49 protein-coding genes (2 of these 49 running past the window's edge) are annotated in these 57,671 nt (G+C 61.1%); 19 read left to right on the top strand and 30 right to left on the bottom strand.

All coding sequences use genetic code 11. The features are described 5' to 3' along the window. From AD669_RS09790 to AD669_RS09760, 7 genes are all read left to right on the top strand, one after another. Nucleotides 1-57, top strand: partial view of a polysaccharide deacetylase family protein gene (locus AD669_RS09790; protein WP_053119126.1) — the final stretch only. It extends 945 nt beyond the left edge of the window; the window shows 57 of its 1,002 coding nt (coding positions 946-1,002); the start codon falls outside the window, past its left edge; its stop codon occupies nt 55-57. Then, entirely contained in the window at nt 54-1,361 is a 1,308-nt protein-coding gene (locus tag AD669_RS09785) for a lipopolysaccharide biosynthesis protein (protein WP_053119195.1), read from the top strand. Before AD669_RS09790 ends, AD669_RS09785 begins: the two co-directional genes overlap by 4 nt. Next, complete coding sequence (locus tag AD669_RS09780; protein WP_053119124.1) at nt 1,358-3,280, top strand: hypothetical protein; 1,923 nt, start codon at nt 1,358-1,360, stop codon at nt 3,278-3,280. Before AD669_RS09785 ends, AD669_RS09780 begins: the two co-directional genes overlap by 4 nt. Nucleotides 3,281-3,596: 316 nt before the next feature. Next, nucleotides 3,597-4,286 (top strand): hypothetical protein, encoded by a 690-nt coding sequence (locus tag AD669_RS09775; RefSeq protein ID WP_053119122.1) that lies wholly within the window; start codon nt 3,597-3,599, stop codon nt 4,284-4,286. A gap of 4 nt (nt 4,287-4,290) precedes the next feature. Continuing rightward, a complete protein-coding gene (locus AD669_RS09770; RefSeq protein WP_053119120.1) occupies nt 4,291-5,475 on the top strand; it encodes a GNAT family N-acetyltransferase in 1,185 nt (394 codons plus the stop codon). Beyond that, a complete protein-coding gene (locus AD669_RS09765) occupies nt 5,447-6,238 on the top strand; it encodes a ChbG/HpnK family deacetylase (protein WP_053119118.1) in 792 nt (263 codons plus the stop codon). Before AD669_RS09770 ends, AD669_RS09765 begins: the two co-directional genes overlap by 29 nt. A 113-nt stretch (nt 6,239-6,351) precedes the next feature. Beyond that, a complete protein-coding gene (locus tag AD669_RS09760; RefSeq protein WP_053119116.1) occupies nt 6,352-7,044 on the top strand; it encodes a hypothetical protein in 693 nt (230 codons plus the stop codon). A 208-nt stretch (nt 7,045-7,252) separates the two neighbouring features. Here the strand turns inward: AD669_RS09760 and AD669_RS09755 are convergent, their stop codons facing one another. After that, nucleotides 7,253-8,050 (bottom strand): class I SAM-dependent methyltransferase, encoded by a 798-nt coding sequence (locus AD669_RS09755; protein ID WP_053119115.1) that lies wholly within the window; start codon nt 8,048-8,050, stop codon nt 7,253-7,255. Between the two features lie 266 nt (nt 8,051-8,316). Here AD669_RS09755 and AD669_RS09750 point away from each other — a divergent pair, with 266 nt between their 5' ends. Continuing rightward, nucleotides 8,317-8,664, top strand: coding sequence for a hypothetical protein (locus tag AD669_RS09750; protein WP_053119113.1), 348 nt, complete (start codon nt 8,317-8,319; stop codon nt 8,662-8,664). Nucleotides 8,665-8,812: 148 nt separating this feature from the next. Here the strand turns inward: AD669_RS09750 and AD669_RS09745 are convergent, their stop codons facing one another. From AD669_RS09745 to AD669_RS09725, 5 genes are all read right to left on the bottom strand, one after another. After that, nucleotides 8,813-10,243: a sigma-54 dependent transcriptional regulator gene (locus AD669_RS09745; protein WP_053119110.1), complete on the bottom strand. Its 1,431-nt coding sequence runs from the start codon at nt 10,241-10,243 to the stop codon at nt 8,813-8,815. Then, nucleotides 10,212-11,702 (bottom strand): HAMP domain-containing sensor histidine kinase, encoded by a 1,491-nt coding sequence (locus AD669_RS09740; protein ID WP_053119108.1) that lies wholly within the window; start codon nt 11,700-11,702, stop codon nt 10,212-10,214. Before AD669_RS09740 ends, AD669_RS09745 begins: the two co-directional genes overlap by 32 nt. A gap of 94 nt (nt 11,703-11,796) precedes the next feature. Continuing rightward, nucleotides 11,797-12,876, bottom strand: a complete 1,080-nt coding sequence (locus AD669_RS09735; protein WP_156316134.1) for an SCO family protein — start codon at nt 12,874-12,876, stop codon at nt 11,797-11,799. A 17-nt stretch (nt 12,877-12,893) separates the two neighbouring features. Then, complete coding sequence (locus AD669_RS09730) at nt 12,894-15,701, bottom strand: multicopper oxidase domain-containing protein (RefSeq protein WP_053119104.1); 2,808 nt, start codon at nt 15,699-15,701, stop codon at nt 12,894-12,896. 274 nt (nt 15,702-15,975) lie between these two features. Next, nucleotides 15,976-17,424 (bottom strand): sensor histidine kinase, encoded by a 1,449-nt coding sequence (locus AD669_RS09725; protein WP_053119102.1) that lies wholly within the window; start codon nt 17,422-17,424, stop codon nt 15,976-15,978. A 422-nt stretch (nt 17,425-17,846) separates the two neighbouring features. On the opposite strand from AD669_RS09725, the gene AD669_RS09720 reads away from it, so the two are divergent. The 6 genes from AD669_RS09720 to AD669_RS28060 all read left to right on the top strand — a co-directional run bounded on the left by AD669_RS09720 (nt 17,847) and on the right by AD669_RS28060 (nt 24,229). Continuing rightward, complete coding sequence (locus tag AD669_RS09720; RefSeq protein ID WP_053119100.1) at nt 17,847-19,193, top strand: hypothetical protein; 1,347 nt, start codon at nt 17,847-17,849, stop codon at nt 19,191-19,193. Between the two features lie 35 nt (nt 19,194-19,228). Next, nucleotides 19,229-21,457 carry an Ig-like domain-containing protein gene (locus tag AD669_RS09715; protein ID WP_053119099.1) on the top strand — a complete coding sequence of 743 codons (2,229 nt, stop codon included), beginning with the start codon at nt 19,229-19,231 and terminating at the stop codon, nt 21,455-21,457. A gap of 70 nt (nt 21,458-21,527) precedes the next feature. Further along, on the top strand, nt 21,528-21,992 hold the full coding sequence (locus AD669_RS09710; RefSeq protein ID WP_053119098.1) for a curlin: 465 nt from the start codon (nt 21,528-21,530) through the stop codon (nt 21,990-21,992). Between the two features lie 28 nt (nt 21,993-22,020). Continuing rightward, complete coding sequence (locus AD669_RS09705; RefSeq protein WP_053119096.1) at nt 22,021-23,472, top strand: curlin; 1,452 nt, start codon at nt 22,021-22,023, stop codon at nt 23,470-23,472. Nucleotides 23,473-23,748: 276 nt separating this feature from the next. Beyond that, nucleotides 23,749-23,955, top strand: a complete 207-nt coding sequence (locus tag AD669_RS09700) for a hypothetical protein (RefSeq protein WP_053119193.1) — start codon at nt 23,749-23,751, stop codon at nt 23,953-23,955. Next, entirely contained in the window at nt 23,945-24,229 is a 285-nt protein-coding gene (locus AD669_RS28060) for a type II toxin-antitoxin system RelE/ParE family toxin (protein ID WP_082341417.1), read from the top strand. Before AD669_RS09700 ends, AD669_RS28060 begins: the two co-directional genes overlap by 11 nt. Nucleotides 24,230-24,402: 173 nt before the next feature. On the opposite strand, the gene AD669_RS09695 is transcribed toward AD669_RS28060, so the two are convergent. From AD669_RS09695 to AD669_RS09595, 21 genes are all read right to left on the bottom strand, one after another. Continuing rightward, a complete protein-coding gene (locus AD669_RS09695; protein WP_053119094.1) occupies nt 24,403-24,774 on the bottom strand; it encodes a DUF6124 family protein in 372 nt (123 codons plus the stop codon). 1,116 nt (nt 24,775-25,890) lie between these two features. Next, nucleotides 25,891-26,751, bottom strand: a complete 861-nt coding sequence (locus AD669_RS09690; protein ID WP_053119091.1) for a CsgG/HfaB family protein — start codon at nt 26,749-26,751, stop codon at nt 25,891-25,893. A 28-nt stretch (nt 26,752-26,779) separates the two neighbouring features. Continuing rightward, the gene (locus AD669_RS09685; protein ID WP_053119089.1) at nt 26,780-27,211 is read right to left on the bottom strand and encodes a curli assembly protein CsgF; all 432 of its coding nucleotides are present in this window, start codon (nt 27,209-27,211) and stop codon (nt 26,780-26,782) included. Further along, complete coding sequence (gene csgE / locus AD669_RS09680; protein ID WP_008086660.1) at nt 27,208-27,600, bottom strand: curli production assembly/transport protein CsgE; 393 nt, start codon at nt 27,598-27,600, stop codon at nt 27,208-27,210. The genes AD669_RS09685 and csgE overlap by 4 nt, the downstream gene beginning before the upstream one ends. Then, nucleotides 27,597-28,136 (bottom strand): type II secretion system protein, encoded by a 540-nt coding sequence (locus tag AD669_RS09675; protein ID WP_053119087.1) that lies wholly within the window; start codon nt 28,134-28,136, stop codon nt 27,597-27,599. The genes csgE and AD669_RS09675 overlap by 4 nt, the downstream gene beginning before the upstream one ends. Continuing rightward, nucleotides 28,111-28,485, bottom strand: coding sequence for a type II secretion system protein (locus AD669_RS09670; protein WP_007919395.1), 375 nt, complete (start codon nt 28,483-28,485; stop codon nt 28,111-28,113). Before AD669_RS09670 ends, AD669_RS09675 begins: the two co-directional genes overlap by 26 nt. A gap of 5 nt (nt 28,486-28,490) precedes the next feature. Beyond that, entirely contained in the window at nt 28,491-28,964 is a 474-nt protein-coding gene (locus AD669_RS09665; protein ID WP_053119085.1) for a type II secretion system protein, read from the bottom strand. Between the two features lie 2 nt (nt 28,965-28,966). Then, nucleotides 28,967-30,814, bottom strand: coding sequence for a secretin N-terminal domain-containing protein (locus AD669_RS09660; RefSeq protein WP_053119083.1), 1,848 nt, complete (start codon nt 30,812-30,814; stop codon nt 28,967-28,969). Beyond that, nucleotides 30,811-31,323, bottom strand: coding sequence for a hypothetical protein (locus AD669_RS09655; RefSeq protein WP_053119080.1), 513 nt, complete (start codon nt 31,321-31,323; stop codon nt 30,811-30,813). Before AD669_RS09655 ends, AD669_RS09660 begins: the two co-directional genes overlap by 4 nt. Then, nucleotides 31,323-31,871: a GspMb/PilO family protein gene (locus AD669_RS09650; protein WP_053119078.1), complete on the bottom strand. Its 549-nt coding sequence runs from the start codon at nt 31,869-31,871 to the stop codon at nt 31,323-31,325. The genes AD669_RS09655 and AD669_RS09650 overlap by 1 nt, the downstream gene beginning before the upstream one ends. Beyond that, a complete protein-coding gene (locus tag AD669_RS09645) occupies nt 31,858-32,403 on the bottom strand; it encodes a PilN domain-containing protein (protein WP_053119077.1) in 546 nt (181 codons plus the stop codon). Before AD669_RS09645 ends, AD669_RS09650 begins: the two co-directional genes overlap by 14 nt. A gap of 1 nt (nt 32,404) precedes the next feature. Next, the gene (locus AD669_RS09640; protein ID WP_053119075.1) at nt 32,405-33,208 is read right to left on the bottom strand and encodes a hypothetical protein; all 804 of its coding nucleotides are present in this window, start codon (nt 33,206-33,208) and stop codon (nt 32,405-32,407) included. Then, the gene (locus AD669_RS09635) at nt 33,189-34,910 is read right to left on the bottom strand and encodes a GspE/PulE family protein (protein WP_053119073.1); all 1,722 of its coding nucleotides are present in this window, start codon (nt 34,908-34,910) and stop codon (nt 33,189-33,191) included. The genes AD669_RS09640 and AD669_RS09635 overlap by 20 nt, the downstream gene beginning before the upstream one ends. An 81-nt stretch (nt 34,911-34,991) precedes the next feature. Next, the gene (locus AD669_RS09630; protein ID WP_008086646.1) at nt 34,992-35,522 is read right to left on the bottom strand and encodes a response regulator; all 531 of its coding nucleotides are present in this window, start codon (nt 35,520-35,522) and stop codon (nt 34,992-34,994) included. Nucleotides 35,523-35,741: 219 nt separating this feature from the next. Next, nucleotides 35,742-36,503: a SurA N-terminal domain-containing protein gene (locus AD669_RS09625; protein WP_053119071.1), complete on the bottom strand. Its 762-nt coding sequence runs from the start codon at nt 36,501-36,503 to the stop codon at nt 35,742-35,744. A 15-nt stretch (nt 36,504-36,518) separates the two neighbouring features. Next, the gene (locus AD669_RS09620) at nt 36,519-38,069 is read right to left on the bottom strand and encodes an ABC transporter substrate-binding protein (protein ID WP_053119069.1); all 1,551 of its coding nucleotides are present in this window, start codon (nt 38,067-38,069) and stop codon (nt 36,519-36,521) included. Nucleotides 38,070-38,078: 9 nt separating this feature from the next. Further along, complete coding sequence (locus tag AD669_RS09615) at nt 38,079-38,699, bottom strand: SCO family protein (RefSeq protein WP_053119067.1); 621 nt, start codon at nt 38,697-38,699, stop codon at nt 38,079-38,081. Next, nucleotides 38,696-39,346, bottom strand: a complete 651-nt coding sequence (locus tag AD669_RS09610; protein WP_053119065.1) for an SCO family protein — start codon at nt 39,344-39,346, stop codon at nt 38,696-38,698. Before AD669_RS09610 ends, AD669_RS09615 begins: the two co-directional genes overlap by 4 nt. A gap of 14 nt (nt 39,347-39,360) precedes the next feature. Further along, nucleotides 39,361-41,283 carry a YncE family protein gene (locus tag AD669_RS09605; RefSeq protein WP_053119063.1) on the bottom strand — a complete coding sequence of 641 codons (1,923 nt, stop codon included), beginning with the start codon at nt 41,281-41,283 and terminating at the stop codon, nt 39,361-39,363. A gap of 434 nt (nt 41,284-41,717) precedes the next feature. After that, the gene (mnxG, locus tag AD669_RS09600) at nt 41,718-47,555 is read right to left on the bottom strand and encodes a manganese-oxidizing multicopper oxidase MnxG (RefSeq protein WP_053119061.1); all 5,838 of its coding nucleotides are present in this window, start codon (nt 47,553-47,555) and stop codon (nt 41,718-41,720) included. Nucleotides 47,556-47,755: 200 nt separating this feature from the next. Then, the gene (locus AD669_RS09595) at nt 47,756-48,364 is read right to left on the bottom strand and encodes a lytic transglycosylase domain-containing protein (RefSeq protein WP_053119059.1); all 609 of its coding nucleotides are present in this window, start codon (nt 48,362-48,364) and stop codon (nt 47,756-47,758) included. A 205-nt stretch (nt 48,365-48,569) separates the two neighbouring features. Between AD669_RS09595 and gspG the strand changes: the two genes are divergently transcribed. From gspG to AD669_RS09580, 3 genes are all read left to right on the top strand, one after another. Continuing rightward, on the top strand, nt 48,570-48,998 hold the full coding sequence (gspG, locus tag AD669_RS09590) for a type II secretion system major pseudopilin GspG (RefSeq protein ID WP_053119057.1): 429 nt from the start codon (nt 48,570-48,572) through the stop codon (nt 48,996-48,998). A gap of 14 nt (nt 48,999-49,012) precedes the next feature. Then, nucleotides 49,013-50,200: a type II secretion system F family protein gene (locus AD669_RS09585; protein ID WP_053119056.1), complete on the top strand. Its 1,188-nt coding sequence runs from the start codon at nt 49,013-49,015 to the stop codon at nt 50,198-50,200. Nucleotides 50,201-50,274: 74 nt separating this feature from the next. Continuing rightward, nucleotides 50,275-50,832, top strand: coding sequence for a hypothetical protein (locus AD669_RS09580; protein ID WP_082341416.1), 558 nt, complete (start codon nt 50,275-50,277; stop codon nt 50,830-50,832). Between the two features lie 582 nt (nt 50,833-51,414). Here the strand turns inward: AD669_RS09580 and AD669_RS09575 are convergent. Further along, complete coding sequence (locus AD669_RS09575) at nt 51,415-52,314, bottom strand: LysR family transcriptional regulator (protein ID WP_053119050.1); 900 nt, start codon at nt 52,312-52,314, stop codon at nt 51,415-51,417. A 228-nt stretch (nt 52,315-52,542) separates the two neighbouring features. On the opposite strand from AD669_RS09575, the gene AD669_RS09570 reads away from it, so the two are divergent. Continuing rightward, nucleotides 52,543-53,559 carry an alpha/beta hydrolase gene (locus AD669_RS09570; RefSeq protein ID WP_053119190.1) on the top strand — a complete coding sequence of 339 codons (1,017 nt, stop codon included), beginning with the start codon at nt 52,543-52,545 and terminating at the stop codon, nt 53,557-53,559. Nucleotides 53,560-53,747: 188 nt separating this feature from the next. Then, entirely contained in the window at nt 53,748-55,175 is a 1,428-nt protein-coding gene (locus tag AD669_RS09565) for a mechanosensitive ion channel family protein (RefSeq protein ID WP_053119049.1), read from the top strand. A 210-nt stretch (nt 55,176-55,385) separates the two neighbouring features. Here the strand turns inward: AD669_RS09565 and ycaC are convergent, their stop codons facing one another. Continuing rightward, the gene (gene ycaC, locus AD669_RS09560; RefSeq protein WP_007913541.1) at nt 55,386-56,009 is read right to left on the bottom strand and encodes an isochorismate family cysteine hydrolase YcaC; all 624 of its coding nucleotides are present in this window, start codon (nt 56,007-56,009) and stop codon (nt 55,386-55,388) included. A 71-nt stretch (nt 56,010-56,080) separates the two neighbouring features. Continuing rightward, a protein-coding gene (locus AD669_RS09555; protein ID WP_053119047.1) for an amidohydrolase crosses the window boundary here: on the bottom strand, nt 56,081-57,671 show its 3' portion. Its footprint extends 248 nt past the window's final position; 1,591 of the gene's 1,839 nt are visible here — the last part of the coding sequence; the start codon falls outside the window, past its right edge; it ends in the stop codon at nt 56,081-56,083.

The following is a 57,671-nucleotide window of genomic DNA, read 5'->3' as shown; positions in this document are numbered from 1 at the left end:
ACCGCGCGCAATCCGGAATTGTTGTCGTGGCGGATTTTTCGCGGGGCGCGGCCATGAGCCGAGGCACCTACCTCAAACATCTGGCGCTGAGCATGGGCACCAAACTGGCGATGATCGCCCTGCGTTTGCTGCGCAACGTGCTGCTGGCGCGGATTCTCGGCCCGAGTGAGCGCGGGTTGTTTGCGCTGCTCAGCACCCTGCCCGACTTGATCAGCGCCGCCACCAGTGGCGGGCTCAATTCGGCGGTGGGTTTTCAGGCGGCCAAGCAGCGGCCGATGGGTTTGTTGCTGAGTCAGGTGTTGGTGTTCGGTTGCTTGTTGGCGGCGCTGCTGACCTTGCTGGTGGTGGCGCTGGTACGGGAATTCGGCAGCGAACTGGATGTGACGATGCAACTCGGTTTGCTCGCCTGGCTGTTGCTGCTGGCGGTTCCGCTCACCGTGTTGAAAAGCGGTTTGCTGACGTTGCACAACGCCTCGGGTGGCGTGGTCGCGTTCAATGCCTTGCGTCTGGTCGAATCGCTGGCGCCGCTGCTGCTGTTTCTCGCGCTGTTCTGGATGTGGAAAAGTGCCGCCCTCGAAGCCGCGCTGATCAGTTGGCTTGCCGGGATCAGTCTGGTGGTGCTGGCCGGTTGGGTCTGGCTCAAACGCGCACAGCCATTACAGCTGCAATGGGATCGCGCCAGCCAGAAAGAACTGCTGCGCTACAGCGCGCGCAGTCATCCGGATCTGCTGTTTCAGCAAGTGATATTGCGCTCGGATTATCTGTTTATCGGCGCCCTGCTCGGCAGCACCGCCCTCGGTCATTACGCAATGGCCAGCGCCGCCGCCGAACTGCTGCTGATCGTCCCGGAAGCGGTAACCACGCCGCTGATGAAACGCCTGCTGCAACAAGACGAAGGCATGGACAAGGTCACGCCGCTGGCCCTGCGCCTGACCGCGACGGTGATGCTCGGCGCGTGCCTGACCATGGCGGTGATTGGCGAATGGCTGATCGTCACGCTGTTTGGTGCGGTGTATCAACCGGCCTATCCGGCGCTGCTGGCTTTGCTGCCGGGGCTGTTGGGCCTGTGCTACGCAAGCATTTTACGCCTGGACTTGCTCGGTAAAAACCGCCCCGGCACGGTGTCGATGCTGATGGGTTTGGGCGCGCTGCTGAATCTGGCGCTGAACCTGGTGATGATTCCGGCGTACGGCATCGTCGGCGCGGCGGCGGCGTCGTCGATTGCCTATCTGGCGGTGACGGTGGCGATGCTGGTGCTTTATTGCCGCTTGAGCGGCGTGCCGTTCTGGCAAACCCTGATCATCCTGCCGCGCGACGTCACACCGATGTGGCTGATGCTGCAACGGCGGAAAACCGCATGAAAGGCCTGGCCCTGCTGATCGGTCTCGGCCTGTCGCTGGACGCCTTTGCGGCGTCGATGCGCTGGGGCGAGATTCGCGACGGCAGCCTGTATCTGCAAGCGGATCGTCCGGACACGGTAACCGTGCGCTGGACACCGGCGTGGCAGGCTGAGGCCAATGAAGAACATGTGTATTTGCTCGATGGCCAAGGCAAGTTGCAGGGTGATCGGTTCATCAAGGCCAGTGAAACCCGTGGCAGTCAGAGCTGGCCGCTGCTGCCCGGCGCGGCGAGTTATCGACTGGAAATTCCCGGCTACAGCTTCCGCAATTATCGCGTCGAACATGACGAGCGCACCGTCGCGTTGTTCGCTCCGGCGAAAGTGCATTTCAGCGCTGATACCCATAACGGCGACGAGTTGTATTTCAAAGTCGCGCCGGGGGAGCACGCGGTGCTGGCCGGCAAGTTTCATGGCGGCGTCAGCGGTTTGCAGGCACAGCGCTTTGGCGATGATCAGCAACTGACGTTGGCACTGAAACCCTATCGCGCCTATTGGCAATTCGATCAGGTCGCCCTGCCTGTCAGCGAGCGCGAACAGGTCTGGCGCCTGCGTTTGCAGGGCAGCGGCAAAGCAGCGTTCTGGCTGGATGGCACGGCCAACCTGTTTGCGCAGAATCCGCAGCAACTGAAGCCGCTGCGCGAAGACGCCGGGCACACCCGTTTGACCCTGCACGACAAAGTCCTCGGGCGCACGCCGGATCTGGGCATCGCCCTGCCCTACGTGATGCCGCCGCCCGCCAGTCACGCGGCGCTGGATGCGCTGAAACCGACGGCAGCGAGTTATTACAGCTTTGTTGATGTGATGGCGAAGAATCCGCATTTCGAAGACGCGTTCCGTCAGGTGTATCAGGAGCGTTTCGGCATCAAGCAGGACATCACCTTGCTGGCCGGCAGTCAGCGTCAGGCCGATCTGCGCGCCGATGTGCAGAGCAACAGCGGCCTCGATGCGTGGCTGGCCGGGACGCGTGAGCTGGGCGGCAAAGGTACGCACTACATTGGGTTTGCCGATGAGCCGAACCTCAACTATTCGAGCTACGCGCAGTATCAGGCGATCTTCACCAGCATGGCCCGGCAGGTACGCAGCGACCCGGCGAATGCCAAGGCCGGCGTGCGCATTGCCATGCCGGCCAGTTCGCGTCTGGTCAACGGGCCGTTCGCCGACAACGCGGCGGGCAAGCGCGGGATCGATTGGGCGCGGCGTTTGCTCAACGAATCCGGCGATCAGGTCGATGCGCTGGCGTGGCACGAATGGATGATCCGCGACCTGCTCGCCACGCGCGTTTATCGCGACAGCGTGCGCCGCGCCGCCGACCTGGTTGGCCTCGACAGCAAAGGTCAGCCGCGCAAGGCCTTGCTGCTCGATCAGACCAATATGTCCAGCGGCTCCAGCCTCAGCCCCTACGATCAGGAAACCCACTACGCTTCGCTGTGGTGGGCGTCGGTGGTGATCAACGCCTCGCAGGACGGCTTGTTGAGCATGCTCAACTGGTTCCAGGCTGCCGATGAGCCGCAATATCCCAAGGGCATGCTGCGGGTTTCGGCGGATGAACAACGTTTCGAGTTGAAACCGGTCGGCCTGGCGCAGCAGTTTATCGCCCAGCATTGGCTGCATCAGGTGTTGTGGCTGGAGAACGATTCGTTTGAAGTCGATGTGCTGGCGATGGCCGGCGACGATCAGCGCGGCTTGCTCGGCGTCAACAAAGGCACGCGCCTGCAGCGCATGGAACTGAGCGGCGCCAAGTGCCCGCTGCACAACGGCGCCCTGCGCTACTTCGGCACCGACAACCGCAGCCGCGACGCACCGTTCACCTGCCGCGATGGACGCGTCAGCTTTGATCTGCCAGGCCAGACCCTGTTTGCACTGAGCTGGATCGCGTCATGAAGCCAATTCCGAACATTCATGAGAAAGGCCAGGCGAACCTGAAAACTGTGGTGATGGAGCTTTTTTTTGATGAAGGGAATTTGTGGTGATGGAAGTTGTGTTGAACAGTTTTTGTGGCGAGGGGATTTATCCCCGATGGGCTGCGAAGCGGCCCCAGCTTTTCAGGTTAGAGAAGCGACGACTGCTACGCAGCCGATCGGGGATAAATCCCCTCACCACAAAAGCTCATCACCACAGAACCCCATTACCTCAGGAGCCTCACCACAAAAGCCTCACCCCACAGGGTTCGCCGTGCCAGGGTTCAGGAGCACACACCATGGGCATCGTCAGCAAACTCAGCGAGCACATCAAACAAAAAGGCCTGCGCGCCACTTTGGCAAAAGCCTGGAAACACTACGTTTTTTCCCATCAGGAACTGCTGTGGATGGAGCGTGATCTGGTCAGCCCGGTGCCTCCGCACAACCTCAAACCCTACCCGCCGTTGCAGGTAGTGAAGATCACGCCAGACAACGCCAGCGCCTTCGCCCGCAACTTCGGTGACCGCGTCGGCACCATGGCTGAACTGGCCAACGAAGGCCACACCGGGCACATGCACCTCGACGATCAAGGCGCTGCCGTGGCGTTCATCTGGGGCAGTTCGCGGGACTATTTCGACCGGCATTACTACGGCTGCCTGTTCCCGGTGAAACCCGGCGAGTTCTTCGAGTTTGGCGGCGAGTTGACCCGCAAATATTGGGGCACCGAGCTGTCGGTGGATCTGCAACTGGAGCTGTGGAAAGCCATGGCTGCACAGGGTTGCGACAAGGTCGTCGACGTCTGCGAATTTCACAATATCCCGGCGCTCAAGCTGCACCTGCGCATGGGCTATACCGAACAGGGACGGATCATGAATGTTTACACCTTGTTCAGTCGCTGGCGCTTCTACCGCGAAACCCGCTACAGCGGCTCGCGTCTGGACGCACTGCGCAAACCGTCCCGTCCACCCGTAACAGCAACGGCGGCCTGAGCCTATGGTGACGCGATTTGAATGGCGCACTTCACTGTGCGCCGCCGATTTCCCCGAAGCAGCGTATGAAGCGCTGCGTCTGCGGGTGACGGATCACACGCCGTTCAACAACCTTGGTTGGTTGTGCGCGGCCGAGCAGGCCCTTGGTACGGATGAGCGTCTGCACATCCTGCTGGGTTGGGAGGCGGACGAATTGCGTCTGTGCCTGCCGCTGGTGGCGAGTCGCGAACGCTTTGCCGGCGTGCCGTTTCGGGTGCTGCATCACTTGGGTTATCCGCTGGCGGATCGCTTGGCGTTGTTGTCGTTGTTGGGCGCTGAGGACATGCGTCAGGCGCTGAATATGATTCGCCAACGTGTGCCCCACGCGCTGCTGCAACTCAATGAATTGTCCGAACCTGCCGGTGAGGAAAGTGCGCTCACCGAATGGATGGCGCACAGCTCCACCGGTGAACGACGGCTGAGTTGTCGAGTGCCGGTGCACCTGATCAGCGAGGCCGATCATCAGGAAGTCTCCGGTGATCCGCGCTACAAACTGCGTCGGGCGCGCAAGCGGATTGCCGCGTGTGGCGCTGAGGTGCGCAGAATTACTCCCGATGCGATGAGCATGGGCCCGTTGTTGCAGGCCATCAGCGAAGTCGAAGCGGTGAGCTGGAAAGGTGACGAAGGCGTAGGTATTTTTGCCAGCGAACCCAGTCGCCAATTGATCGAACGCGCGTTCATCGCCCTCGCCGGCCAAGGCCTGGTGCGGGTGGTCACGCTGGAGTTGAACGGGCGCTGCATCAGCTATCGCCTCGGCCTGCTGGAACAAGGTCGGCTCTACGATTACAACCTCGCCTTCCTGCCGCAATACGCCGATCTGGGCAGCGGCCGGGTGCTGCTGGAGGAATGGATTCGCTGGGGGCTCGACGATCACTGGCACTGGATCGATGCCTCGCGGGTCAGCCTGGAAAACTCCAGCCATCAACTGCACGAACGCATGACCGGACAACTGGAGCACTGGCGCTGGAGTTTTTATTCCTGGCGGCCGAGTGGTCTTGTCCTCGGCCTGGGCTTGCGCCTGTGGCATCGACTCAAGCCGCGCGTACAAGCCTGGCGGGCGCGGCGTGCCGAGCAAGCGAAACCTGTTTTGAAACCTGTCGCGATCACCACGGAGGGCGAACATGCCACGCCAAGTCATAGTCAACGCTGACGATTTCGGCCTCAGCCCGAACGAAAACGCGGTGATCTTTGCTGCCTTTCAGGCCGGGGTCATCAGTTCTGCCACGGCCATGGCCAACATGCCGGCGTTCGAAGCGGCGTGCGCGATGGCCCGGTATCCGACGTTGCAAGGCCGGGTTGGATTGCACTTCAACCTGACCTACGGGCGGCCGTTGAGTCAGGCGATTCTCAAGCGCCGTACCTTCTGCGACGACCATGGCGTGTTCGACTTGAGTCTGCCGCGCCATCGGTTGTGGCTCAGTCGCGAAGACCGCGAGGCGGTGCGTGAAGAATTGCAGGCGCAGTGGCAGCGTTGCGTCGATCACGGCGTGCGGCCGAGTCATATCGATTCGCACCAACACGTGCACAACATCTGGCCGATCGGCGAGATCGTCGCGCGGTTTGCCGCGCATCAAGGTGTGCCGATTCGACTGGCGCGCAATCTGGGGCAAAACCTCAATCTGCCCAAGCGCGTGTTCAAGGGTTTGCTCAATTGGCGCTTGCAGAGTCTGGCTGGTGTGACGGCTGACTATGTGTGCACGCCGATCGACCTGCGCAATGACATTTCGCCGACCGACGGCGTGCTGGAAATCGTCGCCCACCCGACGCAACTTGGCAGCGATTTTGGTGATGCTTATCTCAACCCTGACGAGTCCCTGAGCCGCGTGCTAGAGCAGCGTTTGACGGGCGTTCCACGGGTTTCCTATGCCGATCTGAACAAGGATTTTCTACGCGGTACCGCCGCACTCGATTGAGTTACATACCTTGCAATACTTTCGAAGATGGCACTTTGAAATGAACCCCCAAGGGTGATCTATACCCACAAAAGCGACATCCACAACACCGGGCTTCGGCCACGGAGGGCATCATGAGCTTTATCAAAAAACTACAAGAACGCATCCGCCAAAAAGGCTTGGGCCGCACCTTCGGCACGTTGTGGAAACGTTACGTGTTTTTCCATTGGGAACTGTTGTGGATGGAGCGCGACCTGGTCACTCCGGTGCCGCCGCACAAGCTGCGTCCGTACGAGGGCCTGAGCAAAGTCGATATCACCGCAGAGAATGCCGTTGCCTTCAGCAAACATTTCGGTGACCGCGTGGAGACAATGGCCGAACTTGCCGCCGAAGGTCACACCGGGCACATGTACCTCGACGCTGCCGGCGATGCCGTCGGATTCATCTGGGGCAGCATTCGCGACTATCACGATCGTCACTATTACGGCTGCACCTTCCCGGTGAAGCCGGGTGAGTTCTTCGAATTTGGTGGCGAGATGATCCGCGCGTATTTCGGCAGCAGCCTCTCGGTGGACGTGCAAGTGGCGCTGTGGGAAGCGATGGCGGCGCAGGGTTGCAACAAAGTGGTGGACGTCTGTGAGACGCACAATATTCCGGCGCTGAAGCTGCACATTCGCATGGGTTATCACGAGCAGGGGCGCGTGATGCACGTGTATTGCCTGTTCGGACGCTGGAAGTTTTTCCGTGAGACGCGGTATGAGGGATCGCGGCTTGAACCGCTGCGTAAGCCGGGGCGGCCGGTGGTGAGTGCGGCGGCGCAGGCTTGATTCTCTTTCGGAATTTGCAGTGGCTTTGATGCAGCCTTCGCGAGCAGGCTCACTCCTACAAGGGATCTGCTATGCGCCGAATACCAGTGTAGGAGCTGCCGAAGGCTGCGATCTTTTGACTTTGAAGATCAAAAGATCGCAGCCTTCGGCAGCTCCTACAGGATTTGTGTATGGCGCATAGCCAATGTGGATCGACTCACTAAAGCATTCAGGCCTTGGTGGCGACCAGGGTAAAGCACATCGGCATCTGCGCCTCTCGATTCATATACTGGTCATACACCTCTTCCCGATTCGAATGCGGGTATTCCCTGAAGTGCGCAATGTTCAGCCCTGCCCCGATGGCGCCGCTGAAAATCGCCCCCAACGTATGCACAAACCAATACGACTTCGCCGCCTGCTGCTCAACCTTGCCGACATACACAATCGGCTCCTCCTGCACAAACGGCTCGGTGCGGAAGTACGAACTGGCGAGCTGATACGGATCTTCCGCATCCGGATCAACCATTTCCAGAAACGGATGGGTTTCGTAGATCACCAGTTTGCCGCCCGGTTTCAGCGTCGAGACGACATGACGGAAAAACTCGCCAATGTCCGGCATCCAGCCGAACACGCCAATGGTGATCAGCGCCACGTCAAAACGGTTGTGCAAGGACGCCGGCAAATGATGGATATCGGTCTCGATGAACTCGGCGTTGTGTGGTGAACGGCGGTTCAGCTCACGCGCCTGATCAAGAAACGCCGCCGACTGATCGACCCCGACCACACTCCGCGCACCGTGGGCAAACAGCGACAGACTCTCGCGGCCATTGTTGCAGCACAGCTGAATCACATCCTTACCATCGACCTCCAGCAACCCGCTCAAGGTCTCATCAAGACAAGTGAAATCCGCCTGCGCAACTTCGGCAAGCAAGGCCTGCCAGTCAGGCGAATCCTCATGATGGCGGGCGGAATCGTTCCACGCCTGTCGATTGCTCTCGATGGCGGTTTTGTTATTAGGCACTTCCATGGCGCACTCCGGACGATGCTCGTAATTGAGCGAAACCGAGTCTAAATCACCCCGCCAATCCCGATTGTTGCAAACTTGTAAGCCACTCCGTGTAGGAGCTGCCACAGGCTCGGGCCGCGTTCGGACGATCTTTTGATCCTGCTTTTAAAGATCAAAAGATCGCAGCCTGCGGCAGCTCCTACAGGGATCCGATGTGGATCGGGCGTTAGTGGCGTGGGCAGCTATAGTTAATAGCCTTGGGGAATACCGCACTCGCAGGTGCCGCCATGCTGATGCTCGAACGGCTGTTGTTGATGGGTTGTCTGCTTGCTGCCGCTCAGGCGCAGGCGCTGGACAGCAATTTTGTGTACTACGGGCCGAACCAGCCCTTTGCCCACCCTGCCCCGTATTCACTGAATGCGACGCCGCCGCGATCTTATGAAGAGGCGGCGCCGCAGGATTTTGTGGTGATCCCGGGTGACCATGAGTTCTACGATTCGCAACTGCCGACGGTGGCGGATGCGACGGTGCGGGTGTTTATTCGCACGTACGATGCCGAGCGCGGGATTTATGTGAATGACGAAGTGCTGGATCCCGGTTGTTTGCTGGAGTGTTTGAGCCGGCAGCAGCATTGATTCGGGTTGGCCAAAACTTCGGCTGGAACACCCAACCGTTGTAGGAGCAAGGCTTGCCCGCGAAAGCGCCATGTCAGTCAGCACATTTGGCGGCTGACAGGATGCCTTCGCGGGCAAGCCTTGCTCCTACAATTGATCGGTGCAGGGATTACCACTGCCGTTTATCCGGGCGGGCCAGGCCGAGTTTTTCGATGCGGTAGCGCAGCATGTCGCGGCTCAGGCCAAGCAGGCGCGCGGATTTGGTGACGTTCCAGTCGGTCTTGTCGAGCATTTTGCGCACCATGTCGCGTTCGACTTCCGGCAGGTTCATCGATTCGGTATTGCTCGCCGGCCGTGGTTCGTAATGCACCGGCGCTTCATGAATATGCAGCGGTGGCTCATCAACCAGGCTCATGCACACATTAAGTTGATGCGCGGCAATCGTATCGCTCGGCGCCAGCAGCACAGTTTGCTCAAGCATGTTGCGCAGTTCGCGCACGTTGCCCGGCCAGGTGTAACTGAGCAATAACTCCTCAGCCTGTTGGCTGAAATGCAGATTCGGTTTGCCGTAACGCTTGCCATGGCTGGCGAGAAAATGCCGTGCGAGCAGCAGAATATCGTCACCGCGCGCATACAAACGCGGCACTTTGATCGAAATAATCCGCAACCGGAAAAACAGATCACGCCTGAATTTGCCCTGCTGCACCATCTGCTCAAGGTTGCAGTTGGTCGCGCTGATCACCCGCAAATTGACCTTGCGCTCCTTCACCGAACCGACCCGGCGAATCGTACGATCCTCCAGCAATTTCAAAATCTTCGCCTGCAACAGCAGATCCATCTCGCCAATCTCATCGAGAAACAGCGTGCCGCCATCCGCCGCTTCCACCAGCCCGACCCGGCGATCCTTGGCGTCGGTGAACGCGCCCTTCTCATGCCCGAACAGTTCAGATTCCACCAGATTCGACGGAATCGACGCGCAGTTGAATTCAATGAACGGGCCTTTGCTACGCGGGCCGTCGAAGTGCAGCGCACGGGCCACCAGTTCTTTACCGGTGCCGGTCTCGCCTTCGACCAGCACCGGTGGCAGATCGGTGTTGGCCATGCGCCGTTCGGCGTCGAGCAACTGGCCGATGGTGTGTTTCAGATACTGCATCGGCGCCGAGTCGCCGATCAGCGCCTGTAACCCGGATTTCTGCGCCTCGCGCTCCTGATAGAACGACAGCGTGCGCTCCATCCGTTCAGTGGCCAGGGCCTTGTCGAGCAGCAGTTTGAGTTCTGCCAACGCGACCGGTTTGGTCACGTAATGAAAGGCGCCCTCCTTCATCGCCACCACCGCGTCTTCGACGTTGCCGTAACCGGTCATCATGATCACTTTGAGATCCGGCGCGCTGACGCGCAGCTTCTGGATCAGGTCGTGACCACTCATGCCCGGCAGCGAGTTATCCGTCAGGACGATGTCGGGCATAAAGCTTTCCAGTCGCTCCAGCGCGTCTTCGGCCGAATGGCAGACTGTCACCTCGAAGTCTTTGCGCTCCAGGTAGGTCTGAATATTCTCGGCCAACAGTTCGTCATCCTCGACCAGCAGAATGCTGTGTTCCATATTCCCCTCCCGATGCCACTTTGAAGTTGAGACTGACGCGGGTTCCTTCCTGCTCGCGGCTGGTCAAGACGACCGAACCTTGAAAGCGCTCCATGATTCTTTTGACCAACGCCAGGCCAACCCCGAGGCCGCCCTGTTTGGTGGTGAAAAACGGTTTGAACACCAGCTGTTGCTGCGACGCGCTCATGCCCTTGCCGGTGTCGCTCAGGGTCATGCGCACGCTGTGTGGCTGCGGCGATTCGAATTCGATGCTGAGCACACCGCCCTTGGGCATGGCTTCGAGGGCGTTGGCAAACAGGCTATTGAGGATTTGCGTAAGCAGCACCTTTTGACTGACCACCGGCAGGCAATTTTGTGGACTGAAGCGCACTTCGACGTCGTTACGCCTGATCAACGCGTCGAAGGCACCCAACGTGTCCTCCACCGCCAGCACTAGATCCACCGCTTCGCCGTCGTCATTCATCGGCCGTAACGACACCAGCAGTTCGCGCACCCAGCGCGACATGCGGTCGACCTGACTGATGATGTCGCCGATATTGCGTTGCGCACCGGGGCTGGCGACTTCCTGAGCCAGTTCGGCGCTGGAGCGAATCGTCGCCAGCGGATTACGCAAACTGTGCGCCACCGCCGAAGACATCTCGCCGAGGGCAACAAAGGTTTCGTTGCTGATCAATTGCTGTTGTTGGCTTTGCAGCAATTTCGCCGCGCGCCGGACAATCCAGAACAAGGCGAGAAAAATGGCTGCACCTCCGAAACACGTGGCCGCCCAGATTGAGGCGAAACCACGGTCGATGCGATCGACCAGATCCGACGGTTCCTTGTAGATCTCGACCATGGCGATGACTTTGCTTTTATCGGCATTGAACATCGGGATGTAGTTTTCGATGAACAGGTATTTCGGCTCGCGCAGCAAACGTTGCTCCGGACGCTCCTCGTCGATTTTGTGGTAGCTGGAGGAGACCGGCACTCTCATCTCGAACGACTCGTCGAGTTCGTCGTCATCGTCGATGTGCACGCCGATCAGCTCGGCGTTGGTCGACCAGATCACCGTGCGATCCAGCGCATAAACGGTGGCGAGAAGAACGTCCGGCAAGTGCTCGACGTGATCGAGAAATTCGGTGCGGGCCGACACGTGCGACGCCGGGTCGACGTCGGGGTAATTGTTGTCCTGGCGCGGGTCGAGCATTTCACCCATGGTTCGCGCCGGCGAGATGTCGGCGTGGCGCATTTCCGCCTCGCCGATGGCCTGAACAAATTGCGCGGTCAGCAGCGCGTCACGCTCGACGCTTTCGGTGACCACGAAGCGCGTAGAGATGTAACCGAGCCCCAGCGCCACGGCAGCAATGATGAAAAAACTCGCGAGCGTGAACCAGCGCAGCAGATCGAACTGCTCACGCCAGCCCTTGCCTGCGACCGATGCGTTCGGTGCAGAGGTTTTTTGTGCTTCCAGTCGCTGCATGGGAGTGCCCTGGAGTGTTTGTATCGAAGCGGTTACAGCCCTTAGTGTAGGTGGCTATGACCGCGACACACGGTTCAATGATGCTATTTTGCCGCTAGCGCATTTGACTCACCGTCGCGGCGCTATCGCCCGGTTTTACTGGCGTCAAGCCGCCGTCGGCCAAGCCTTTGGCAGACGTTTGCTGACGTTCGGTTTCGTCACTGAGGAAGTCGATGATCGACTGCGCCGAGGCTTCGTCGAGGCGCAGGTTGGGCATCGGAATTCGCTCGAATTGTTCATACAGTTGCAGCGCGATCGGATCTTTTTCCGCAAGCAGGCGATCCGGTTCACGAATCCAGCGATTCAGCCATTTGGGGTCGCGGTTGCGGGTCACGCCAATCAGGTCGGGCCCGATGTTGCGCATGCCAATGCCTTGGCCATCCTGCGGGCCGAGGCTGTGGCACGAGGCGCAGCGGGTGCGAAACAGTTCTTCACCGTTGCTCGGCGGGCGAATGTCCGGGGCGTTGGCGTAACTTTCTTCGATGCTCGGCTGCTTCCAGTTCTGCAAGGTGTTGGCCAGTTGATCGGCAAGAATCCACGGATTTTCGAATGGCGAAGCTTTCATCCAGCGCCCGGTGGTTTGATTGCCGACGATCAGGCTGAGGTTGTGATCCTTGCTGCGGCCGTTGTCGACACCTTCGATGAACAGCCCGAGTTTCTTGCGCAGGTCGGTGACGTCTTCGAATTCGCCGGTGAGAAACTTCCAGCCGGGGCCGACCTTGAAGCGTTGCGAATAGGCCTTGAGCACCTCGGGCGTATCGCTCAGCGGATCGATGCTGATCGAGTAGAAGAAAATGTCCTGCCCGACCCGATCGCCGAGCAGTTTCTGCACCTGGCGCAGGCGCGCGGTTTCCAGTGGGCAGGAGTCGCTGCACGAGGTGAAGATGAAGTTGATCACCACCACTTTGTCTTTGATCAGGTCATCGAAAAAATGCACCTGCCGACCGTCCTGATCGGTCAGCAAGGTATTGGGGAAATAGTCGCCACCCCACGGGGTGGCGGATTCGCTGGCCGCGGGCGGTTGGCCGACGCTGGCCTGATGTGCCAGCAGCACGCGGCTGCCGAGCACACAGACCACCAGCATCAGCACCAGATGCATGCCCAGCGCGCGGGAACGCGGAGTTTGTATTGGCATGACGGCGCGCTCGCGGTTCATTTCTTCACGGTCACTTGCGGGCCGTAGCCATCGCCGTTGCGGAAGGTTGGCAGCGCGGCGGAGTTGACATAGCGCACGCCGTCCCAGCTTGGCAGAGGCGTCGGCATCAACTGCAGTTGCCCGGGCTTCTCAAGGTCCCAACGCAGCAGCATCGAGTTGTCCTCATGCTGAGTGTTGTGACAGTGCTCCATGTACGTCCCGGCAAACTCGCGGAAGTTGATCGCCATCTCGACGCTGTCCAGCCCATCGTTTTCCGAACCGATGCGATAGACGTCTTTGCGCGCCCATTTTTCCCATTCAGGCGGTGCCTTGCCGCCGCGACTGAGGATGATCCCCTCCTCGAAGTGCACGTGCACCGGATGGCTCCAGCCCTTGCCGCCGGCCTTGATGTTCCACACCTCCAGGGTGCCGAATCCGGTGACTCCGGCGTCGGTCGGGCCGCTGGACAATTTGGTCGAGGCGTTGAGGCGCCTTGGATCCATGTGGAAGCCGAACCCGCCATCGGTCTTGACCGTCCACGGCGCTTCATCAGTGCCGTCGGAACGGCCGAAGGTGAAGGTGCGGTGACGGGCGTTGGCCAGCAGTGCTTTGTCGGCAGCGTTGTCGCGGTGAATCTTCAGCGGAATCATCACCAGCCCTTCAGCCTTGCCCGGTTTGGCCGGCTCGTAGGCTGCCGGATCCATCGCCAGATCCTGGCCGGTGTAGGCCTTGACGTTGAGCTGCAAGACTTTGCCCACCGCCGGATCACCCTTGTCCCACTGCGGGCCTTTGCTGCTCTGTTTGATTACCGCGAGGTATTTCTCGGAGAGCACGTCGGCCAGCGAAATCACGTCTTTCGGCCCCTTGCCGTCGTCGTGGGCCTGCAAGTTGAGGAAGAACAGTTTGTCGCCGGGTTTGATGCCGTTTTTGGCGAAGTTGACGATGATGTCGAAGCGCTCGGCAATACCCTGGGTCGGCAAGATCGCGTTGTGGTTCTGTTTGTCGCCGTCGGCATCGAGATCCATCGAGCCGTCGAATGGCACGCTGTGCTCCATGATGTTGCCGTCGTTGGCAATCATGTGAAACGGCACGCGGCTGTACGACACACCGGAGTTTTTCGGCCCTTGAAACTCGCCGCTGCTGCCTTTGATCTCACGCACCAGCGCCAGTTTGAAGTAACGCGACACCGAGCCGTTGAGGATGCGGAAACGGTAGCTGCGCGCACGCACGTCGAGGGTCGGTTTCCACTGCCAGTTGACCAGCACCTGATCGCCGAGGAAGCCGTCGGTGTTGAACGGGTTGAACCACAACTGGCCTTCCTGATCCCAGGCCTTGTCGGCGAACACCAGGTTGACGTCGTAGTCGCGGTTGCCCCACGGCAAGGCGCTGCCGCTGGGCAGGCGCAGGTTGACGCCGTCGTTGACCGACTCGTTGCCGCGATCCAGCGCGCTGTAGTAATTCATCATCGCCGCGTTGCCCTTGTAGACATTCTGCGCGGTGAAATCGAGCATGTGATCGTGGAACCAGTGGGTGCTCATGGTCTCGCGCCAGTCGCCGCGAATCTTGATGGTGCCGTGGTCGCAGGTCTTTTTCGCCGGAGCCAGGTCGTTGACCCACAGGGTTTCCCCCGGTGCGCAGGGGAACGCTGCGCGCGGGTCTTCAGCCTTGGTGTTGATGCTGTCGTAACCGGCGAGCTGGATCGGCCAGCGATAGTCGTAGAACTGCCCCGGGAAGAAAAATGCGTTGGCGTAACCGTCGCTTTCCGCCGGCGCGTGACCGTTGTGCTCGTGGGTACTGATGGTGTGCAAGCCGAAACCACGGTTGGCCGCCGGATCAATCGGCAAGCCGTTGTAGTGACGCATCATCACCGGCTGACCGTAGCGCACCATCAACAGTTTCGGCGGCAGCGTGCCGTCGAACGTCCACACCGCGTTGTGGTTCTGCACCGGCATGTTCGGGTGAAAGCGCGGGTCGACGCCTTTGGCCGTGCCGTCCGTCAGCGGTACTCCAGCGACGTTGTGGTACAGGCCGCCGGGGCCGAATTCGCCCACGGCGTAATGGTGCATCTGCACGCTGTCACGCAGGCCGCCATTGATGCGCGCACCGGTTTGCGCGGTTTTGTAGGCAACTTGCGGGTAGAACTCGTTCCAGCGCTGGTGCGCCCAGCCCTTTCCTGGCGGCCGCCCTTCTGCCGACGAACCGATATGGCGGTTGAGGAACACCTCGATCTGCGCCTGCCACGGGTTGCGGTCGACAATGTTGGAGAACTGGCTGGGGAATGGCGTCAGGCCCGGTTGGCGCAAGAACGCGTCGAGCGCAGTGCCGGGTGGCGCACTGCGGGCGACGTTGTTCGGATCCTGCGCGGGGGCCGGGCCGATCGCGGCCGGTGGAAATGGCAGCGGCGCGGCGGGAGTGGTCGGGTCGAGTTTTTCCGGGCCGAACTCTTCGAACAACACCAATTGCTGAGTGAACGGCTGCGCGCCATAGAGCGGGCTCGGCTTGCCGTTGGTGGGGTAATTGAAACTGGTCTGCACGGTCGGCGGCAGGCTGTTTTCCGCACGCGGAGTGTTACGCGAGCCTTTGACGCCGTCGGGCAAGTCGAAAGAATCTTCGTTGGCCTCGGGCATGGTCAGGATGGCGTTGAGCGCCGTCGCCTCATCCGCTGGCTCGTCGTAGTAGGCCGACGGATCGGACGCTTCGGGCTCGCGCTCGTCATCGATCGGGCTCGCTCTAACGCCGGCCATGGTGCCGAGGGTCAACAGCAGGAAGACGCTCAGCGGCGTCAGCAGGAAGGTGTTGCTTGGGTTTCGCGTTGTTCTGTCCATCACCAGCCGCCTCATCAAGGAAGGGGTGATGGTGTTTTGCAACTAGTGCGCCAAGAATTTATTTCCAGTTGTTACAGGGGCTTGCGGGGGCTGCGGGTGTCCCCACTCCCCGGTGACCGGGGCTTGACACCCAGTGATGGGGGAAGTTCATAAAAATTTTGGGGCATACGTAATCCCTGTAGGAGCTGCCGAAGGCTGCGATCTTTTGATCTTGTTTTTTAAGATCAAGATCAAAAGATCGCAGCCTTCGGCAGCTCCTACAGGGGTTAGCGAATTACTCGACGAGTTGGAAGGCCAGGCGAACGGTGGTGCCCTCGCCTTCGCGGCTGTGCAGGGTTACGCCGCCGCCGAAGCGTTCCATGATGCGTTTGACCAGCACCAGACCGACGCCGAGGCCGCCGGCCTTGGTGGTGAAAAACGGCCGGAAGGCCATGGTGCGCTGTTCTTCGTTCATGCCTTTGCCGGTGTCGCTGAGCACCACGCAAACGCCACGATCGTCGCTTGGTTCGAGGTTGATGGTCAGCGTGCCGCCCTTGTCCATCGCCTCCAGCGCGTTGGCCAGCAGGCTGTTGAGGATCTGCGTCAGCTGCACCGGCTGGCTCAGTACCATTGGCGTGTGCTGCGGCTGAAACACTACTTTTACGCCTGCCCTGGCGATCTGCTGTTCGAAGGCGACGAGGCTCTCGTGCAGCGCCGCCACGAGGTTCACCGGTTCCGGGTCATCGTTGAGCGGACGCAACGACTGCAGCAATTCGCGCACCCACTTCGACATGCGATCAACCTGGCCGATGATGTCTTTGATGTTTTTCTCTGCCGGGCCGGCGTCGAACTCCAACGCGAGCTCGGCGCTGGAACGGATGGTCGCCAGCGGATTGCGCAGACTGTGCGCCACGGCGGACGACATCTCGCCCAACGCAACATACGTTTCATTGGCGATCAGTTGTTTTTGCTGCACGGCGAGCAAAATCGCCGCGCGCCGCACGATCCAGTAAAGGCCCAGATAAATCAGCCCGCCGCCGAGCGCAGTGGCCAGCCAGATCAACGTCAGCCCGCGCTCCATGCGCGCGATCAGGTCTTTGGGTTCCTTGTAGATCTCGACCATCGCTGTGACGTTCTTGCCGTCGGCGTCGAACAGCGGGATGTAGTTTTCGATAAAGATGTAGTCCGGCGGAATGACGAACTTCTGTTCCTCACGCGCCTTGTCGACGTCGTGATAGCTGGCCGACACCGGAATCTTTTCATTGAAGGCGCGATCAAGGTCTTCGTCGGCATGGATGCTGGTGCCGACGAGAACCGGGTTGGTCGACCAGATCACCTGGCGATCCGGCGCATAGATGTTGGCGAGGATCACGTCGGGCAAGTGTTCGATGTGATCGAGAAACTCTCCGCGCGCATCGGCCCGGGCTTGTGGATCGACATCGGGAAAATCCTTGTCCTGGCGCGGGTCGAGCAACTCGCCCATGGTGCGCACGTTGGGGATCGAGACGTGGCGCACTTCGGCTGAAGCGATGGCCTGAATGAATTGCGCGGTGAGCAAGGCATCACGTTGCACGCTTTCCTCGATCACAAACCGCGTCGACACCGCGCCGAGCGCCACGGCCACGGTGGCGATTACCGCCATGCTGATCAGCGAAAACCAGCGCAGCAGGTTGAACGGCTGCTTGCGCGAGCCCAACCGTAGCGTGCCCTCCTCAACCGGAAGCGATTTCGACTGCATGTTCATGGCGGCGACTTCCCGATACGTCTCTTAGGGTTATAGCCCACCGTCGGGTGTTTGCCCGGTTACGGGGATATCGACCCGATGCACACCTGCCAAACCCACCGCAAATCCCTGTAGGAGCTGCCGAAGGCTGCGATCTTTTGATCTTGATTTAAAAATTTAAAAACAGGATCAAAAGATCGCAGCCTTCGGCAGCTCCTACAGGGGTTCTGTGTTTGGCGGGCCATGGATGTTCATCCCCATCGTCCCCGATTCTGGGGAATTGCGCCCTTTTCCCGCCTGTCGCGCTCGGCACTTCGCAACTGCGAAATCCCTCTACCCCGGCCCTCTCCCGCCCATTCACCGCACCTTGGCATGGAAGGTGTACAGGCCTCTGCAACTGACCCATCCCCAAGGGGCAGGTACTTCGATAGAGGGATTAACTCATGCACCCTTTACTGTCCAAAACCGCGACCGTCCTGGTCGTGAGCGCCTTGGCCCAGGGCATTGCTCAGGCCGCTTTGTTTGCTGTAGATCCGGGCCCGTACACACCGGCCAGTGGCGGTTTCGCCAATTGGTATCAGGACACCCACGGTCGCACCCTCGATCTGTGCCTGTCGAAAGCACTCAGCTCGCGAGTGCCGAGCGCACCCGGCGCGCCGTCGTACATGTGCTCGCTGCTACCGACCCCCGGCGTGTTTGACGACACCCAACCGATCGTCTTCCCGAGCAACTTTCCCGACGAAGCGTTCTGGTTCACCGGCGAAACCACCCTCGTCGACGCCACACGCGGGATCGACCTGACCTACGTCAGTGCCATCGAAGCCGCGTTCGCCGCCGAAGAACCGGTGGAAGGTGATCAAGTCAGCTTCGCGCGAATCCGTATTCGCGTCGACGTGCCCACCGCGGGCACCTACGTCATCACCCACCCGTACGGCGTCGATGTGTTCAACATCGACACCCCCGGTCGCCGTGCGATCAACATGACCCGCGACATCGGCATCGGCACTCCGAAAACCTATGACGGCGCACTCAAGGGCGACATCGGCCCGTTCCTGCGTAGCGTCAACGGCCCGTACACCGAGACCAATCCGCTGACCGGTGCCGCCGAGCAATTCGTCGGCGACCCGAACCTTTCCGAAGCGGTGACGGGCAGTCCGTTCAACACCAACTTCGTGCGCATCGAAGGCCCGAATGGTCTGGATCTGCGTTCCACGACGTTTGCCGTCTCCGGCAAATTGTCGACCGTCGTGCGGCCAACGCCGATGATCGCGCAGCGCAGCACCTACTCACGCAAGGCCGGCGACAGCGCACCGGTGGCGCAGCAAGACGTGTTTGTCCTCGCGCCGCCGGCACCGGGTACAGCGGCCGTCACCAGCAGCACGCCCGTGCTGAACATGACCGAAGCCAACAGCACCGGCAGTTGGTATGCGCAATCGGCGGTCAACCCGACCTTGCCGACCACCTTGCAAGTGACCGCCGACAACCACCTGGCCATCGCCAGCAGCACGCCGACCACCCTGCCCATGGCCCTGACCGACCTGGTGGTGATCCAGAGCGCGCAATACAGCCTGAGCTCCGGCCAACTCACCGTGGTGGCCTCGACCAGCGACGAAACCTCGCCGCCACTGCTTACCGCGACCTCCGGCAGCGGCGCCGCCATCGGTGCGCTCGGTGGCGACGGCGCGGTGAAAACCCTGGCCACCGGGATCTCGCCGATTCCGCCGTCCCGGGTTCGCGTGACGTCGTCCAACGGCGGCAGCGACACCGAAGAAGTGGTCATCGTGCAATGAACGCTCACATGCCCAGATCCGCATCAGGAGGCATCATGAACAAGTGGCCACGCTTTGCGCTCAACGCGCTCGGGCTCGCTCTCTCGCTGACCGGCAGTGCCTATGCGCAACTCGCCGCCGTCGACCCCGGCCCCTACACCTTCGCCACCGGGAAATTTCCGATGTGGTATCAGGACGAAAACCAGCTGTCGATGGAGCTCTGCCAGTCGCGCGCCGCCAGCTCGCGAGTGGCGGCCAGCGTGCCACCGGCCTACATGTGCATCCTGCTCGCCGAGCCGGGTATCTACGATGATGCTCAGCCGATGATTTTCCCGGATAACTGGCCACCGGAAGCGTTCTGGTTTCTGGCCGAAACCACCATCGCCAACAACGCCGCCGGTTACGGGATGGACGCCTACGTCGCCGGGATTGAAGCGGCGTTCGCCTCGGAAAATCCGGCCGACGGTGATCAACAAAGCTTCGCGCGGATTCGCATCCGGGTGAACGTACCGCTTGCCGGCACCTACACCATCACTCACCCGTATGGTGTGGAAACGGTCAACGTCACCGCGCCTGGCCGGCGGGCGATCAACATCACTCGCGACATCGGCATCGGCGCACCGGGCAATTTCAGCGGTGCTGTCGGTGGTGCGATCGGCCCGTTCCTGCGCAGCGTCAACGGGCCGTACACCGAAGTGAACCCGGACACCGGCGCCACCGAAACTTTTGTTGGCGACCCGAACCTCAACGAAGCGGTCACCGGCAGCCCGTTCAACACCAACTTCGTGCGCATCACCGGGCCTGCCGGCACCATCCAGTCGAACGTGTTCAGCCTTTCCGGCAAAGTGCTCGACAACCGTCAGCAGACCCACGTCGACATCGACCGCGCGACCTATCGCCGCACCGCCGCTGGTGTGCGTGCCGAGGTGTTCGCCAAGGCTGACAGCAGCTCGACCCTGTGCTTCCGCGAAACCGTTGCGTTGCTGCCCGGCCCACCACAAACGCCGTGCCAGACCAATCTGCTGGGCGACAACAACGGTCTGTTCTTCGGCCATCGATTGGGCACCGGTGCTGTCCCTCCGGTAGTGGTCGTGACGGCCACCAACCCGACCGGAACCACTCGGCCAACGGCCGTATCGGCCAAGCTCACCGACGTGGTGAAAGTGCAGACCGCACGTTACAACTGGGCCAACCACAGCCTGCTGATCGAAGCCACTTCGAGCGATGAAGTGGCGATCCCGGACATGGTTGCCCAAGGCTACGGACGTTTGTCGAAGACCGGCACTCTGCAGCGCATTACCGTCGCCGACCTGACTCAGCCACCCGCTGCCGTGACGGTGAAATCCGCCGCCGGCGGTAGTGACACTGAGCCTGTTGTGGTGGTCGGCACCGCACCGAACACCGGTGAGAACCAGGCGCCAATCGCCAACGCCGATGCTGGCAGCACCAGTTTTGGTGTGCCGATCACCCTCAGCTTGCTGACCAACGACAGCGATCCCGATGGCGATAATCCACTGGGCATCACCGCGTTGACTCAACCGGCGGCCGGTCAAGGCACCGTCGCACTCAACGGCAGCACCTCGGTGGTCTACACCCCGCCAGCGGTGGTGAACGCGCCACTGACCACGACCTTCACCTACAAGGCGCAGGACGCCAAAGGTCTGGCCTCGGCCAACCCGGCGACCGTAACCATCACCGTCGCGCCAAACCAGGCACCGACCGCCGTCGCCGACAGCGTCGCCACTCTGGGCGTAGCGATCCCGATCAACGTGCTGGCCAACGACACCGATCCGGAAGGCAACGTGCCGTTGGCCGTCAACAGCCTGACCCAACCTGCCGCCGGACGCGGCACGGTCAGCAGCAACGGCACGGTGATCACCTACACCCCGCCCGCCACCGTCACCACGGCGTTCACCACGACCTTCACCTACATCGCTCGGGACAACTTCGGTGCCCTGTCGACGCCGGCCACAGTCACGGTGCAAGTGTCGCCACGGCCAGCGGCGGAAACCTTCGCCGTGACCGCATCGACGGTGCAGGCACGCTCCGGCGGACGCTTCAACTGGGACTTCACCGGCACCTCGTCAGTGACCACCGGCAACACCATCACCGTGCAGGTCACGACCCCGACCGGGCTGGTCACTCTTGGCACCACCACGGTGCCGTTGACCGGACGCTGGCGGCTGACGCTGAACAACACGACGGTGGTGCCATCGGCCAACCCGACCGCGACGATCCGCTCATCTCAGGGCACCGTGCGCACGGTCTCGGTGACCACGCTGTAAGCCAGATCCCCAGCCACTTTCGGGTGGCTGGGGCCCTTCAAATCGGTTAACGCCTGACAGGATTTTCGCCATGAACACGCCGACCGCCGCCCTGCTTTGCCTGCTTCTGCTGTGCAGCAGCGCGGGCGTGCGCGCCGACGACCTGATGGACAACGACGACCTGGCCCCGACCAGCAGCGACCTCGGCGAACTGCCCCCACCCGTGGGTCAGCAAGCCCTGATCGATCAACTCGGCCAAGCCAACGTCGCCCTGCTGCAACAGAACGGTCAGTCGCTGCTCGGGCAGATCGTGCAGTCGGGCAGCAATCAGGAGGCGTACATCCTGCAACAGGGCAGCGACCTGATGGCCCTGATCAACCAGAACGGTTCCGGCAACGCCGCCTCAATCACGCAAAACGGCAGCCACAACCGCGCGCAGATTTCGCAAAACGGCAACAACAACGACGCCAGCATCGAGCAGGCCGGCGCGGGGCTGCAAAGCGCCGTGACCCAGTCGGGCAACGGCATGAGCGTTTCGGTCAAGCAATATCGCTAAGCACTGCAAATCATCGGAGAGTTCAATCATGTTCAAACTGACGCCCCTCACCGCCGCCCTGCTGGTCATGATCAGTGCCCAGGCCATGGCCGACGACAGCCTGTCCAACCAGAACCAGGCCGGTACCGCCAACATCGCGGACGTGAAACAGACCCAGGCCCCGTTCAGCACGGCCACCCAGACGCAACTGGGCCAAGGCAACGACGCCGCCGCCGTGCAAGACCACGCCACCAGCGTGATCACCCAAGACGCAGTCGGCGACTACAACGCCGGCTACGCCGAACAACTTTACGAAGACAACGCCACCATCACTCAACAACAGGCCGGCGCCTTCAACACTGCCCACGCCAGCCAGTCGCTGGGCTTCGGCTCACCGAACAGCGCGCTGCAACAACAGCAAGGCACCGGCAACTTCTCGTTCGTCTATCAGGACTCGCAGAACGGCAGCGAAGGCAAAACCTTCCAGTACGGCGACAGCAACGAAGCCAACATCGAGCAACTCTATGAAGGCAGCGGCAACAGCGCGGTGATCACCCAATTCGGCACCGCCAACTACGGCACCGCCGAACAAGTCACCCACATCGGCGGCCAGATCGGCATCAACCAGGCCGGCGAAAACAACTACGCCTACGGCGACCAGCGCGACGGCACCGGCGGCAACATCACCATCAACCAGTTCGGCAACCTCAACGGCAGCGAAATCTGGCAAGACGCGCAACTGGCCAGTCAGGCGACCGTCAACCAATACGGCGACAGCAACGAAACCGTGGTCGACCAAAGCTTCGGCGAAAACAACACCGCCGCCGTCACCCAGGTCGGCAACACCAACGCGATCTACGCCGACCAGTTCGAATCGGTCAACTCGACCCTGGCGCTCTATCAGGTGGGTAATGGCAACGTCCACTTCACCTACCAAAGCGGCGACGGCCACGCCCTCAGCGCCACCTCCGTGGGCAACGACAACAAGGTCTACGCCAGCAACTGGAAAGGCCCGCAACTCGGCGGCCAGTTCGGCAGCAACCAACGCGCGACCGTTACTCAAGCGGGCAATGGCAACATCGCCAGCTTCACTCAGGATGGCGTTGGACAAGTGATGACCACGCAGCAGACCGGGACGGGCAACAAGACCACGGTCAGTCAGACGGAGTCGTATAACGAGCTGTATTTTGAACAGAATGGCAGCGACAACATTTTGATCTCCGATCAACGCGGCACTGGCAACCTGGTGCAGGGTTCGTCGAATGGCACGGGGAACAGTGCTGAGTTTGATCAGTCTGGGTCGGGGAATCAGGCGTATACCGCGCAACTGTATGGCAGTGACAACATGATCACGGTGAAACAGGCAGATACGATGAACGTGGCGTATGTGACCCAGGGCGGCACGGGGAACATTGCCAATGTCGATCAGAGCGGGGTCACGCAGACGGCGAATATTCAGCAGTTCGGGTCGGCTAACCAGGCGACGGTTTTGCAGCAGTAGGGGTTGGGTGTTGATGGGCCGCGATTCTCTGGTGAGGGGGGTCGCGGTTTTTTTTGCGCTGACGCTTGAGTTACGTCCTACAGAAAACGGAACGTTTTTAGAAATCCGGGGAGTTTTCTGACAGGTTCTGGCGGTTGGCCGTCGGAAGCGCAGGCTCTAGGATTTGCCGGGACAACTTGATCCTCATGGAGCTTGGCCTACATGCAATTCATCCAGACAGCGACGACAGCGATACCGTTAACGAATAGACTTCGAGGCACCAAACCCGGAGGTTCTATGATCGACCCGTCCTTGATCGACCCATTGTGCCCTGTTGTTTCGGATCTTGGTCCCGAGGAGCAGGCTGCGAGTTATGACCGTTGGTTTCGGGCCGAAGTACAGGCCTCTCTCGATGATCCGCGTCCGAGTATTCCCCATGAGCAAGTGATGGAGGAAATGAATGCCTTGATGGAATCAATGCGCAAAAGCGCTGATGCAGATTAAGTGGCGACCCAAGGCTCGGGTCGAACTCTCGAAAATCCTGAAGTACATTGGCGAGCGAAATTTTGTAGCGGCGACTGCACTTCACAAGTCCGTCGTAAAAACTACATCTGCGCTTTGTTGGCATCCCCACCTGTATCGCAAAGGTCGCTCTCCCGGCACTCGAGAGATTGTGGTAAGCCCGAACTATCTCGTCGTTTATCAAGTGGCGGACCACATTGAGATTGTGAGCATCTTGCATGCGCGTCAGGAGTACCCTCGACGCGACCCCGGTTAGGATCGCTTCCTCGTCTCAACACAAGAAACCGTGCTTCCCGTGGAGGTACGGTTTTTTTGATCGTTCCCACGCTCTGCGCGGGAATGCCTCTCGGGACGCTCCGCGTTCCAACTCGCGAATTTGACGCAGAGCGTCAAGGGCTGCATTCCTTTGCTGCGCGTGGGAAAGATCAATCAGCCATCCTTCAACTCGACGTGATCCAGCGCTTGGTTGACTGCCAGTTCGCCCAGCATGACGACTTGGGCGATGCCCAGTGCAGTCTTGCGCTGTGAGGTTTCCAGGGAGGCGGCGAAGTTGATGAGCATTTCGCTGGCCGAGCCCAGGGTTTCGCTGGCGTTGGCCAGCAGGGATTCGGTGTTGTACTTGGGGTTGGCGAGGTACATGGGTTCCGGCTCGTTGGCGCTGGACATGATGTGGGCGGCGGGATTGAGGTAGAAATCCAGGGCGCGGTCGGCGGCTTCGTGGAGTTTTTTGCTGTCGACTGAGGCGTAGGGGGATGTGGCGTTGGTGTCTGGTTCTGGGGGGTTGGGGGTTGGTTTTTTCATGGTGATTCTCTCTCATTGATGGTTGCAGCTGGCCCATTCGACTTCCAGGAAAAATGGGTGGCAGCTGTACGCAGGCTGGAAATCCGGGAGAGAGCAACCCGGCAGACACGAATGTCTCCCGCGCACAACCGCCATAACAGAGTGCACACAATGAAGTGCGCAAGCATACGTTATGAAAGGCGTATCTGCTCTCTCGTGTCTTCGGGTTTCCATGCCCGATCGCTGAATTGGCAGCGACACACACAGGCTAGAGACCGCACGTCCGACGGGCAACCTGAAAACCTTGTGGGAAGGTTCCGCAGATTTGAAACAACTTTTAAACATTCAGGAATCGGAATGCGATCCAGGTGGGAGTGGGCTTGCTCACGAAAGCGGCAAGACAATCAACACATCATCGACTGACCTGACGCCTTCGCGAGCAAGCCCGCTCCCACAAGGGAACCGAGTACAGACGGAAGAGATGCGTTGGCTGTCAGGCCGCCTTCGCGAGCAAGCTCAGCGCCTACACAAGCAAGATCAACAGATCGCAGCCTTCGGCAGCTCCTACACAGGATGAGCGCAAGCTCGGCTGCTGCTGTTGATCTTGATCTCGGAGCCCGTCGGCAGGCTGAGTGGAGGGATTGATCCGGGGGTGGGAGCGCAGCGACCGTTTGGCGCAGCCAAACACAGCGAGAGGAGGTGCAGCGAAGCAAACCGTAGGCGCTGCGCCCGGATCGATCCCGGAGCGAAGGAACCCCGAGCTTTAGCGAGCGGGCCGAACGTCAGGGCAAAGCCTTTTGGGTTACCTTTTCGGCGTCTGGAAAAGGTGACCCGCCGTAAGGGCGGAACCCTAAGTGGCCGTTACTGCAGGAATGGATATGTACTCAGTCAAAAAAAACCGCCGCCTGACAAAAAGCCTTCGCGAGCAAGCTCGCTCCCACAATTGGAAGTGGGTACATCTGCGAAAGATTGGTCGGCCCGAATGCCGCCATCGCTGGCAAGCCAGCTCCCACAAGAATTTGAGTACATCCGCAATAGCAACTGTGCCTGAAAGATAGCTATCGCGAGCAGGCTCACTCCTACAGGTTTAAACCGGTTTCGGCCAAAAGAGCTTGGTCGGCCCGAAGGCCGCCACGTTCACTCCGCCTCCGGATCCACCTTGTTCTGGCTCAAATACCGATTCAACACATCATCCTGCCCAGGCACAGAAGCGTCCCCCGCCACCTGCCACAACCGCCGCTCAATCCCCTGCGCCACCATATGCCCCACCGCCGCCTCAATCGCCGACAACACACACAACTGCGCCGGCTCATTCGTGGTGTAGCCAACCTCCGCCTCAAGCAACTTCTTGAACTCGATAAACTTGAAAATCCCCGCACTGCGCGCCACCGAATAAATCGTCTTGCTGGTCATCACATTCGACAACACCTGCCCACTGCGCACATCCACCGCACGCAAGTTCACAGTCACCTGATCCACCCGATATTCCCGAGAAATATCAATCCCCAAATACCGCGCCCCTTCCCCACCGCTACGCACATTCGTGTCATACGCGATGATCCCGCCCTCAAGCATCATGTTCGCCGCCTGCAACGGCGGCAGCTCACCCTGAATATTCACCGGCGTATTCGGCTTCTTCTGCGACGCGCGAATGATCTTGCGTTCGGTCAACAGGTTCTGCAGCCCTTCCCGTTCCAGCACCACAAACCAGCCACTGGCCTGCATCGCGTCCATCAACATCGACGCCGCGCCCTGGGTCACGCTGGTGGAAAACGAACTCGCCGGCGTCGGCTTGTACTGCCCGGTCTGGTCACGGAAGCCGTACACCACCGCCATCAACCGGCCCTTGGGTCGCGGCATTTTCAGCAAGTCGTAATAAGTCGAGGCCCTGGGGGTCAGGGTCGGGGTTTCGGTGTCCTGCTCGGCCGACATCGGCTCACGCAGACTGCACCCTTGTAATGTCGCCAACAGCAGCCCTAACGCGATGATCTTTTTCATGTCCGTTCTCCCCGGAACCGTCAGCCCGTCACGGGTTGAGGCCGTTCACCTGAATTTCCGAAACCTCACCGGTCGCTCGATCGGTCACTTCAATGCTCAGTGCCCCGGAGTCGTCGATGACGTTGACGATAAAAGAGTCGGTGGACAGGCTCCCCGTGTTGCCGGTGGAGATGTTGTCCAGCAACTGCCCTAGCAGCCGTGATTGCAATTGACTGGTGAAGCGCTCCAGCGCCGAGGTGCCGGCCACCGCCGAGCGGCTCTTGATGTCCGGGTCGTCGTGATCGTTTTGCGCTTGGGCGTTGTTGAGCAACCAGGTGCCGTTGAGCGGGTTGCCGCCGAACGACGGGTTGACCGGCGTGTAGACCAGTTCAGTGGCCTGGACAGCGGCAGCGCTGGCGAGCCCGATCAACAACCCCGAGATCCACAATCCGCTGCGCCGTGAGAACGTTGTGCTGTTCATAGTTCGTCCTTCTCAAGGTCGGTGGTGTCCTGCAACAGAGCCTCCAGCTTGCGCTGGACAACCTGGCGTCGAACCCAGTCGGCGGCCGCGTAGGCCTCGTCCTTCAGTTCCACGGTATTCGGCGGCAGGAAGCGCCGATAAACCAGGCGTTGCTGATATTCCACGGTCACCAGGCTGCCCCAGCGCGCGTCGGGCCGCTCGCGCACCACCAGGTTGAAATCCATCGGGCTGGTGTCGCGCAGGCGTTCACTGAACGAGTAGTAAAAGTCGTGGCCGATGTGCGAGATCGTGTCGTCGACGATGAAGCCCATCATTTCGTCTTCTTCACCGGCGCTGGCGCAGCACGCCACAGCGGTAAGGATCAGCGCGCACCACCATTGGCGAGTCATGGCTGCAACGCCTGAGGCAAATTCGATTGCCCTTTCGCCGGGCCATTAGTGCCGTCAAGAAAGGCTTTCTCAGCAACGAACTGCCAGTCCGAATAACGCTGCATGCCGTCGAAATCCGACCACTGCGTCGGGAAGTCCGCCTGTTTCAACGGCAGCTCGGTCGACGGGCTGTTGAGGCCGGTGATGCGTCCGTCAAAACCGCGTTGCAGCGCCCATTCACCCTGACCGATCGGATCGGGATAGAGCTGACGCAGGTGATGCTTGGCCTCAGGAAAACGCTGATCGTCGAGCAGGTCTTCAAGCTCTTTCGGGTACTGCGCCAGCCCCGGCGAACTGCGGTAGTAGCTGCGCAGCGCCTGCGCGTATTGGGTGCCGACCCAGAGCAACTGGCGTTCACGATCGCGGCGCGAAGCGGTCGACCACAACTCGCCGGCACTGGCCAGGCCCATGCCCATCACCACAATCAGGAACAGCACGCCCAGGTAAGTGAAACCACCCTGCTGCGCACGATTACCACTCGGAATACTGGCTGCCATCACGCGCCCTCCCGGTAGCACCGCTTTTGATGTCGGCCACACCACCAGCGACGCCGTCCGGTGGCGCGATCAGCACCCACTGGTCTTTGCGTTCGGTGATCGGATCGAGTGGCGCATTGCGCAGGTAACGTTGTTCGATCAGTTGCTCGATGGAATCCGGATAGCGCCCGGTGTCACCGTAGAAGTGATCCAGCGCTTCGCGCATCGCCGACAGGCTCTGGCGCAAGGTGGTTTCCTTCGACGCTTCGAGGCTGTTGAAGTAGCGCGGCAGCGCGATGGTCATCAGCGTGGCGATGATCGCCATCACCACCATCAGCTCCAGCAAGGTAAAACCTTTTTCCCGGCGCATGAGGTTCACCACTCGCGGTAGGCGATGCCGTTGAGGCCCTTGCCCCGGGCGTGGGAGTAGACGTCGAAAACGTCCTCGCCATCGCGCGGGTTTTGAGCCGAACTGTTGTAGGCGCGCACGCCCCAACCCCCTTCATCATCACGTTTGGCCGGCACCAGCGGATCGCGCGGGATGCGGCGTAAAAAGTAGAACTTGGCGCCCTTCGCGCTGCGCACATCGCGCACGCCTTCGACCAGCACTTTCAGGTTCGGCGGGTAGCCGCTGCTGTTCAGCGACTTCTCGATGTAACCGGCATCGAACGCGCGTTTGTAGGCGTCGATACCATCGCGAATCTGGTACAGCGCATTGCGCAACTCCTGCTCCTTGCCCCGCCGCACCAGGGTCTCGGTCAGTGGCGCGGCCATGCTCGCCAACAGGCCGATCAGGGCCAGCGTCACCACGACTTCGATCAGGGTGAAACCGCGTTGGGAGGCGTTCATGATCAAGGCTTCTCGACAGTGACGCGGGTGGTGGCCACGGCCGATTCATTGACGGCACGCGGCTGCGCGGCCGGCGACGGCATCACGTAGCTCTGCGAACGATCCGGTGCCTGGATGTGCATGCTGGTTTCAGTGCCGGTGGAGAACTCCATGTCCGACGGGCTCTGGTACGGCAGGTTGCGCACGATCCGTGGGGTGATCGACAGCACCAGTTCGGATTTGCCGATGGTGTCCTTGTTGCTGCCGAACAAACGGCCCAGCCCGGGGATGTCGCCGAGGCCGGGAATCTTGTTGCCGGTCGCGCCGTGATCGTTGCGCACCAGCCCGGCGAGGATCTGCGTTTCGCCGTCGTGCAGACGCAACGAGGTTTGCGCGTTGCGGGTATCGACCTGCACCGGGATCGTGCCCTGACGGGTCGGTTCCAGCGGCGTGGCGTTACTCACTTCCAGCGCGATCTTGATCGCCACTTCGTTGTTCAGGTGCACGGTGGGCGTCACTTCGAGCTTCAGACCGACATCCAGATAGGTCACGCTTTCAGTGATCACCGGCCCCTGCGTCGACGGCACCGAGGTGGCGCTGATGATCGGCACGCGCTGACCGATGTGAATGCGCGCCTGCTCGCGGTTACTGACACGAATCACCGGGCTGGCGAGGGTGTTGATGTCGTTGTCCTGCGCGTTGATCTTGGCTTGCGGCGACGGGCCGATGGAGATGCGGTCAGAGTTGATGCCCTTGAGCTGGCCCAACAGCGTGACCGGCGAACCATCTGAGTTGACCACGCCGAAGGTGCTCGGCCATTGCAGGCCAAGGTCGAGAATGCGCTGGGTGGCGACTTCCATCACCTCCACTTCGAGCACCACTTCCGGGTTGGACTGGTCTTGCGATTGCAGGAGTTTCTCGGCCATGCGCACGGCATCTTCGGTGTCGCGCATGGTCAGGGTATTGAGGCGTTCGTCAACGAACACGTCGCGGGTCTTGAGCATGGTTTTCACCATGTTCAGTGCGGTGTTGGCGTCGATGCTGGTCAGGTAGAAAGTGCGCATCACCAGTTCCTGGTAATCCTTCACTTTCTGCGGCGAATCCGGGTAGATCAGCAAGGTGTTTTCGTTCACCACTTTCTGGTGCAACTGGTTCTGTTGCAGCAGCAGGGTCACGGCGTCTTCGATGCGCACGTCACGTACGAAGATTGTGGCTTTCATGTCCGGGCGCAGGTCTTTGTCGAAGATGAAATTCAGCCCGGCAACCTGCGACAGCACTTCGAAAATGGTCTTGAGGTTGGCGTCGCGAAATTCCAGGGTCACCGGGCGATCGAGCTTGGTGCGCAGTTGCGGATAGGCAATCACGTTGCGGCTCTGCACCAGACGAATATTGCCTTGCAGCTCCAACGCACCGTCGTTGTTCGGGTCGAGTTCGAGGATCTGTTTGACCTGACGATCGGCGCCGTAAATGTCGCCGCGACGCAGGTCGCCACGGGCCAGCTCGAGTTTTTCGTCCATGCTGCGCAGGTAATCCATCTGCTTCAGGGCATCCTGGGCGCGGCGGTTGTTCGGCTCGATGGTCAGCACTCGTGCGTAAGCGATACGTGCCGAGGCGAAGTCGCGGCGCGAGCGATCGGTGTCGCCGGAGGTCAGCAGCGCGGTGATCGCCTTGGCCCGGCCGCTGTTGAGCAGTAAGTGCAATTCGGTGTCGCGAGGATTTTCACGCAGACCTTCCTCGATACGAGCCAGACCCGCCTCGTACTGACCCTGTTCAATCAGGTCGGCGGCTTCCTTGTTGGCCACCTGCGCAGAACTGCACGCGGCCAGCCCGGCGCACAGGCCCAGGCTCATCAGCAAACGGGAACGGTTCATTGCGTACTCCCCACAGACAGGGTCTGCGACAAATGCAAAGGCAGGTAGACCAGACGCAATTCCACATCGGAAATGCCGGTGATCTTCCAGGTGTCGTCGATCACATCCCCGTTGCGCACGACGTAGATTTTTTCGCCGTTCTGCAAAAACACTTGCAGGTCGCTGCGGTCATGCAGCCTGCCGACGAACTGAAACGGCACCGGTGGCAGGCTCGGGGCTTGCACCACTGTTGCGGGATTGACGGCAATTTCGGTGACCGTGGCCAAGGTCGGCGCGGCCTTCCAGCTCTTGGCGGCGAACAGATCACCGGCCGGGCTCAAGTCCTTGATCGGCGCATCTTTGGCCTTGGCGGTGCTGGTCGGCAGCGCACCACGGGTTTTCCCCGGTGTGGCGACGGCCACTTGTTTCGAATCGGCGTCTTCGCTCGGCGAAAAATATTCCGGCAACCACGCCAGCGCAGCGGCCACACCGAAGAACGCTACCCACCCTGTCACGCGCTTGGTATTCATCACGACCTCGACAGGAAAAGGGTCATACGGATCCGGCCATTGAGGTCGGTGTCGCCAATCTTTTTGCGTTGCAACTCGAGGTCTTCCACCACCACCGCCGGCAACTGGCCGAGCAAGGCGTGCACAAAGCGGCGCAGTTGCGGGTAGCTGCCACGCACGGGAAGAAGGATCTGATAGCGCGCCAGATGGGTTTTCGGGTCGACGCCGAGCGCATATTCGCCACGCGCCAAAGTGATGTGCTCTTGGGCTGCGAGGGCGTAGATGCGGTCGATGGCGACGGTGGCCTGCGGCTGCGCCGGCAGTTTATTGCGGAAGTCGTCGAGCTGACGTTGCGGCACCACCGGCGGCGCAATGCTGCCGTCTTCAACCTTGGCCAGGTATTCGGTGGCTTCCTGAGTCTGTTGGCTCAAGTGCTGCAAGGATTGCCAGCCCGGCAGCAAACCAACGAGTGCCCACGCCACGGCGACCAGCAGCAGCGCCAGCCCGGCGAGGCCCGGAATGCCGAGGCCTTGCAGGTATTCGTGGACGATCAGTCTAGGGATTCGCATCGCCCATCTCCCAAGTCGCCGACAGGTTGAATTGCACCGGTTGTTCCGGTGACTTGACGACGATCTCGTGGCTGAGCAGCGAGACGTCGGACAGCTCGTCGCTGGCTTCCAGACGTTTGTGAAAATCGAGCATCGCTTGCAGATCGCGCGCCTCGGCACTGATCCGCACCTGACCTTTGCGCGCATCCGGGGTCAGGCTCAGCAGTGCAACGTCATCGCGCGGCATCGCTTCGAGCATGGCGAACAGCCGTTCCCACGGGCGGCGCAGTTGCTGCGAGACCTTGCGCATCTCGGCGAGGTTCTGCGCTTGCTCGCGGGTTTCCGCCGGGCTCAGGGTGGACTTGGCGCCGCTGTCGCCGGTGAGCTGGCGCTGAGTGGTTTGCAGGTGGCCCTGTTGCTGTTCGGTGTGCGCGTCGAGGTGCTGTTGCACGCCGAAGCACAGCAGCGCCAGCAGCACTCCGCCGCCGAGCAAACTCCAACCCAACGGGCCGGAACGCGGGCGTGGCTGAAAATCGAGGTTAAGGGCGCGCATCTCAGGCCACCGCCCGGGACATGACGTACAAGCCGTCACGCACAGTCATCGAGTCGTCTTCAAGGGCGCGCAACTGCACACCCGCCACGTCCGGATGCGCATCGAGGCGCGCCGGCGCATGCAGATAAACGTTGAACGCGCGTTCGCTGGTCGAGGCCTGCAGTTGCCGTTCGCGACCGATCAGGGCATTCAACGCGGCATCGCTGTCGCTGCCGCCCACTGAGCGCACACCGGCCCAGCGCCCTTCCCTTGCCAGCAACAACACACTGCGTTGCGGCTCGGCGACGACGAAGAGGAAGTCGCCGGCATCGAGGCTTTTGTCGAAACGGTTGAACGCTGCCATCAGGTAAGGCTGCACCGAACGCAGACGCAAACCGCGACCGCTGACCAGCACCCGCAAGCGTTCAAGCAAGTCTTGCGGCAAAGCGCTGGCGATGCGGTCGTAACCAGCCGGTTCGGCGGACAGCACCAGACTCCACGGCTGGGTTGGTGCACCGAACAGGTCTTCAAAACACAGTTGAGCAAAGCCACGCAGTTCTTCAGGGCTGCTGATCTGCGCGCTCCACGGCACCAGGCAGAAACGGCTGAAGTGCCCGGAGATGACCACGCTCAGTTCGGCACCGGCGCGGGCGTGTTCACCGAGCAGGCGATCGAGGGTGTCCAGCGCCACCGCGTAGCTCTGGAAGCCTTCGTCGATGTAACCGACGCTGCCCAGCCACAGGGTGTCGCTGCCACGCCGTTGACCGAGGCCAACACCGCTGGCGCCGAGTACGGCGACAAAACGCTCACGAGATAAATGTGACACGGTTGATCTCCTCCAGCGTGGTGCGACCTTGTTCCACCAGTTCCAGCGCCGATTCGCGCAGCAGGCGCAAACCACGGGCGCAGGCCAGGGCTTTGATTTGTTTGATCGGTTGGCGCTCGACGATCATCTGGCGCAGCTCGTCGTCGAGGTGCAGCAACTCGGCAATCGCCGTGCGCCCGCGATAACCGCTGCCCCGGCAATGGCCGCAGCCCTTGCCGTGAACGAAGTGGTAATGGTCGACTTTCTGCGGATCGAGGCCGGAGGCGCGCAGCTCTTCATCGCTCGGATTGACCGGCGCGCTGCAACTGGCGCACACCAGTCGGATCAGGCGCTGGGCGAGAATCGCGTTGAGCGCCGAGACCAGGCTGTACGGGTCGATTTCCATTTGGGTGAAGCGGCCGATCACGTCGAAAACGTTGTTGGCGTGGATGGTGGTGAACACCAAGTGGCCGGTGAGCGCCGATTGCACGGCGATCTGCGCGGTGTCCGGGTCGCGGATCTCGCCGACCATGATCTTGTCCGGGTCGTGGCGCAGGATCGAGCGCAAACCCCGGGCGAAGGTCAGGCCTTTTTTCTCGTTGACCGGGATTTGCAGCACCCCCGGCAATTGATATTCGACCGGGTCTTCGATGGTGATGATCTTGTCCACGCCATGGTTGATCTCGGTGATCATCGCGTACAGCGTGGTGGTTTTGCCGCTGCCGGTCGGGCCGGTGACCAGCACCATGCCGTAGGGTTCGGCGGCGAGCCGGCGCAACTGGCGCAGGGTTTCGTCTTCAAAGCCCAGCGCCTGCAATTGCACGCCGCAAACCTTGTCGGCCAGATCCTGTTTGTCGAGCACCCGCAGCACCGCGTCTTCGCCAAAGATGCTCGGCATGATCGACACACGAAAATCAATCTGGCGGCCACTGATGCCGATCTTGAAGCGACCGTCCTGCGGTACGCGTTTCTCGCCGATGTCCAGTTCGGCCATGACCTTGACCCGCGAAATCACCTGCTCGGAGAACTCGGCGCCCTGGACTTTGCTGATGTTGTTGAGCACGCCGTCGATGCGGTACTTGATCACCAGACCGTTGCCGGTGGTGCCGAGGTGGATATCGCTGGCGTGCATTTTCAGCGCGTCGTAGAGGGTCGAGTTGACCAGTTTCACCACGCTGCTGGCGTCTTCGCTGATGCTGGTCAGCGACAGGCTTTGCAGGGTATCGATTTCGTGATGAGTGTCGCCTTGTGCGTTGAGCGATTCGACGGCGTGGAAGCTTTCTTCGTGGCGGGCCAGATAGGCTTTGAGGTCATCGGCGTGCACCAGATACAACGGCGCTCCGTGCAGGCAATCATCAATCCAGGCCAGCCGTGCCGGGTCGAAGGGATCGGCAAACACGCCGATGACTTCGTCGTTGTGGCGCAGCAGGATGAATTCACGCTTCAGGCATTGCGCGAGGGTGACCCGGTCAAACACCGGCGTCGCGGCAAACAGGCTGTCGGTGTCGAGCACCGGGTAATGCAGGGTGGCGCCGAGGGCTTGAATGAACGGCATTGCTGCCAGTTCGCACAACACGCCGAGCGCCTCAAGGACGCGTTCGCCGGAAGTGGCGGCCCGCGCCCGGGCCTGGGACAACTGCTCGCTGGAAAAATGTTCACTGGAAAAATGCGCAGGGGCACTTTCGGCCGGCAGTGGTTCGACGACAACGGACAGACGTTCCATGGCTTGCTCTCCAACCGGGGCTCAGAGCCCTGTCGGCGCGGCAAACCTTGGCGGCAAGTGCCGGAACGTCTGATCGCGCCATTACTCCCCGGTGAGCATTTGATCGTCGTCCGGTGCCATGGCGTGCAACTGTCGTCGCCGATCCGCCAACACCCAACTGCCATCGTACAACTGCAACGGGAAGCTCTCGGTCCTGCTCTGGCGTCGTTCGACAAAGCCCTCGGAAGGGCTCGCACCGGGTTTCGCTTCACGCTTGATGCCAAGAAGGTCGCAGACCGCTCGGGCCAGTTCCGCCAATGGAAACGGTTTGAACAGGATGTGGCTGACCCCCAGTTGCCGCGCCCGCTCACAGACTTCAGCGGTCGGGTGACCCGTTATCAGCACAAAATGGCACGTCCTGTTCTGGCGGACTGCGTCGAGCACCTCAAAGCCTTCCATATCGGGCAAGCGGTAATCGAACACCAGCACGTCGGGGGCAAAGGTTTCGGCCAAACCGATAGCCGTCGCTCCGTCATGTGCAATCCGGACGTCCAGCCCCTGCGCCGACAGATAATCCTGAAGGTTTTGTGCAAGCAGCTGTTCGTCTTCGACAACCAGTACTTTGTTAACCAAGGTCGACTCCTTGAAACAGCAGGTCCGATGACCCCGCCCTGAGAGTGCGCCTTACACGTGGTAACGCACACTTCATGCCAGGCTGAGTGCCGGTAATTTTATGTCTTCATGTCCTTGAAATTAATGACAATGCCCGCTCGTCCCGGTACCCCGTTCCCCAGAAACGGGGAAGCACCTGAATGGGCATCGAAGCCATTCCCCACTATTGGGGGGGAACCTTCAGTCGTCGTCAATTCGTTCGATCCTGTTCTGCACCCGTAATTGCGCGAGCACTTGGCGACGAGCCTGGGTCTGTTGCTGTCGGGCGAGCTGTGCCCTGACTGTGTCCAGCCCCTGTAAATCTGGGACATCGGCGGCCTCCAAGTGGTTCTGCAAATAAATCACATGCCAGCCGAACGGTGAACGCACCGGTTGGCTGGCAAGCGCTGCCCCGCTGATGATCGAGGCGCGCATTTGCATCAAGCGTAGACGCGCTGCGGCCACTGTGGCTGCATCGGCTTGCGCTGGCACGCGGATCAACAGTTGCCGGGGTTGCAAGGTGTTCGCGCGGATCAGCTCGGCGAATACCTGCTGTGCGGCCAATTCGCGGCGGGTGTACTCGGTAAAGGAAACCTCGTCGAAACCGGCATCCTGCAAGCGACGCTGGAATTTGTTCGTTCCACCGATGGCACTGCGCATCTGCTCGATCTGCTGACGCACCGCTTGCTCGTCAATCTTCACGCCACGTTTTTGCGATTCCTGCCAGAGCAATTCCTTGTCGATCAGCGTTTGCAGCGCAGCCTGACGTAGCTGTTTATAGGCTTTGGGATTACGAATGCTCGCCACCGCGCGGCCCTGATCTTCGAGGTATTCGGCAAAAAATCGCTCGAAGCGATAGCCAGAGATTTCCTCGCCATTGACCCGCGCCACCGCCGGTTCGTTGTTGGCCCAGACCGCCTGGAGCCAGCAGGACAGCAGCACTATCAGACTTGTGAGTTTCATGATCGGGGCCTCCGTTCAGGGGCTGGCAACAATCGGTTTGTAGGGTGCGACCAGATAAAAATGCTGATCCGGCAGATCCACGGTGACCACGTGCGCGCCGCTCAAGCCCAGGCGTCGACCGGGGCCGAAACTCAGGCGCGGGGTCAGGCCGGTATCGAAGTCATGCAGGCCTTCCAGCGCCGCCACCAGTTTTTCGCGGCTGGCGTCGCGGCCGGCCTGTTTCATGCCTTCGCTGAGCAGCAGCATCGAGGCGTAGGCGCCCACTTGCAGCACCGCATGCTGGGCGCCGAGGCCTTGGCCTTCGCGTAAAAGCGTCAGACCGATACGCCCTGCCTGGGTCCAGTCGCTGGGCACGAACGGATAGGCGAGAAACACGCGACGGGTAAAACCACTGGGCACTTGCAGCAGATCACCGGCCACCTGGCTCGATGCCGCGAACAGGTACGGCACCTGCCCGGCGCCCTGCAACCTCGTCGCCAGACGACTGAAACCACCGCCGCTGCCCAGATAAAACACCGAGCGCGAACCCAACGGCAGCGCTTCCGCCGCCGGGTCATAGGCTTGCAGATGGACGTTCTGCCAGCCGTGATCCTGCAAATACTGACCGAGGTTTTGCGCGGCTTGCGTCTGCATCGGGTCAGCGGGATAAGCGATCAGCGTCGGCCCTTGCAGCACGCGCAGGCTCGCCGTGGCGTAGTCGGCCAAGGCGATCAGTTGCTCGCGCAAACCGGGCAACGGCTCGAAAATCTGTGGACTGGCCTGCATCGAGCCGAGCAACGACAGCGCGCCGATCAGCGGCACCCCAGCCTGTTCCAGACGCGGGCCGAGTTCGCTGTCGAGGGCTGGCACCATCGGCGCGATCAGCGCGAACACCTGTTCCTGCTCGATCAGTTGCTGCAAGGCCTGTTCGGCACTGGCGCGATCCGGGCCGGGGTCGATTACCGTCAGGCGCAGTTGCCGACCGTGAATGCCGCCGGCCTGATTGATCCGCGCGACACTGCCGTTGAGCACCGCCGCAATCGTCATGCCCTCCTCGGCCAACGGGCCTTGGCTCGGCAATAACGTGCCGAGGTGTAAGGTCTCGGCGTCGAGACCGGGGTCGCGCTCATCGGCCAGGCGCTTGAGATAGGCGGTGAGATTGCGCTGATCCTTCATCGACAGCAGAAAGCGCGGCATGCTCGGGTCGAGGCGATTGTGGCCGGGATCGCGGCCCTGCTGAATCACCGTTGCCAGCGTGCTTTCGTTATAGGCCGGATAACTGCGGCCGTTGACCTGCTGCTGGCCGTAGGTGCTGGTCAGTCGTGCCCAGTTCAGCGGCGGCGGACGTAAGCCGCCCTCGGGCCGACCGAGGCCGTCGGCGCCGTGACAGTTCGCGCACGGCAGGCTGGTGGCCGGCAGCAACACGTCCGCCGCGCCGACCCGCGCCATGATCGCCTCGCCGCTGGCTGACAGACCTTGACGGTACAGGCGTTTGCCCGCCGCTTCTTCCGAGGTCAGCGGCGCAGCATTCGCGCCGAGGCTGATGCCAGCGAGCAGGATCAGGGCGAGTACGCGGCAGCGTTTCATGGCGCGGGCTCAGCGACCGGCCACGGGCATTGTCAGCAACTGCAAGCGCTGGGCAATGGCGGCGGCCGGGGCGTCGGGGCGAATTTTGCTCCAGCGTTTGTTGGCGACATCCCCAACGATCAACTGCGTCGAGTGCTGCTCGGGCGTCGGCACGATCTGGCCGATGCGACTCAGCACCAGATCCATCTGCGCCTTGTCGCCGGTGAGAAAAAGCCAATGAGGGTCATCGGAACCCTGCTTCAAGGTGTAAGCCTTGAGCACCGCCGGCGTGTCGCGCAGCGGGTCACTGGTAAGGGAAATGAAGGTGATGTCCTGCGCCTTGTCGCCCAGCAATTCGCGGACTTCCTTGAGCTTGCGGGTGATCAGCGGGCAGGCATCGTTGCAACTGGTGAAAATCACGTTGAGCAGAACGATGCGGTTTTGCAGGGCGTCGCTGTAGAAGCGCAGGGTCTCGCCGTTCTGATCCTGCAACGGCGTGTCGGTGAACCAGGTTTTTGCGTCGTGCGTGCCTTTGGCCGGCGCGACTGCAACCGTTGTCGGTGCTTCGGGGGCATGGCCTTCGTGGGCAAACGCGACGTTGCTGAAAATCCAGAAACACACGGTCAGGGAGATCCAGTCGAGCAGTCTCATGGCTGTTGCTCCATGGCGATGGCGGTGTGTTTGGCGTGGGTGCGCAGGCCGCTGAGCTTCTCGACTTCCTTGGCCAGCAGCTCTGGATCGGTGAAGCCGTAGTAGCGCATCCAGTGGCGATTGTTGCCGTCGCCGACGAGGATCAACGGCTGATGATTCTTGAGGTCGCCACTGAAACTGCCGAGGCCTTTGAGGGTTTCATTGATCGATTGTGGCGAGCCGGTCAGCCAGCTCCAGCCCGGGCCGCGCTGAAAAGTGCGGGCGTAATCCTGCAGGCGTTTCGGGTCGTCGCGTTGCGGGTCGATGCTGATCGAGACCAGTTGCACTTCCTTGCCGACCCGCGCGCCGAGCTGTTTCTGCACCTTGCCCATGATCGACGAGACCACCGGGCACACCGTCGTGCAACTGGTGTAGATGAAACTCATGACGACAATTTTGCCCTGCACCAGGTCTTGTTCCAGACGCACGGTTTTGCCGGTCTGGTCGAGCAGCGGCACGTTGGCGAACTTGACCTGGGTGTGTTCTTGCGTGCTGCTGGCGGGGGCTTTGTGCCCGGCGTGTTCGTCTGCCGAGTGGGCGTTGGCGTGTTGAACGCCGAGGCTCAACAGGCACAGGGTCAGCAGGCCAGTGGATGCAAATCGGTTCATGTCGAAACTCCTCTTCAACGGGCCTGGTCGGGGGTGACCCGAACACTGGCAAAGGTTTTGTCATCGAAACCGGCGCCCAGCGAGGCGGCGCGCACGTGCAGGTACCAGGCGCCGCTGCGGTCGAGGCTGATCGGCGCTTCGTACACACCGTCGGCGACTTCCAGTGCCGCGACTTCACGCGGGTGTGAAGTGGGCGCGAGGTAGTAGCGCAGCTGCACGTCTTTAACGCCGCTGCGCTGGGTTTTGTCTTTGCCTTGAACGATGCGGAAGCGCACGACATACGGGTCGTTGAGCGTCACGGCAGTCTTGTCGAGGAGGAACTCGACTTTCGGCTGGCCGAGGTGTTTTGGCTGTTTGCCGTCGCTATCAATCTGCGCGGTAAAGCAGTGAATGATGTTCGGTTGATTGAGCAGGAACGCCACGTCGAAACGCCCCGCTGCCGGCAGTTTCACCCGCGCGCTGTACAGGCCCGGCGAAACTTCACGCAGACTGCGGTCGATGACCATCGCGGCGCGGGCGATCTGGCCACGGTTGGGGTAACCGGACATCGGCGCGTTCATGCCTTCGGCGTAGAAGTAGGTGGTGTTGTCGACCGGGTTGACCACGAACACTGCGTTGTCGTCGCGTGAGACGGCGAGGCTGGAGGCCAGCGGCAAGTCACCGGCCAGGCGCGGTGCTTGCGGCCCGGCTTCGAAACCCTGGCTGATCGGCTGGCGACCTTCGCCGAGGGAGGACAGGTTGATCATGGTGACTTTCGGTGAAGCGAGTCCGCGGATGTAGGCGTAGGCCTGGGTGAACACCACTTGGTAGGGTTCGGCGCTGACCTCCAGATCATGGATGGCGCTGTTGGTCGCTGCATCGATGACGCTGGCGCGGTTTTCCACGGTATTGAGGACCACACCGAAGCGGCCGTCGGCGCTGAAGCCCATCGGGCCGAGGCCTTGTTGCAGTTTGAGCACCCGGCGGATGGCGTGGGTGCTGGCGTCGATCACGGTGACGGTGCCGTCCTTGCCGTCGGCGACGTAGACGGCGCCGGACAATGCCGAATAGGCGACGGATAACGGGTGGGAGCCGGTTTTGATCTGCTCGACAATCTTCAAGCTGGCGATGTCGATCACGCTGACGGTGCCGTCGTCGCGGTTGCTGACGAAGGCGAAGCGGCTGTCTTTGCTGAAGGTGATTTCGTGGTGGCCGCGTCCCGTCTGTAAATGTTTGAGGGATTTGAGGCTTTGGGCGTCGATCACGGTGACGCCGGAGTCTTCGGTTTTGCTCGCGTTGTTGCCGACCCAGAGCAGGCGTTCGTCCGGTTGCAGGGCGACGCGAAACGGTTGGCTGCCAGCGCTGATCGAATCGATGACTTTGAATTGTTCGCTGTCGATGACGGCGATTTCCCCGGCAGTCGGCATGGAAACGAAGACGCGTTTGTTGTCTTTGGGCGTGACCCAATCCATCGGCGGCTGCTTGAGCTCGATCCGCGCGAGGGTGCTGGTGATGCCGCCGACTGATACCGATGGATCGACCACGGCGATGCTCGCGTCGCGGTTCATCACCAGCAGGAAATAGCTGTTGAGGTCGAGCAACGGCCGCGCGCCGATGTTGGATTTGAGGAACACGCCGACCCGGGCTTTGCAGCTCTGGTCACGGCCCTGGGCCTTATCGGCAGCGAGGGTTTGCGGATCGACCCAGGCACCCGGGGCCACGCCGGACAGAGGCTGGCCGGATGCGCTGTCGCTGATGCGGAACTGCACATCGGCGAACTCGCCTTCACGCAGTTTGCCGTCGGCGGCCAGTGGCTTGAGATCGAAATCCACCGCCACGCCATCACGGTTCAGCGTCTGCCCCGCGCCGGTTTGCGCCAGCGCAATCTCACTCAGCGTCAACAACGCCCCGGCCATGGCCAGCGTGCAAATACCGATGATGTTGATGATCCTGTTCATCTTTCACTCCCCTACGCATTCCAGCCAAACGACGCGATCCCTGTGGGAGCGAGCCTGCTCGCGAAAGCAATCTGCCAGCCACCCACCTGTTGCCTGTGCCGCCCTCTTCGCGAGCAAGCTCGCTCCCACAAGGGATTTGCATTCATCCCGCATCCTCACTGCCCACCGCAGATCCTTGTAGGAGTGAGCCTGCTCGCGATGGCGTCATCCGCCCCACCATCGAAAACCGAGTTGCCCCAATCGCGAGCAGGCTCACTCCTACAGGGGATTTGCATGCATCCCGCCAAGCTAACTGCCAACCGCAGACCCTGTGGGAGCGAGCTTGCTCGCGAAAGCAATCTGCCAGCCACCACACCTGTTGCCTGTGCCGGCCTCTTCGCGAGCAAGCCCGCTCCCACATGGGATTTGCTTCCACGGGGATATTGGCGTCGTGTCTACTGCCCCTGCGGCGCCGGTTCCGGTTCATTGGTCACGCGCAGCAGTCCCCATAATCCGGAGGTGTTGCCGTAGGCGGCGTAGTCGCGGAACAGGTAATCGCCCGGGATCGCGTTGCTGCCGCCGGCGCTCGGGATCATGAAGCTGAAGTGCGCGGCCGGCAGGATGCTTTCGTGGGCGCCGATGTACATCGACATCGGGTTGTAGCCGAAGCGCACCGAGCCCACGCCCGGCGAGCCCATCGGATAACCACCGACATCGCTCTTCTCGGCCTGGAACGGGTTCACCGACCAGACGTGCCCGTCGAGCTGGAACGTGGTGCCGCGACTGCCACCGCTCGGCATCAAAATATGCGTACGGAACGGCTGCCCCGGTTTGGCGTAGAGCACCGGCGTCTGCGGATCGCCACCCACCAACTCATTGCTGTAAGCCATGTGCGCATTGACCATGTCGCCGTAACCCGCGCCATCGGCATGACCGAAAGGTGCATCCGGGGCGAGGCCGAAGCGGTACCACAGCGGCTCGGTCTTGTAGTTGATCGCCATGCTCGAGTTGTCCTGCGGATCGGTCGGCACGCCGAAGCCTTCAGCGGCAATCCCTTCCACCGGCCGGCCATTGGCCCAACGGGTGTTCAACGCCTTGTGCCAGACCATCGCGAAGTCGCGGTAGCTGGTCTGCCCAGGCGCCGTAACCGTGGCGTTGACCTTGCGTGCATCGTCAACCCAGGTTGCGCCGATCGGCAGAATGCTCATCGCTCCGCCAAGGCCTTTTTGTGGCTGCTTGATCACGTCCGCCGGGGTGAAATTCAAGCCGCCGAACTCCACCGCCGTGGCATTGATGTTGTCGACGCTGCGACCCAGTTGAGTCACCGGTTTGCCTTCACGCTCCAGATGCCCGGCGTAGTACTGATAAGTACGCGTCGGGTACGCGCCGCTGTTGCCAACGCGCGGTGGCACGGTCTGGATCGGGTTGGCACCGACGTTGGCGCCGTCGGATTTGGTGATGTCATACGCCAGCAATTGCGCGTGCAGGCCGACGTGACTGGACGGCCGCATCAGGTTGTTGCTGAAGGTGGTCGAACCCAGACCGCTGTTGCGATCACGCTTGACCATGCCCTGCATCACCGCCGTCTGGGTCAGATCCGGCATCACGCTCGGCAGACGGTTTTCCAGGGTGATGTTGATGCAATCCCCTGCCGCCGCACGCAGCACCAGCGGTTCAACCGGGATGCCGGGTTTCAGCTTGCCGCTGAGCGGATCCAGATCGGATTTGCGCACATACAGGATCGCAGTCGGGTCATGCAACGGCCCGCTCTGCCCGCCGATGGTGATGGTTTCGCCATCCTCCGGATCGGTCACGGTGACTTGTGGAATGCTCACCGTGCGCGAGTTCAGCACCAGGGTGCCGCCCGCCGGATTCAGCGGCCCACCGACATGCTGACCAAGCCCTTGCGGATCGCCAATGGTCAGGCCCAGCGCATTGCCGAGGATGTCATTGGCCAGCGCCGCGACCACTTCATAGTTGCGCTGTACCGTCGGCCGCGTGCCGATGCCATTGGGGTTGGCACTGATCCGCGGGCAACTGCCCTCGAACGCCACGGTGTTGCGCATGCCCGCCGGATTCGGGTTGTTGGGGATGGCATACAGGTCGTTGCGTTTAGCGGTGTAGTTACGCATCACGCCCCAGATACCGCTCCAGTAGCCTTCGATCGAAGCGTCCATCGAGTACAGATAGTCGCCCGTCGTCGCAGCGGAACTGGAGAGCATCGACACCGGTGCAATAAAGCCCATCTGCTCGGAGATGCCGATCATTTGCGAGGCGCGCCAGCCGGAGTTGGAGCTGTTGCCGAAACCGGAACCGCTCTGCAGCCATTTCACGCCGTGCAGGGTGACGTTGTGCTCTTCTTCATGGCCGCCGGCATGCACCCGCAGCCGTACGTTGTCGCCGGTGTAAGTACGCAGCATCGGCGTAAACGGATCGCCAGGTTCAGCGCCGCCCTTGTTGATGTGCGGCGGAAACAGCGTGGTGCCGCCGGTAGGCCCGGTCGCGGCAGTGAGCAGATTCGGCGCCAGGTTCATCGCCGGAATTGCGCGGTCGGTGCGGCTTTGCATGGCGAACGACAGATCGCCGCCTAGGCCATCAGCCTGCATGCCGCGCTTGCCGTCCGGGCCGACCTTGTTCGGGTCGTAAACGCGCAAGGCCAGCGGTTCGTTGCGATAGTTGACGACGAACATGCCCGGATCATCCACCGAAATTGCCTGCGGACATGGCCGGCTCGGGCAGCCCGGCACCTGACCGCCCTGCACTTCCAGCACGCCTTCGAGCAGGTTGCTAGCGTTGTTGCGCACTGGCGGATTGATCGCATAGCGGAAGCTGTCGGCAGTCGCCGGGAACGCTTGCGCATTCGGCACGCCGTTAGGGCCGGCACCGACATAGACGCCGGCTTCATAGGCGTGCTGGAAGTCGCTGTATTCGAGGAAGAACTCGCGGAAGCTGTCATTTTTGCCGTCGCCATCGAGGTCGCCGGTATTGATCACCGCTTGCCACGAGGTCGGCCCGCCGTCCTGACGCGCGCCACTGTACAGAGGCTCGCCGGTTTCCGCATGGAACCAGGTCGAACCGGCCGGCTCGGCCAACACGGTGGCGTACAGACCAATCTGCTGGTGCGTCGATGGGCCCAGGTGGTCGTGAGTGAAAATGGTGCCAAGGCCACGATCTACGCCTTTGATGTTCACCACAGGATCAACGAACCAACGCTGCATCGCCGTGCGCGCACCGAGCCAATCGGCGCGGCCGTACTGACCGAAGAACGGATGGTTTTTGGCTTTCGGGCACGCCTGTGTGCCGTCGCGCGGATCGGTGGCGGCGCACTGGTTGAACTCGCGGATCGCGTGAATGCGTTCCTGCACGGCGCCCGGCGAGAGCACGCCGTCCTCGTAGTTCCAGCCATTGGACGAGCCGTCCGCCGAGGTCAGATCCCACTTCGGCAGGTGAATATGCTGGCCGATCACATCGGTCGGCGTGCGCACCTGATAGTCGTCCATCTCGTAAGTGGCCGGCACCAGGTTGGTTTGCTGGTATTGCACGCAATCGAAGGTGTTCATGCGCATCACCAGCGGCTCTGGCGGACGCTGCTTGGTGATCACCGGCCAGGCGTCTTCCCACAGCGCCAGAATGCGCGCCTGCGGGAAGTGATAACCGACCTTGTTGTACACCGCGTCGAACTGAATATTGGCGGCTTTGTAAATGCGTGGGCGGTCGGCGGTGAAGCTTGAAGCGCCGACAAAGGACATGCCGTCGATGCGGTCACCGCTGGCAAACTCACCGCTGCCGGCGCTGCTGGTCAGGCGCTTTTGCCGATCGTCCATGCACGGTTCGTAGTACGGCGCGCCGGCCATTGGCAAGGCACCGTTGGTACGGAACGCCTTGGCCACCACTTGATTGCCGGGCAGCAAGGCATAGCTTGGGTGATCTTTTTTCGCGTGAAAGGCCATCGCCGCTTGTTCGACTTCGGTGCCTTCTTCCGGCAGGTAAATCGGTTTGGCGCGGGTGACTTCCTTGGAGAAATCCAGCGAGGTGGTCACGGTGTGCGCTTCGCCACCGGCCGAGACGCCGTCGAGTGTATGCCGTTGCAAGCCACCGTCCCAACCACCGGACTGCGCCGGGTCGAGGTTGGCCCACAGCGCTTTGCCGCTGGCCTTGAGCGATTGCGCGGTAGCCGCGTCGAGCATGTCCAATGGCGGGGTTGGTGGACGTTGGCCCACTGAGCTTTCCATGCCACCGATCCAGAATGGATAGCCCGGGTTTTTCAGGCTGCCGTCGGCATTGCGGTTGGCTTCGCTGCGATCAACCAACGCCAGCGAACCGATGGCTTGACCACCGGCGTTGCCGCCATGGTGCTCGCCGTCGTCATCGCCCTCTTCTTCATCCTCGTCGTCATCATTGCCGGCGATCAGGGTTTCACCGATTTTCGGCACGACCACGACTTTGCCCGGCATCGGTGCCATGGCTTTGCCCGGCAGCGGCACTATCGCTGGAATCGGTGTGCCGGCGACGATTTCGCCATCAGGCAAGGCGCGTGCGCCGGTCGCCGGTTTGCCACTGCGCAGGGCAAACGGTTCGCTGTGATAACCGTCGGCGCCCTGCTGGGAAACGTCGAGCCGGGTGCCCTCTTCAAACACATCGTGTACCCGCCACATGGCCCACATGCCTTGGGCAAAGTGCGGATAGAAATGGCAGTGATAGATCGCATCGCCGGCCACGCGGTTGCGGTTGCCCGAACCACCGTTGGCGATTTCATAGGTGTAACCGGCGCCCGGGCCAATGCCCTGGGCATCGACGTAATCGGAGTTGTCGTCGTTGGGGTTGAACAGCCACTGATGGCCGTGCAAGTGGAAGATGTGCTGCTCATGACCATTGTGGGTGTTGCGGAATTTGACGAAGTCACCGATGTAGCTGTGGTTGACGTTCGATGGCTCCGACGGATACAGCGCCATGGTCGCTTTCACACCGATCTGATCAGCACGTGGTGTCTGGCCAGGGGCGATGTTCTCAAGCCCGGCGTTGGCCGGCACGTCGACCAGCATCGCCACGTCGCCAACGGTGTGCGAGCTGAGGAAGAATTCTTCGTAGGCGCACGACAGGCAATCGTGCATCGGCCCGACGCCCAAACGATTGGCCACCACTTCGGCGCCCATGCCGCCCGAGCCGTAGTTGATCATGAACGAATCGCGAGTCGGCTCCAGCACGTGGGCCATCACCGGATCAGCCCAATAGGCTGGAAACGCTTGAGTGGCGGCAGTTTCGTCCTGGAATTGCGAGGCGAAATCGCGGAACGCTTCCAGTCGATTAGGGATCGCCGGGTTGCGTTTTCCAACCGATTCCAGCGGATAAGTGCTGGGTGGGAAGCTGCCGTCGGCGTTGCTGCCCATGACAATTGCATCGCTTTCGCTGGAGATGATTTCATTGCCGTCGACCATGCCGATGATCGGCGTACCGGCCTTGCCTTCGCGCAGCCACGGTTCGCGCTGCGGGTAGCGCGCCTGGTAGTCGACGATCGGTTGGCCGGTGGGTGCGCGGCCCGTGGTGGCCAGGCGCATTTCTTCTTCGGTGAGGGTGTTGCGATAGGTGCGACCGCCCTTGGGCAGGACGACAACCTGGCCGAACAAGCCATTGGCGACGTTACCGGCCGCGCCCTCGCCGCCAAACGTTGCGCCACGGCTGCTGACGGCAAACGCGCCTTCACGCTCGGCGTACAGGGTGTAAGAACGGCTCGCACCCGGCGGCACCAAGGTGTTGGCGTTACGCCCGGTGAACGAAGAAATGTCATCGATGCTGTTTACCGCTTGCAGGCCATTGACCTGGAAACCGACGTGACGGTCAGCGACTTGCTCATCGACTTTGAAGTCTTCAGCCGCGTTGGCGTTCTCGACGCCTTCCTCTTCTTCACCTTCATTCTCGAAGTGCTTGTTCGGGTTGGCCTGATAGTCGAGCAGGTTTTGCAGATTGATCGTCAGGCAATCACCCGCCGCCACGCGCAAAACCAATGGCCGTGGCCGCTTGTCCGGGCGCAGCGAAACCTTGCCCGGCACCGCTGATCCGCCGTAGGCCAGCGACATGTTGCGGTCATCCACCACGTCGCGGCGCAGGGCGAACATCATGCCGTTGATGTTCTGCGCACCGAGGCGGTTGAACATCAGCGGTTGATCGAAGGCGACGACGTTGGCCACCAGGTTGCGCTCGCATCGCACGGCCGCGCTGGCCAGTTCGACGCTGAGCATCGAAGCCAGAATCAGCAGCCAGTTGAACAGAGACGGAGCGTGATGAATGCCAGCCATGATCAGTAACCTCGTAGTGGGTGCTCTTGGGAACACTTCTCGACAAATGCCTCGGAGCAATCCGCGTGCCACAAAAAATTCGTTTACCGTTCAATCGGTTACTGCAGCGACTTGAGAATCCGGGGCATATTCCCCACCGCTTTGCCCCACTTTTCGGGGCTGCCGGGTTTGCCCCGAAAGTGGGGAAAACCGGGTTGGGGTCACAGCGGGGCGTCCATCGCCAAGCCCTGCAAACGTCGGTACTGGCGCAACACATTCGGCACGTAACGCTGGGTTTCAGCGAACGGCGGGATCACCCGGCCACGGCTGAGCACCGCGTCGGGCCCGGCGTTGTAGGCCGCCACGGCGAGTGCGATGTCGTTGTCGAAGAGGGTCATCAAACGCTTGAGGTATTTCGCGCCGCCCTGGATGTTGGCCTTGGGGTCGTAGACGTCGGTCACACCCAGTTCGCGCGCGGTGTCGGGCATCAATTGCATGAGCCCGCCGGCGCCTTTGGGTGAGGTCGCGCCGGGGTTGTAATGCGACTCGGCGTTGATCACCGCGTGCAGCAACGCTTCGGGTAACTGGTTGACTTTGGCGGCTGCCGACACCAGTTCTGCGTAGGGCTGATTGGCGATCATTTGCGGCTGTTGATCGAGGCTGGCCACAGGCATTTCAGCCTCGTGGATCACCCGTTCGTAGGTGCGTCCGGGACGGTGAACGTTGGACAGCACGTAGCTGCCCTTGGCGTCCACCGAGATAAATACATCGGCCTGCGCGGCGCCGCTGAGCAGCACACAACCGAGCAATCCGCTGGCGAGAAATTTCATGTCGGGCCTCCCCGGATCGACCCCGATAAATTGGGGGAAATGCCCCAATGGCCGATCACGTCTGAGCCATACGCAAGCACTGTGCCGACTCTTGAGAGGCCCGTATTTCAAGGGTTTCGGCGTGTCGGCCAGTTTTCAGTGAGGCTGAGCATGGCAATTGCATAAGCCCTTCAGGCGACACGGCTGCCACTCACGGGAGGTCATCATGAAGCTGCAATTTCGTCCGCGTGGCCAACGCGGTTTTACCCTGCTCGAATTGCTGGTGGTGCTGGTGGTGCTCGGTCTGTTGGCCGGGATCGTCGCGCCGAAATACTTCGCTCAACTCGGTCGCTCGGAAGTGAAAGTGGCCAAGGCGCAGATCGAAGGACTGAGCAAAGCACTCGACTTGTATCGACTGGAAGTCGGCCACTACCCGTCCACCGAACAGGGCTTGCAGGCCTTGGTCACCGCCCCGAGTGACGAGGCGAAATGGACCGGCCCGTACTTGCAGAAAAAGCTGCCGCAGGATCCGTGGGGGCGTAGTTACGCCTATCGCTATCCCGGCGAAAACAGCGAGTACGACTTGCTGTCGATGGGCAAGGACGGCCAGCCCGGTGGCGAAGGCGAAAACGCCGAAGTGACCAATTGGCAGTGAGCGGAGCGCGGCCCATGCGATTTCATTTGAAAGCGGTCGGCAAGGCTGGCGTGGTGTCCTTGAGCGTCGAAGCAGCGGGCGACAGCGAAGCGCGACGGATTGCCGAGGATCAGGGTCTGCGCGTGCTCAGTTCGCACGCCGACAAGCATTGGCGTTCGCTGCGATTGCGTCAGCGCGAGACCTTCAATCTGGTGCTGTTCAGCCAGGAACTGACCACGCTGCTCAACGCCGGACTGCCGTTGATCGATGCGTTGGAAAGCCTCGCCGAAAAAGAATCCGCCCCCGCTGCCCGGAAAACCTTGAGTGAGCTGGTGCGCCTGCTCTACGAGGGCAAATCGTTTTCGCAGGCGCTGGGCCAGTTGTCGGCGGTATTCCCGCCGCTGTACGTGGCGCTGGTACAGTCCAGCGAGAAGACAGGCGCGGTCGGCGATGCGCTGGGCCGCTACGTCAGCTATCGGCAGCGCATGGACGAGGTGCGGCAGAAGATCATCAGCGCCTCGATCTATCCAATGCTGTTGCTGATAGTCGGCGGTGGCGTGGTGCTGTTCTTGATGGGTTATGTGGTGCCGCGCTTCAGCCTGGTGTTCGAAGGGCTGGGCAATAACCTGCCGTGGCTGTCGCAGGTGTTGATGAGCAGTGGCATGTTTCTGCATGCGCATCAGGCGGAATTCTTTGGCGCGCTGGCGGCGATTGTCATCGCCCTCGCCGTCCTGCAAAAACAACCGGCGTTTCGTCGTGGGCTGGATCGGCTGGTGGAGAAATTGCCCGCCGTGCATCAACGAATTTTCATGTATGAGCTGGCGCGGTTTTATCGTTCGCTGGGGATTCTGCTGCAAGGTGGTATTCCGCTGGTGACCGCCATGAGCATGGTGCGCGGCCTGCTGACTGTGGCCTCACGAACGCGGCTCGATCAGGCTTGCGAGCGGGTGCGCGAGGGGCAATCGTTGTCTACCGCGCTGGAGCTCAATCACCTGGTGACACCGGTGTCCCTGCGCCTGCTCCGGGCCGGCGAACAGTCCGGCAACCTCGGGCAGATGATGGAACGCAGCGCCGACTTCTACGACGAGGAAATCAGCCGCTGGCTGGAGTGGTTCGTGAAGCTGTTCGAACCGCTGCTGATGACCTTCATCGGCCTGCTCATCGGGGTCATCGTGATCCTGATGTACATCCCGATTTTCGAACTGGCGTCGAGTATTCACTGACCCCGGGAACGGGTCGAATCCCTGCAACAACGCACTCTCACGTTCCCAACAAGACCACAAAGACGGAGAACGATATGCACATTAAAAAGCTCGTGCTCGCAATGGCCATCGGCGCAGTTCTGTCGGCGTCCACGGTACTGATTCCGGACAGTTTGTCGGGGGTTTCCAGTGTTCAGGCCAAGGAAGGTGGGAGTGGTGGTGGAGGGAACGGCGGCGGACATGGCGGAGGGGGTGGCGGTAGCGGCGGTGGAAACGGGGGTGGGCATGGAGGCAGTGGCGGTGGCGGTGGCGGTGGCGGTGGCGGTGGCGGTGGCGGTGGAAATGGTGGCGGTCATGGCGGCAGTGGCAATGGTGGAAGTGGCCACGGTGAGGGCGGCAGTGGTCACAGCGGCAGCGGCCAAGGCTCCGGACACTCGGGCAATTCCGCGTCATCCTCCGGCCGCAACGGCACCCACGCCGAACCGGGCGATGATCACGGTGTTCACCGGGCGGGTGAAGTCGGCGACGATCATGGCGTCCATCGCGCCGGTGAAGTCGGCGATGACCGAGGCCTGCATGCAGCGGGCGAACCGGGGGATGATCGCGGCGTGCACGTCGGCGGCGAACCCGGCGATGACAAACGCGCCAACTGACCTCTAGAGCCCACAGGACTCGTGGTTCACCCAGATTTCACAGTCATCCATAAAGCCAATGTGGGAGCGAGCTTGCTCGCGAAGGCTGTGGGTCAGCCAATGATGGGTTAACTGACAGTCCGCCTTCGCGAGCAAGCTCGCTCCCACAGGACTCGTGGTTTACCCAGATTTCACAGCCATCCATAAAGCCAATGTGGGAGCGAGCTTGCTCGCGAATGCTGTGGGTCAGCCAATGATGGGTTAACTGACAGTCCGCCTTCGCGAGCAAGCTCGCTCCCACAGGACTCGTGGTTTACCCAGATTTCACAGCCATCCATAAAGCCAATGTGGGAGCGAGCTTGCTCGCGAAGGCGTCGGGTCAGTCAATTGTGTTTTAGCTGACCCGACGCTTTCGCGAGCAGGCTCGCTCCCACAGGACTCGTGGTTTACCCAGATATCACAGCCATCCATAAAGCCAATGTGGGAGCGAGCCTGCTCGCGAATGCTGTGGGTCAGCCAATGATGGGTTAACTGACAGTCCGTCTTCGCGAGCAGGCTCGCTCCCACGGGGTTTTGCAGGGTTTGAAAAAACCACTGTAAGGTTTAGAGGGCGACGTTGTTTTGGTTCAGGCGTTCGCGCAAAAACTCGACCAACGCCTGCACCGGTCTCGATGCCTGGCGATGCTGTGGGTAAACAGCTGAAAGTGTCAGCGGCTCCGGACGCAGATCATCCAGCACCGGCACCAGCCGGCCATCCTTCAGCGCCGCGCCGACAATAAACGTCGGCAAATAGGTAATCCCCATCCCCTGCACCGCCGCATCCCTCAGCAACTCGCCGTTGTTCACCCGCATGCGCCCGGTGACATTGACCAGCAGCGGCTTGCCCTGCCCGGCATTGAAACGCCATTGCACCGAGCGACCATGGCCATAAGGAAGGCAATCATGGCTGTGCAAGTCTTCCGGTTCGAGCGGCGTACCGCGTTCGGCCAGATACGCCGGACTGGCGCAGTACACCCGCTCGATCGACGCAATGCGCCGGGCGATCAGCGTCGAGTCCTCCAGCACGCCAATGCGCAAGGCCAGATCGTAGCCCTCACCCAACAGGTCTACCGGACGATCGCTCAAGTCCACTTCAACGGTAACTTCGCGATAACGCTGCAAAAACATCGGCAGCAGACAACCGAGGTGCGCGACGGCAAACGACAGCGGCGCGCTCACGCGAATCGTTCCGCGCGGCTCGGCGGTCTGCCCGGCGATGCCCTGCTCGACCTGTTCGACCTCGCCCAGCAGGCGCAATGCCGACTCGTAATAGCTCTGGCCCAACGGGGTGACGTCGAGGCGCCGGGTCGAGCGATTCAACAACCGCACGCCGAGGCGTTCTTCCAACTGCATTAAACGCCGGCTGACGAACTGCTTGGACAGGCCCAATTGATCGGCCGCTGCGGTGAAGCTGCCGGAGTCCATGACCTGGCAAAAAATACGCATGTCTTCGAACGGGTTCATTGTCACTCTCTGGTGGACAGTTAAACGCTTTATAGCCGCTTTTTCACTCTCGAGCAGCTCATTAATCTGTGCTCACGGTTTGAAAACAACCCTGAACACGTAGGAGCTGCCCCAGGCTGCGATCTTTTGATCTTGATCTGCGGTGACGCGGGTAAAAGGCAAAAACAGGATCAAAAGATCGCAGCCTGCGGCAGCTCCTACATCACACATTCGAAAATGGAATTGAACATGAACATTAAACAGACCCTCGCCGCTTCCCTCCTCGCCCTGTCCATCGGCAACGCGTTCGCCGCCGAGACCTCCGGTGTCGAACACAACACCCAGGCCTTCCTCAACGCCCTCGCCGCTGGCGGTGGCAAACCCCTTGAGCAACTCAGCCCGAAGGATGCCCGTGCGGTGCTGACCGGAGCGCAGGCTTCGGTGAAGGTGGACTTGTCCGGTGTTGAAGTCAGCGACAAAGCGATCAAGGTCGATGGCCAGACGATCAATCTGAAAGTGGTGCGTCCGGCCAAGGTCAAAGGCGAGTTGCCGGTGTTCATGTTCTTCCACGGTGGCGGCTGGGTACTCGGTGACTACCCGACGCACCAGCGCTTGATTCGTGACCTGGTGGTGGGCTCGGGCGCTGTCGCGGTGTACGTCGACTACACGCCGTCGCCGGAAGCGCAGTACCCGACGGCGATCAACCAGGCTTACGCCGCGACGAAATGGGTGGCTGAGCACGGCAAGGACATCGGTGTCGACGGCAAGCGTCTGGCGGTGGCCGGCAACAGCGTCGGCGGCAACATGGCGGCGGTTGTGGCGTTGATGGCCAAGGAACGGAAAACCCCGGCACTGCGCTTCCAGCTGTTGATGTGGCCAGTGACCAACGCGCAGTTTGACGACGGTTCGTACCAGCAATTTGCCGAGGGCCATTTCCTCACCAAAGGCATGATGCAGTGGTTCTGGGACAACTACACCACCAACCCGGCCGAGCGCGCGCAGATCCATGCTTCGCCGTTGAACGCCAGCGCCGAACAGCTCAAAGGCTTGCCTGCTGCACTGGTGCAGACCGCCGAGTTCGACGTGCTGCGTGATGAAGGCGAAGGCTATGCGCGGCACCTCGATGCGGCCGGCGTGGCGGTGACCTCGGTGCGTTACAACGGGATGATCCATGACTTTGGTTTGCTCAACCCGCTGAGCCAGATTCCTGAGGTGAAGGCAGCGGTGCGTCAGGCGGCGGCTGAGTTGAAGACTCATCTGAACTGAGCCCAAGTCCTCGCCACACCCAAAATTGTGGCGAGGGGATTTATCCCCGATGGGTTGCGAAGCGATCCCGCTCTTATCCAGAAGAAGCAGGGACTGCTGCGCAGTCCATCGGGGATAAATCCCCTCGCCACAAAAACCTCCTCCCCACCAAAAACTTCTTCAACACTGGTGCAGCTCCGGAGATTGCCATGTCCTTCCTCCTCACCCATCTGCTGTCCCTGAGCGCCGCCCTGCTGCTGCTCGACGCGGTGCTCTGGCACTTCACGCCGTTCACCCATCGTGCGCCAAGAGTGGCTGTGCGGCTGGCGCTGTTTCTGGCCTTCTCCGCACTGGTGATCAATGCCGGTGTCAGCCCGCTGCAAGCCCCGCTGTTCGCCGATGACCGCGTCGCGCAATTGGGTGCAACGGCGTTGGGGATTCTCTGGTGGTTGTACGCCGCACGAGTTTTGACCGAAGTGATCGGCCTCGCGCTGATGCGTCGCATCGGTCACAGCGGTCGTTTGCTGCAAGACGTGATCGGCGCACTGGTGTTTCTCGTGGCCATCGTTGCCGCCGCCGGTTACGTGCTGGAACTGCCGGTCAAAGGCTTGCTGGCGACCTCCGGGGTGGTCGCTATCGTCGTCGGTCTGGCGCTGCAAAGTACCTTGGCCGATGTGTTTTCCGGGATCGTCCTCAACACCACCAAGCCTTATCAGGTCGATGATCTGGTGATGATCGATGGCGTCGAAGGCAAGGTCTTCGACATCGACTGGCGTGCCACGCATCTGCTGACCAGCGCCGGCACCATGGCCGTAGTGCCCAACTCGGTGGCGGCGAAGGCGAAGATCGTCAACCTCAGCCGCCCGAACAACATGCATGGCGTGTCGATCAGCATTCAGGTGCCCAATCACATTCGTCCGCGCCGGGTGCTCGATGCACTGGATCGTACGCTGCAAGGCAGCAGCTCGCTGTTGCTGAGTCCGGCGCCAAAAGCCGTGCTGAAAGAGGCCGGCGAAACCATGTCGGAATACGTCGCCAGCGGTTTCATTGCCGAGTTGGGCAAGAAAGGCGAAGTGCGCAATCAACTGTTCGACCTCGCCCACCGGCATCTCGAAGCAGCAGGGATTTCGCGGCATCCGGACGGCGTGATCGAACCGTCGACCCGCGCACGTGCGCTGCTTGATGAAGTAAAAATTTTCCGTTCGCTGAGCAGCGAAGAACGTGATCGCCTCGCCGAATCGATGGTCGCTCAGCAGTACACAGCAGGCCAGGTGGTGCTGGGGCTGGATGAAGTACCGGACAGTCTGTTCGTGATTGCCACGGGTGTGGTCAGTGCGACGGTGCCGGATGGTAATGAGCAGACTGAAGCCGGGCGCATGGGGCCGAGTGAGGTCATGGGTGAGCAGAGTATTCTGGCTGATACGCCGTCGCAGGCTACGTTTACCGCGTTGACGTCGAGCATCATTTATCGACTCGACAAGAACCTCACTCGTCAGTGCATGGAACAGCGCACGGAGGTGGGTCGGGCGTTGAATAAATTGCAGGCGGTACGTCAACAGAACAGTCGCCTCGCGTTGATGGCTAAACCGGTGGCGGTGCGGAAAGGCGGGTTTTTGGGGTGGTTGCAGAAGCGTTGAGGCGTAGATTTTTAAGATCAAGAGCCTACCCCCTCACCCCAGCCCTCTCCCCCAAGGGGGCGAGGGGGAAAGGGAGCCGATCTTCAAGCTTTTCAAAATTGAAGTTCGACTCGGTATTGCACGTCGGCGTACCTCGCAAGAACCCCTCGGTCAGTCCCCTCTCCCTCCGGGAGAGGGTTAGGGTGAGGGGCTCTTCCAGCTCACACCCAATTACTTGGCGGTGAACTTGGTATAGCTGTTAATCAAATTGCGATAGTTCGGCAGACGCTCCGACAGCAAGTGCGCCAAACCTTCCATATCGTTGCGCCAGTCACCCTGCAGCTCGCACGCCACCGAGAACCAGTTCAGCAGGTGTGCACCCGCCGCCGACATCCGCGCCCACGCCGCTTGCTGCACGGTGGTGTTGAAGGTGCCCGACGAGTCAGTCACCACAAACACTTCGTACCCTTCAGCAATGGCCGACAGCGTCGGGAACGCCACGCAAACATCAGTCACCACACCAGCGATGATCAGTTGCTTGCGACCGGTCGCCTTGATCGCTTTGACGAAGTCTTCGTTGTCCCACGCATTGATCTGCCCCGGACGCTGAATGAACGGCGCATCCGGAAACTGTTCGCGCAGTTCAGGCACGATCGGGCCATTCGGGCCGGCGTCGAAACTGGTGGTGAGGATGGTTGGCAGCTTGAAGAACTTGGCGATGTCGCCCAGCGCCAGCACGTTGTTCTTGAATTCGTTCGGGGTGAAATCCTGTACCAGCGAGATCAGGCCGGTCTGGTGATCGACCAGCAGTACAACCGCATCATCTTTGTTCAGACGTGTGTAAGGAACGCTCATGGGAAAACTCCTGATGGACGGATGGATGAAGCGTGAAGCGCCGACCGGTCGGCCGGCGCTTTGGGGGAGAATCAGAAAGCGAAGCAGGAGCAGCCGAACGCGCCCCAGAACCCGGCGAAGTCGCTGACCGGCGCGTTCGACATCCGCGCCTTTTCATGGCTGTGGGTGTGTACGGCGCAAGGGCCGCTGCACTGGTGAACCTGCGCCTGCAACGGCGAATTCGGCCGCCAGTGGCCCGGGACTTTGACCACCGGCGACCAGTCCGGCAGCACCGGAATCGAGCGCGGCCCGAGGTCTTCAAAGTCGCCGGCAGCGTAAACAATCTTGCCGCCAACCACGGTCAGTACCGACTCGATCCACTTGATCGCTTCTTCCTCGACATGGAAAAAGTCCGCACTCAACGCCGCCAGATCCGCCAGTTGCCCGACCTTGATCTGGCCTTTCTTGCCCTGCTCCGAGGAGAACCAGGCGCTGCCGTGGGTGAACAGTTCCAGCGCGGTAGCGCGCGGCAAACCTTCTTCGTACAAAGCCAGGCCACCGACGGTGCGACCGCTGACCATCCAGTACAGCGACGTCCACGGGTTGTAGCTGGAAACCCGCGTCGCATCGGTACCCGCGCCGACCGGCACACCTTCGGCGAGCATGCGTTTGATCGGTGGGGTCGTTTCGGCGGCTTGCTTGCCATAACGGTCGACGAAATATTCACCCTGGAACGCCATGCGATCCTGAATCGCAATGCCGCCGCCCAGCGCTTTCACCCGCTCGATGTTCTGCGGGGTGATGGTTTCCGCGTGGTCGAAGAACCATGGCAAACCGTTGAAAGGAATGTCGCGATTGACCTTCTCGAACACGTCGAGCATGCGGCTGATCGATTCGTTGTACGTCGCGTGCAAACGGAACGGCCAGCGCTGTTCAACCAGGTGGCGCACCACCGGTTCCAACTCTTCTTCCATGGTCTGCGGCAGATCCGGGCGCGGCTCGAGGAAGTCTTCGAAGTCCGCTGCGGAGAACACCAGCATCTCGCCGGCGCCGTTGTGGCGCAGGTAGTCGTCGCCCTGATGCAACTTGACGCTGCCAGTCCAGTTCTGGAAATCGCTCAGTTCTTCTTTCGGTTTCTGGGTGAACAGGTTGTAGGCGATGCGCACGGTCAACTGGTCGTCTTTGGCCAGTTGCTCGATGACTTGATAATCGTCCGGGTAGTTCTGGAAACCACCGCCAGCATCGATCGCGCTGGTCAGGCCGAGGCGATTGAGTTCGCGCATGAACTGGCGGGTCGAGTTGACCTGATACTCCAGCGGCAGCTTCGGCCCTTTGGCCAGCGTCGAATAGAGAATCATCGCGTTCGGCCGCGCGACCAGCATACCGGTCGGGTTGCCATTGCTGTCGCGAACAATCTCGCCACCCGGTGGGTTCGGCGTGTCGCGGGTGTAACCGGCGACACGCAGCGCGGCGCGGTTGAGCAGCGCGCGGTCGTACAAATGCAAGATGAACACCGGTGTGTCCGGTGCGGCCTGGTTGATTTCTTCGAGGGTCGGCATGCGTTTTTCGGCGAACTGGAATTCGTTCCAGCCACCGACCACGCGCACCCATTGCGGGGTCGGCGTGCGGTCAGCCTGATCCTTGAGCATGCGCAGCGCGTCGGCCAGCGACGGCACGCCTTCC

Source organism: Pseudomonas sp. P1.31 (assembly GCF_001269815.1).
Taxonomy (GTDB): domain Bacteria; phylum Pseudomonadota; class Gammaproteobacteria; order Pseudomonadales; family Pseudomonadaceae; genus Aquipseudomonas; species Aquipseudomonas rustica.
This window is presented reverse-complemented; position numbering and strand designations above follow the sequence as displayed.

Coding starts and splice junctions, on each gene's coding strand:
- AD669_RS09735 (WP_156316134.1), bottom strand. CDS start 12,876: ATGCCAATACAAACTCCGCGTTCCCGCGCGCTGGGCATGCATCTGGTG.
- AD669_RS09725 (WP_053119102.1), bottom strand. CDS start 17,424: ATGAACATGCAGTCGAAATCGCTTCCGGTTGAGGAGGGCACGCTACGG.
- AD669_RS09665 (WP_053119085.1), bottom strand. CDS start 28,964: ATGAACGCCTCCCAACGCGGTTTCACCCTGATCGAAGTCGTGGTGACG.
- AD669_RS09615 (WP_053119067.1), bottom strand. CDS start 38,699: ATGAGACTGCTCGACTGGATCTCCCTGACCGTGTGTTTCTGGATTTTC.
- AD669_RS09580 (WP_082341416.1), top strand. CDS start 50,275: ATGCACATTAAAAAGCTCGTGCTCGCAATGGCCATCGGCGCAGTTCTG.
- AD669_RS09785 (WP_053119195.1), top strand. CDS start 54: ATGAGCCGAGGCACCTACCTCAAACATCTGGCGCTGAGCATGGGCACC.
- AD669_RS09660 (WP_053119083.1), bottom strand. CDS start 30,814: ATGAACCGTTCCCGTTTGCTGATGAGCCTGGGCCTGTGCGCCGGGCTG.
- AD669_RS09685 (WP_053119089.1), bottom strand. CDS start 27,211: ATGAACAGCACAACGTTCTCACGGCGCAGCGGATTGTGGATCTCGGGG.
- AD669_RS09605 (WP_053119063.1), bottom strand. CDS start 41,283: ATGAACAGGATCATCAACATCATCGGTATTTGCACGCTGGCCATGGCC.
- AD669_RS09610 (WP_053119065.1), bottom strand. CDS start 39,346: ATGAACCGATTTGCATCCACTGGCCTGCTGACCCTGTGCCTGTTGAGC.
- AD669_RS09740 (WP_053119108.1), bottom strand. CDS start 11,702: ATGCAGCGACTGGAAGCACAAAAAACCTCTGCACCGAACGCATCGGTC.
- AD669_RS09595 (WP_053119059.1), bottom strand. CDS start 48,364: ATGAAATTTCTCGCCAGCGGATTGCTCGGTTGTGTGCTGCTCAGCGGC.
- AD669_RS09720 (WP_053119100.1), top strand. CDS start 17,847: ATGCACCCTTTACTGTCCAAAACCGCGACCGTCCTGGTCGTGAGCGCC.
- AD669_RS09760 (WP_053119116.1), top strand. CDS start 6,352: ATGAGCTTTATCAAAAAACTACAAGAACGCATCCGCCAAAAAGGCTTG.
- AD669_RS09710 (WP_053119098.1), top strand. CDS start 21,528: ATGAACACGCCGACCGCCGCCCTGCTTTGCCTGCTTCTGCTGTGCAGC.
- ycaC (WP_007913541.1), bottom strand. CDS start 56,009: ATGAGCGTTCCTTACACACGTCTGAACAAAGATGATGCGGTTGTACTG.
- AD669_RS09745 (WP_053119110.1), bottom strand. CDS start 10,243: ATGGAACACAGCATTCTGCTGGTCGAGGATGACGAACTGTTGGCCGAG.
- AD669_RS09690 (WP_053119091.1), bottom strand. CDS start 26,751: ATGAAAAAGATCATCGCGTTAGGGCTGCTGTTGGCGACATTACAAGGG.
- AD669_RS09635 (WP_053119073.1), bottom strand. CDS start 34,910: ATGGAACGTCTGTCCGTTGTCGTCGAACCACTGCCGGCCGAAAGTGCC.
- AD669_RS09620 (WP_053119069.1), bottom strand. CDS start 38,069: ATGAAACGCTGCCGCGTACTCGCCCTGATCCTGCTCGCTGGCATCAGC.
- AD669_RS09575 (WP_053119050.1), bottom strand. CDS start 52,314: ATGAACCCGTTCGAAGACATGCGTATTTTTTGCCAGGTCATGGACTCC.
- AD669_RS09585 (WP_053119056.1), top strand. CDS start 49,013: ATGCGATTTCATTTGAAAGCGGTCGGCAAGGCTGGCGTGGTGTCCTTG.
- csgE (WP_008086660.1), bottom strand. CDS start 27,600: ATGACTCGCCAATGGTGGTGCGCGCTGATCCTTACCGCTGTGGCGTGC.
- AD669_RS09695 (WP_053119094.1), bottom strand. CDS start 24,774: ATGAAAAAACCAACCCCCAACCCCCCAGAACCAGACACCAACGCCACA.
- AD669_RS09750 (WP_053119113.1), top strand. CDS start 8,317: ATGCTGATGCTCGAACGGCTGTTGTTGATGGGTTGTCTGCTTGCTGCC.
- AD669_RS09755 (WP_053119115.1), bottom strand. CDS start 8,050: ATGGAAGTGCCTAATAACAAAACCGCCATCGAGAGCAATCGACAGGCG.
- AD669_RS09730 (WP_053119104.1), bottom strand. CDS start 15,701: ATGGACAGAACAACGCGAAACCCAAGCAACACCTTCCTGCTGACGCCG.
- AD669_RS28060 (WP_082341417.1), top strand. CDS start 23,945: ATGCAGATTAAGTGGCGACCCAAGGCTCGGGTCGAACTCTCGAAAATC.
- AD669_RS09700 (WP_053119193.1), top strand. CDS start 23,749: ATGATCGACCCGTCCTTGATCGACCCATTGTGCCCTGTTGTTTCGGAT.
- AD669_RS09780 (WP_053119124.1), top strand. CDS start 1,358: ATGAAAGGCCTGGCCCTGCTGATCGGTCTCGGCCTGTCGCTGGACGCC.
- AD669_RS09715 (WP_053119099.1), top strand. CDS start 19,229: ATGAACAAGTGGCCACGCTTTGCGCTCAACGCGCTCGGGCTCGCTCTC.
- AD669_RS09565 (WP_053119049.1), top strand. CDS start 53,748: ATGTCCTTCCTCCTCACCCATCTGCTGTCCCTGAGCGCCGCCCTGCTG.
- AD669_RS09675 (WP_053119087.1), bottom strand. CDS start 28,136: ATGGCAGCCAGTATTCCGAGTGGTAATCGTGCGCAGCAGGGTGGTTTC.
- AD669_RS09645 (WP_053119077.1), bottom strand. CDS start 32,403: ATGCGCGCCCTTAACCTCGATTTTCAGCCACGCCCGCGTTCCGGCCCG.
- AD669_RS09775 (WP_053119122.1), top strand. CDS start 3,597: ATGGGCATCGTCAGCAAACTCAGCGAGCACATCAAACAAAAAGGCCTG.
- AD669_RS09625 (WP_053119071.1), bottom strand. CDS start 36,503: ATGAAACTCACAAGTCTGATAGTGCTGCTGTCCTGCTGGCTCCAGGCG.
- mnxG (WP_053119061.1), bottom strand. CDS start 47,555: ATGGCTGGCATTCATCACGCTCCGTCTCTGTTCAACTGGCTGCTGATT.
- AD669_RS09650 (WP_053119078.1), bottom strand. CDS start 31,871: ATGCGAATCCCTAGACTGATCGTCCACGAATACCTGCAAGGCCTCGGC.
- AD669_RS09570 (WP_053119190.1), top strand. CDS start 52,543: ATGAACATTAAACAGACCCTCGCCGCTTCCCTCCTCGCCCTGTCCATC.
- AD669_RS09765 (WP_053119118.1), top strand. CDS start 5,447: ATGCCACGCCAAGTCATAGTCAACGCTGACGATTTCGGCCTCAGCCCG.
- AD669_RS09705 (WP_053119096.1), top strand. CDS start 22,021: ATGTTCAAACTGACGCCCCTCACCGCCGCCCTGCTGGTCATGATCAGT.
- AD669_RS09670 (WP_007919395.1), bottom strand. CDS start 28,485: ATGCGCCGGGAAAAAGGTTTTACCTTGCTGGAGCTGATGGTGGTGATG.
- gspG (WP_053119057.1), top strand. CDS start 48,570: ATGAAGCTGCAATTTCGTCCGCGTGGCCAACGCGGTTTTACCCTGCTC.
- AD669_RS09655 (WP_053119080.1), bottom strand. CDS start 31,323: ATGAATACCAAGCGCGTGACAGGGTGGGTAGCGTTCTTCGGTGTGGCC.
- AD669_RS09770 (WP_053119120.1), top strand. CDS start 4,291: ATGGTGACGCGATTTGAATGGCGCACTTCACTGTGCGCCGCCGATTTC.